Source organism: Streptomyces sp. NPDC002868, assembly GCF_055563295.1.
In genome coordinates this window covers 1-57671 of the sequence record NZ_JBVHDR010000020.1, presented here as the reverse complement: position 1 = coordinate 57671, position 57671 = coordinate 1, and the positions used below count along the sequence as shown (strand labels likewise).

Annotated in this window: 25 protein-coding genes and 1 pseudogene (1 of these 26 running past the window's edge); 15 read left to right on the top strand and 11 right to left on the bottom strand. The window is 71.7% G+C overall.

The window, feature by feature from the left end; genetic code table 11:
• The 6 genes from ACZ3H8_RS35845 to rfbB all read left to right on the top strand — a co-directional run.
• Window positions 1–6861 carry the 3' portion of a type I polyketide synthase gene (locus ACZ3H8_RS35845; RefSeq protein ID WP_467408929.1) on the top strand. It extends 2679 nt beyond the left edge of the window, so only the last 6861 of its 9540 coding nucleotides appear in the window; the start codon falls outside the window, past its left edge; the stop codon is at window positions 6859–6861.
• Between the two features lie 46 nt (window positions 6862–6907).
• Complete coding sequence (locus ACZ3H8_RS35840; RefSeq protein ID WP_467408927.1) at window positions 6908–17866, top strand: type I polyketide synthase; 10959 nt, start codon at window positions 6908–6910, stop codon at window positions 17864–17866.
• Between the two features lie 47 nt (window positions 17867–17913).
• Entirely contained in the window at window positions 17914–19161 is a 1248-nt protein-coding gene (locus tag ACZ3H8_RS35835) for an activator-dependent family glycosyltransferase (RefSeq protein WP_467408925.1), read from the top strand.
• A gap of 158 nt (window positions 19162–19319) precedes the next feature.
• Window positions 19320–19523, top strand: coding sequence for a ferredoxin (locus ACZ3H8_RS35830; RefSeq protein WP_356233583.1), 204 nt, complete (start codon window positions 19320–19322; stop codon window positions 19521–19523).
• A gap of 25 nt (window positions 19524–19548) precedes the next feature.
• Complete coding sequence (locus tag ACZ3H8_RS35825; RefSeq protein WP_398990312.1) at window positions 19549–20616, top strand: glucose-1-phosphate thymidylyltransferase; 1068 nt, start codon at window positions 19549–19551, stop codon at window positions 20614–20616.
• Window positions 20613–21632, top strand: a complete 1020-nt coding sequence (gene rfbB / locus ACZ3H8_RS35820; RefSeq protein ID WP_467408923.1) for a dTDP-glucose 4,6-dehydratase — start codon at window positions 20613–20615, stop codon at window positions 21630–21632. Before ACZ3H8_RS35825 ends, rfbB begins: the two co-directional genes overlap by 4 nt.
• Before the next feature lie 46 nt (window positions 21633–21678).
• Here rfbB and ACZ3H8_RS35815 read toward each other — a convergent pair whose 3' ends face one another.
• Together ACZ3H8_RS35815 and ACZ3H8_RS35810 are read right to left on the bottom strand one after the other, a co-directional pair.
• Window positions 21679–22005 carry a GYD domain-containing protein gene (locus ACZ3H8_RS35815; RefSeq protein ID WP_467408920.1) on the bottom strand — a complete coding sequence of 109 codons (327 nt, stop codon included), beginning with the start codon at window positions 22003–22005 and terminating at the stop codon, window positions 21679–21681.
• A 187-nt stretch (window positions 22006–22192) separates the two neighbouring features.
• Window positions 22193–22537, bottom strand: a pseudogene (locus ACZ3H8_RS35810) (transposase family protein); the annotation flags it as partial.
• A 279-nt stretch (window positions 22538–22816) separates the two neighbouring features.
• Between ACZ3H8_RS35810 and ACZ3H8_RS35805 the strand changes: the two are divergent.
• From ACZ3H8_RS35805 to ACZ3H8_RS35795, 3 genes are read left to right on the top strand one after another with little or no spacing between them, the layout of a single operon-like run.
• Entirely contained in the window at window positions 22817–23461 is a 645-nt protein-coding gene (locus ACZ3H8_RS35805; protein ID WP_467408919.1) for a hypothetical protein, read from the top strand.
• Entirely contained in the window at window positions 23458–25617 is a 2160-nt protein-coding gene (locus ACZ3H8_RS35800; protein WP_467408916.1) for a bifunctional serine/threonine-protein kinase/ABC transporter substrate-binding protein, read from the top strand. Before ACZ3H8_RS35805 ends, ACZ3H8_RS35800 begins: the two co-directional genes overlap by 4 nt.
• A 6-nt stretch (window positions 25618–25623) precedes the next feature.
• Window positions 25624–27786 (top strand): bifunctional serine/threonine-protein kinase/ABC transporter substrate-binding protein, encoded by a 2163-nt coding sequence (locus ACZ3H8_RS35795; RefSeq protein WP_467408914.1) that lies wholly within the window; start codon window positions 25624–25626, stop codon window positions 27784–27786.
• Between the two features lie 90 nt (window positions 27787–27876).
• Here ACZ3H8_RS35795 and ACZ3H8_RS35790 read toward each other — a convergent pair whose 3' ends face one another.
• Together ACZ3H8_RS35790 and ACZ3H8_RS35785 are read right to left on the bottom strand one after the other, a co-directional pair.
• Window positions 27877–28485, bottom strand: coding sequence for a GOLPH3/VPS74 family protein (locus tag ACZ3H8_RS35790; protein WP_467408913.1), 609 nt, complete (start codon window positions 28483–28485; stop codon window positions 27877–27879).
• A gap of 491 nt (window positions 28486–28976) precedes the next feature.
• Complete coding sequence (locus ACZ3H8_RS35785; RefSeq protein WP_467408911.1) at window positions 28977–29435, bottom strand: DUF5709 domain-containing protein; 459 nt, start codon at window positions 29433–29435, stop codon at window positions 28977–28979.
• A 591-nt stretch (window positions 29436–30026) separates the two neighbouring features.
• On the opposite strand from ACZ3H8_RS35785, the gene ACZ3H8_RS35780 reads away from it, so the two are divergent.
• The gene (locus ACZ3H8_RS35780) at window positions 30027–32981 is read left to right on the top strand and encodes a helix-turn-helix transcriptional regulator (protein ID WP_467408910.1); all 2955 of its coding nucleotides are present in this window, start codon (window positions 30027–30029) and stop codon (window positions 32979–32981) included.
• Between the two features lie 615 nt (window positions 32982–33596).
• Complete coding sequence (locus ACZ3H8_RS35775; protein WP_467408907.1) at window positions 33597–35255, top strand: GDSL-type esterase/lipase family protein; 1659 nt, start codon at window positions 33597–33599, stop codon at window positions 35253–35255.
• A gap of 218 nt (window positions 35256–35473) precedes the next feature.
• On the opposite strand, the gene ACZ3H8_RS35770 is transcribed toward ACZ3H8_RS35775, so the two are convergent.
• The 6 genes from ACZ3H8_RS35770 to ACZ3H8_RS35745 all read right to left on the bottom strand — a co-directional run bounded on the left by ACZ3H8_RS35770 (window position 35474) and on the right by ACZ3H8_RS35745 (window position 50395).
• Window positions 35474–37057 carry a serine/threonine-protein kinase gene (locus ACZ3H8_RS35770; RefSeq protein WP_467408905.1) on the bottom strand — a complete coding sequence of 528 codons (1584 nt, stop codon included), beginning with the start codon at window positions 37055–37057 and terminating at the stop codon, window positions 35474–35476.
• A gap of 331 nt (window positions 37058–37388) precedes the next feature.
• A complete protein-coding gene (locus ACZ3H8_RS35765; RefSeq protein ID WP_467408904.1) occupies window positions 37389–39347 on the bottom strand; it encodes a hypothetical protein in 1959 nt (652 codons plus the stop codon).
• 11 nt (window positions 39348–39358) lie between these two features.
• A complete protein-coding gene (locus ACZ3H8_RS35760; protein ID WP_467408928.1) occupies window positions 39359–43303 on the bottom strand; it encodes a DUF5682 family protein in 3945 nt (1314 codons plus the stop codon).
• A gap of 17 nt (window positions 43304–43320) precedes the next feature.
• The gene (locus tag ACZ3H8_RS35755) at window positions 43321–44493 is read right to left on the bottom strand and encodes an ATP-binding protein (RefSeq protein WP_467408902.1); all 1173 of its coding nucleotides are present in this window, start codon (window positions 44491–44493) and stop codon (window positions 43321–43323) included.
• Window positions 44494–44606: 113 nt separating this feature from the next.
• Window positions 44607–49526: an ATP-binding protein gene (locus ACZ3H8_RS35750; RefSeq protein ID WP_467408900.1), complete on the bottom strand. Its 4920-nt coding sequence runs from the start codon at window positions 49524–49526 to the stop codon at window positions 44607–44609.
• The gene (locus ACZ3H8_RS35745) at window positions 49523–50395 is read right to left on the bottom strand and encodes a DUF4132 domain-containing protein (protein ID WP_467408897.1); all 873 of its coding nucleotides are present in this window, start codon (window positions 50393–50395) and stop codon (window positions 49523–49525) included. Before ACZ3H8_RS35745 ends, ACZ3H8_RS35750 begins: the two co-directional genes overlap by 4 nt.
• 628 nt (window positions 50396–51023) lie before the next feature.
• On the opposite strand from ACZ3H8_RS35745, the gene ACZ3H8_RS35740 reads away from it, so the two are divergent.
• From ACZ3H8_RS35740 to ACZ3H8_RS35730, 3 genes are all read left to right on the top strand, one after another.
• Window positions 51024–53981 (top strand): helix-turn-helix transcriptional regulator, encoded by a 2958-nt coding sequence (locus tag ACZ3H8_RS35740; RefSeq protein ID WP_467408896.1) that lies wholly within the window; start codon window positions 51024–51026, stop codon window positions 53979–53981.
• Between the two features lie 153 nt (window positions 53982–54134).
• Window positions 54135–54281: a hypothetical protein gene (locus tag ACZ3H8_RS35735; RefSeq protein WP_467408893.1), complete on the top strand. Its 147-nt coding sequence runs from the start codon at window positions 54135–54137 to the stop codon at window positions 54279–54281.
• Between the two features lie 17 nt (window positions 54282–54298).
• Window positions 54299–57202, top strand: a complete 2904-nt coding sequence (locus tag ACZ3H8_RS35730; protein ID WP_467408892.1) for an ATP-binding protein — start codon at window positions 54299–54301, stop codon at window positions 57200–57202.
• On the opposite strand, the gene ACZ3H8_RS35725 is transcribed toward ACZ3H8_RS35730, so the two are convergent.
• Window positions 57195–57335 carry a hypothetical protein gene (locus ACZ3H8_RS35725; protein ID WP_467408891.1) on the bottom strand — a complete coding sequence of 47 codons (141 nt, stop codon included), beginning with the start codon at window positions 57333–57335 and terminating at the stop codon, window positions 57195–57197. The two genes, ACZ3H8_RS35730 and ACZ3H8_RS35725, sit on opposite strands and share 8 nt — an antisense overlap.
• Before the next feature lie 7 nt (window positions 57336–57342).
• Between ACZ3H8_RS35725 and ACZ3H8_RS35720 the strand changes: the two genes are divergently transcribed.
• A complete protein-coding gene (locus ACZ3H8_RS35720; protein WP_467408888.1) occupies window positions 57343–57603 on the top strand; it encodes a hypothetical protein in 261 nt (86 codons plus the stop codon).
• Window positions 57604–57671 lie beyond the last annotated feature (68 nt).

The window sequence follows — 57671 nt, the reverse complement described above, 5'->3', positions numbered from 1 at the left end:
CCGGGAGAAGCGGGAGCCCTGGGCATCGAGGGCGCCGGTGTGGTTACGGAGGTCGGCCCGGGGGTGACTGGAATCTCCCCGGGGGATCGGGTCATGGGTCTGTTCACCCGGTCGTTCGGGCCGGTGGCGGTGGCCGACGAGCGCACCGTCATCCGTATCCCGGAGGGGTGGTCGTTCGCGCAGGCGGCGGCCGCGCCGGTGGTGTTCCTGACGGCGTACTACGCGCTGGTGGATCTGGGTGGGCTCCAGGCGGGCGAGTCGGTGCTCGTGCATGCCGCCGCGGGTGGGGTTGGTATGGCTGCGGTGCAGTTGGCGGGGCATCTGGGTGCGGAGGTGTTCGGTACGGCGAGTCCGGGCAAGTGGGGGACGTTGCGGGGGTCGGGTCTGGATGAGGCGCATGTCGCGTCGTCGCGTGATCTGGGTTTCGAGCGGTCGTTCCTGGATGCGACCGGTGGCCGGGGTGTGGATGTGGTGCTGGACTCCCTGGCGCGGGAGTTCGTTGACGCGTCACTGCGATTGCTGCCGCGGGGTGGGCGGTTTGTGGAGATGGGCAAGACCGATGTGCGGGATCCGCTGGAGGTAGCGGCTGAGCATCCGGGTGTCACGTATCAGGCCTTCGACCTGTTCGACGCCGGTCCTGAGCGGATCGCGGAGATGCTGGGCGTGCTCCTCGATCTGTTCGAGCGGGGTGTGCTGGAGCCGTTGCCGGTGACGGCGTGGGATGTGCGGAAGGCTCCTGAGGCGTTCCGTCACCTCAGTCAGGCCAAGAACGTCGGCAAGGTCGTCCTCACGATGCCGGTTCCGCTCGACCCGCAGGGCACGGTATTGATCACCGGCGGTACGGGCGGTCTCGGCGCTCTGGTGGCTCGGCATCTGGTGGCCGAGCACGGCATGCGGCACCTGCTCCTCGCCAGCCGCCGGGGCCCTCAGGCGCCCGGCGCCGACGAACTGCTGGACGAACTGACTGACCTCGGCGCCGACATCGCTCTCACCGCCTGCGACGCTGCCGACCGTGACAGCCTGGCCGCTGTGCTGGCGGGCATTCCCGCAGAACACCCCCTCACCGCGGTCGTGCACACGGCCGGTGTGCTGGACGACGGCGTGGTGTCCTCGCTGACGCCGCAGAGGCTGGACACCGTACTCGCGCCGAAGGCGGACGCGGTCGTCAACCTGCACGAGCTGACCCGGGGCGAGGATCTGGCCGCGTTCGTTGTCTTCTCCTCCATCGCCGGTATGTTCGGCGGCTCGGGGCAGGGTAACTACTCGGCCGCGAATGCCTTCCTGGACGCCTTCGCCCGGAGCAGGCACATCATCGGCCTTCCCGCCACGTCACTCGCGTGGGGCCCCTGGGCTCCCGGTGCGGGCATGACCGGCGAGCTGGCGGATACGGATCTGCAGCGCATGGCGCGCGGCGGCATGGTGCCGTTCACAGCGGAACAGGGCATGGCCGCGTTCTACGCCGCGCTCCGCACGGCCGACCCGGTTCTCGTCCCCGTCCGGCTCGACCATGCGGCACTGCGCGCACAGCAGTCCGCGCTGCCGGCTCTCCTGCGCGGTCTTGTCACCGGATCCGGGCGGCGCTCCGCCGCGTCGGCGACAGACGGCGACCCTGCGGAGAGCCTGCGGGCCGGGCTGGGCGCCCTGCCGCCGGCCGAGCGGGAGACCGCCGTACTGGATCTCGTACGCGCGCAGGCGGCGATCGTGCTCGGACACGCCGGGCCCGAAGCCGTCGAGCCCGCACGGGACTTCCGCGGCCTGGGTATCGACTCGCTCACCGCCGTGGAACTGCGCAACCGGCTTGCGGCCGCGACCGGTCTGCGGCTTCCGGCGACGCTCGTCTTCGACTATCCGTCGCCGCTGGCACTCTCCCGCCATGTGCGTGCTGAGCTGTTCGGTGACGGCGAGGCGGCTGTCGTAGCAGTGCCGGACGCCGCGGGTGGCCGGGCGGCGACCGGACAGGCGGCTGCCGGCGAGGAGCAGCTCGCCGTCGTCGCCATGAGCTGCCGCTTCCCGGGAGGGGTGCGCAGCCCCGAGGAGTTCTGGCAGCTGCTGTCCGAGGGAGTGGACGCACTCTCGCCGATGCCCGCCGACCGCGGCTGGCAGACGGGCGGCGACGGCGCTGTCGGCCACGTCGAGGGCGGGTTCCTCTACGAGAGCGGCGACTTCGACGCGGACTTCTTCGGGATCTCGCCGCGCGAGGCGGTCGCCATGGACCCGCAGCAGCGGCTTCTCCTCGAAATCTCGTGGGAGACGCTGGAGCGGGCCGGCATCGACCCGGCGGCACTGCGCGGCAGCAGAACAGCCGTCTTCGCGGGGACGAACTACCAGGGCTACGGCTCGGCCGCGCACGTCCTGCCCGAAGGCTCGGAGGGGCAGTTGCTGACCGGCCACGCCACCAGCGTGACGTCCGGCCGTGTCTCGTACGCTCTCGGCCTCGAGGGGCCCGCGGTGACGGTCGACACGGCCTGCTCGTCGTCGCTCGTGGCTCTGCACCTGGCCGCGCAGGCTCTTCGCCTCGGGGAGTGCGATCTCGCCTTCGCGGGCGGGGTGACCGTGATGGCCACACCTGGCGCGTTCGTGGAGTTCGGCCGTCAGGGGGGCCTTGCGGGAGACGGGCGGTGCAAGGCGTTCGCCGAGGGCGCGGACGGCACCGGCTGGGGCGAGGGCGCGGGCATCGTCTTGGTCGAGCGTCTTTCCGACGCGCGGCGCAATGGCCATCCGGTGCTCGCCGTGCTCCGTGGCTCCGCGGTGAACCAGGACGGTGCGTCGAACGGCCTGACGGCCCCCAACGGCCCCTCCCAGCAGCGTGTCATCCGGGCCGCGCTCGCCAACGCGGGTCTTGAGGCCCGTGATGTGGACGCGGTCGAGGCGCACGGCACCGGAACGTCGCTGGGCGACCCCATCGAGGCACAGGCGCTCATCGCCACCTATGGACAGAACCGCGAGAACGAGCGGCCTTTGTGGCTCGGCTCGGTGAAGTCCAACATTGGGCATACGCAGGCCGCGGCGGGCATCGCCGGTGTGATCAAGATGGTGCTGGCGCTCCAGAAGGGGGTGCTGCCACAGACGCTGCACGTCACCGAGCCCTCCTCGCACGTGGACTGGTCGGCCGGAGATGTGCGGCTGCTGACCGAGGCCGTGGAGTGGCCGCGGAGCGAATTGCCGCGCCGGGCCGCCGTGTCCTCGTTCGGGATAAGTGGCACCAACGCGCACGTGGTGCTCGAACAGGCCGAGGCGGCCGACAGCGGACCCGCCGAGAGTAACTCCACCGACAGCAGCCCCGCAGACACCTCGCGAGACGAACACGACGGGCCTGACGAGCACGACGGGCGTGACGAGCAGGACGGCCCCGTCGTGTGGCCGCTGTCCGCCCGCTCCGCGGCCGCACTCCGCGACCAGGCGAAGCGGCTGCGGGCGCATGTCGCCGACCACCCCGGCCTGTCCGTACACGATGTCGGGTACTCGCTCGCCACCACCCGCGCCGCCTTCGACCACCGGGCGGTGCTGGTCGCCGAGGACAGGGAGGCGTTCCTGACATGCCTCGCCGCGCTGGCACGCGGGGAGGACTCGGCGGGGCTGGTGCGCGGGCAGGCGGGCACCGGCGGGAAGCTCGCCTTCCTGTTCAGCGGTCAGGGCTCCCAGCGCGCGGGCATGGGCCGCGCGCTGTACAAGCGGTTCCCCGTATACGCGCGGGCGTTCGACGAGGTCTGCGCGGAGTTCGACCGGCACCTCGAACGGCCCCTGCGTGACCTGGTATTCGCGGACGAGGGCTCGACCGAAGCCGCGCTGCTCGACCGCACCGCGTACACACAACCCGCGCTGTTCGCTGTGGGAACGGCACTTCACGCCCTGGTCGGATCGTGGGGTGTCAGGCCCGACTTCCTGATCGGCCACTCCATCGGAGAGCTGACCGCCGCGCATGTGGCCGGGGTGCTGACCCTCGAGGACGCCTGCGCCCTCGTCGCGGCCCGCGGCAGGTTGATGCAGGCTCTGCCGGAGGGCGGCGCCATGATCGCCGTTCAGGCTTCCGAGGAGGAGGTACTGCCCCTGCTGGAGGGTCTCGCGGACCGGGCGGGCATCGCCGCGGTGAACGGGCCTTCGGCAGTCGTCGTGTCCGGCGAGCAGGACGCGGTCACCCGCATCGCGGGGCAACTGGCCGAGCAGGGGCGGAAGACTAGGCGTTTGCGGGTCAGCCATGCGTTTCACTCACCACTGATGGAAGCGATGCTGGCGGAGTTCGGCGAGATGGCGCGGGGTGTGCGGTATGCACCGCCGCGTATCCCTGTCGTCTCCAATCTCACCGGGAAGCCGCTGGCCGGAGCCGACCTCACCTCGCCCGAGTACTGGGTGCGGCACGTGCGGGAGGCCGTCCGTTTCTGCGACGGCGTCCGCCGGCTGGAGGCCGACGGCGTACGGACGTACCTGGAGCTGGGCCCCGACGGTGCCCTTGCCGCCATGGCATGGGAGAGCCTGTGCGAGCCCGGTGAGGACACCGCCGCGCTCCCTGTACTGCGGCGCGAGCGGCCCGAGTCGTCCAGCGCCCTGCTGGCTGCGGCAAGCCTTCACGTACGAGGTCTGGGGTCGGGTGCTGCCGCCCCGTACCGCGAGGGGGCGCGCCGTGTCGAGCTGCCCACATACGCCTTCCAGCGCCGCCGGTACTGGCTGGAACCGGCCGGGCCGCAGACCGGAGCCGACCCGACGCAGACGGTGGACGAGCAGTTCTGGGCCGCCGTGGAACGGGCCGACCTGGGCGAGCTGGCCGAGCGTCTCCATCTGGCGGGTGACGCCCCGCTGAGCGAGGTGCTGCCCGCCTTGTCCTCGTGGCGCCTCAAGCAGCGCGGGCGCACCGCCGTCGACGGCTGGGAGTACCAGGTCATCTGGCGGCCGGTCGGCGACGCCTCCGCTCCCGTCCTGTCCGGCACCTGGCTGCTTCCGCTGCCCGCGGGACGTACCGGCCGTGCCTGGGAGACGGCGATCGCGGCAGGGCTGGCCGCCCACGGGGCGGCCCGGGTCGTCCCCCTCGAGGTCGACTGCGGCGTGGCGGACCGAAAGTCGCTCGCCGAGCAGCTGACCACGGTCCTGGACGAGTTGGGCCCCGTGGACGGGGTGCTTTCACTGCTGGGCACCGATGAGGAGCCGAACCGGACGCAGCCCGCCACGCCGGGCGGACTCGCCGCGACCATGGCCCTCGTACAGGCCCTCGACGACCTGGGCTCTGGTGCGCTGCTGTGGTGTGCGACCACCGGGGCCGTGGCGGTGCGGGAGCGCGAGGCCGTGCCGTCCCCCGTACAGGCCGCGGTCTGGGGCTTCGGGCGCGTCGCCGCGCTGGAGCAGCCGCAGAGCTGGGGCGGACTGGTCGACCTGCCCGCGGAGCTCGACGAGCGGGCTGTGGAGCGGCTGTGCGCGGTGCTGGAGGCCGGGCAGGGCGAGGACCAGGTCGCCGTGCGAGGCTCGGGCACCTTCGTACGGAGACTGGTGCGGGCACAGTCCCGGGACGACGGCACCGGAACCGAACAGCCGTGGGAGTGCACCGGGACCGTCCTGGTCACCGGAGGCACCGGCGCACTCGGCGCACACGTGGCTCGCCGGCTGGCCGACCGGGGGGCCGGGCACCTGGTCCTGGCGAGCAGGCGTGGCGCGCAGGCCGAAGGCGCGGCTGAGCTGGCGGCCGAACTGACCGCTCGCGGCACCCGGGTGACGGTCGTCGCGTGCGATGCCGCCGACCGAGAGGCGCTGGCGCGACTGCTGGCCGAGCATCCCGTCGACGCCGTGTTCCACACCGCCGGTGTGCTCGACGACGGGCTGATCGCCGGGCTCGACGGTGAGCGCCTGGACGCCGTGCTGCGGCCCAAGCTGGCCGCCGCGGCGAACCTGCACGAACTGACCGGCGACCTCACGGCGTTCGTGATGTTCTCGTCCTTCGCCGGCACGGCGGGAGCGACGGGGCAGGCCAACTACGCCGCCGCCAACGCCTGTCTGGACGCACTCGCCCAGCAGCGGCAGGCCCTCGGCCTGCCGGCCACCTCGATCGCGTGGGGGCCGTGGGCCGGTAGCGGCATGGCGGCCGACGCCGCGGGTGACGAGCAGCTGGAACACCGGCTCAGGCGCGGCGGCATGGGCCCGATCGACCCGCAGCTCGCGGTCGATGCGCTGGAGCGGGCGCTGACCCGTGGCGACACCACGTTGGCCGTGGCCGACGTGGACTGGGCTCGGTTCGTTCCCGGCTTCACCTCGGTGCGGCCAAGTGCGCTGCTCTCCGATCTGCCGGAGGCACGGCGGGCGGCCCCGGAGCGCGAGTCCGCCGGCAGCGGTCGGGACGGCGGTCTCGCCGCGCTGCGCGAGCAGCTGGCCGGGCTGAGCGAGGCCGACCAGGAACGCGTGCTCGCCACCCTCGTCCGCACCCATGTGGCCGGCGTTCTCGGGCACTCCTCCGTGGACGCGATCGACCCGAAGCGGGCCTTCAGCGAACTGGGCTTCGACTCGCTCATGGCCGTCGAGCTGCGCAACCGGCTGGGTCTCGCCACCGGTACGCAGCTTCCCGCCACGCTGCTGTTCGACCACCCGACCGCCGTGGCCCTGGCCCGCCATCTGCGCACACGGGTCGTCGCTGGGGACACGGCCGCGGGACTGCCCGCGCTCGCCGAACTCGACCGGCTGGAGGGCGTGCTGGGAGAGGTGTCGCCGGACGATCCGCAGCGCGCCAGGATCGCTTCCCGGCTGCAGGCGCTGCTGGCGAGGTGGAACGAGCGACAGGACGGAGGCGGAGAGGCGAAGGACGACGCCGGGGTGAGCGACCGGATCAGCTCCGCCACCGCCGACGAGATCTTCGACTTCATCGACAACGACCTCGGCATGTCATGAGCCGCCGACCGCAAGAGCCCCGGAACCGCCGCGTGGATGAGGGTGCATGAACGAAGAGAAGCTCCTCGAATACCTCAAGAAGGTCACCAGCGACCTTCACCAGACCCGGCAGCGCCTGCACGAAGTCGAGGCCGGGATCCAGGAGCCGGTGGCGATCGTGGCAATGAGCTGCCGCTTTCCAGGCGGGGTGGCATCGCCCGAGGAATTCTGGCAGCTGCTCGCGGGCGAGGTGGACGCCATCAGCGCGTGGCCCTCCGATCGGGGCTGGGACGCCGACGCCCTGTACGACCCGGAGCCCGGTGTGCCGGGGCGCAGTTACACCCGTGCCGGTGGATTCCTCGACCGGGCCGCCGACTTCGACGCCGCCTTCTTCGGGATCTCGCCGCGGGAGGCGGTGGCGATGGATCCGCAGCAGCGGCTGCTGCTGGAGACGTCGTGGGAGGCGTTCGAGCGGGCCGGGATCGATCCGGCGTCGCTCCGCGGCAGCCGTACCGGGGTCTTCGCGGGCACCAACGGGCAGGACTACACCGCTCTGCTGCTCGGCGCCGTGGAAGGGCTGGAAGGGCACGTCGGCACCGGCAACGCCGCCAGTGTCGTATCCGGCCGGGTCTCCTACGCGCTCGGCCTCGAAGGGCCGGCAGTCACCGTCGACACCGCGTGCTCGTCCTCGCTCGTCGCCCTTCATCTGGCGGCGCAGGCGCTCCGCTCGGGGGAGTGCGACCTCGCGCTGGCGGGAGGTGTGACCGTGATGTCCACACCGGGCCTGTTCCTGGAGTTCAGCCGGCAGCGTGGACTGGCCGGCGACGGGAGGTGCAAGGCGTTCGCGGACGCGGCCGACGGCACCGCCTGGGGTGAGGGCGCGGGCATGCTCCTCGTCGAGCGGCTGGCCGACGCCCGCCGCAACGGACACCCCGTACTCGCCGTCGTGCGCGGCTCTGCGGTCAACCAGGACGGAGCGAGCAACGGCCTGACAGCCCCCAATGGCCCCTCCCAGCAGCGCGTCATTTGGCAGGCCCTCGCCGGCGCGGGCCTGGCCACGGCGGACATCGACATGGTGGAGGCGCACGGCACCGGTACGACGCTCGGCGACCCGATCGAGGCACAGGCGCTTCTCGCGACGTACGGGCAGGACCGGGACGCGGAACAACCGCTGTGGCTCGGCTCCGTGAAGTCCAACATCGGACACACGCAGGCCGCTGCCGGAGCGGCGGGTGTCATCAAGGCCGTGCTCGCCCTCCAGGAAGGGCTGATGCCGAGAACCCTGCATGTCGAGCGGCCCTCGTCGCACGTCGACTGGTCGGCGGGGAGGGTGTCGCTGCTCGCCGGGGCCGAACCGTGGCCCGACCGCGGGCGGCCACGCCGGGCCGGTGTCTCCTCCTTCGGCGTCAGCGGCACCAACGCGCACGTCATCCTCGAACAGGCCACGGTGCAGGACCCCGTCCCCGAGGCGGACGGCGCCCCCGAGGCGGACGGCGCCCCCGAGGCGGACGACGCGCCCGGGACCGACGCCACCGTTGGCGAGCTTGCCTTCCTCGTCTCCGCGCGCACCGCGGAATCGCTGCGCACACTCAGCGCCCGGTTGCGTGAGCGGCTGTCCGCGGAGCCGCCGGTGCCACTGCGCGACGCCGCCTGGTCGCTGGCCACCACCCGGTCGGCGTTCGAGCACCGGGCCGCCGTCATCGCCGTCGACCGCGACGAACTGCTCCGTGGCCTGGACGCGCTCGCCGCCGACGCTCCGGCCCCCGGGGTGGTACGCGGCACGAGCGGCGGCGACGGCCGTACCGCTTTCGTCTTCCCCGGCCAGGGCCCCCAGTGGGCCGGTATGGCAACCGAACTGCTCGATACGGACGAGGAGTTCCACGCCCGCTTCACCGAGTGCGCGCAGGCCGTGGAACAGTTCTCCGGCTGGTCCCTCCACGAGGTGCTCCGTGGCGTGGAGGGGGCGCCGTCGCTCGATCGCGTGGACGTCGTCCAGCCCGCGTTGTTCGCCGTGATGGTCTCCCTGGCGGGGCTCTGGCGCGCCCGAGGCGTGGAGCCCGACGCCGTCGTGGGGCACAGCCAGGGCGAGATCGCCGCCGCCTGCGTCGCCGGGGCGCTCACCCTGGAGGATGCCGCCCGCGTCGTCGTCCTGCGCAGCCGGGCACTGACCTCACTCGCGGGACGCGGCGGCATGATGTCCGTACTGCTGCCGCTGCAGGCGGTGGAGGAGCGTCTCGCGCCATGGGGCGACCGCGTGTCGGTCGCCGCCGTCAACGGCCCCCAGTCCGTGGTCGTCTCCGGTGAGGCGGACGCACTCGACGAGCTGTTCGCCGCGCTCGAAGCCGACGGCGCGCAGGTCAAGCGGATACCGGTCGACTACGCATCCCACTCCGCGCATGTCGAGGAGATACGCGAGCAGTTGCTCGCCGAACTGGCACCGGTCAAGCCGCGCAGCAGCGCGATCCCGTTCTTCTCGACAGTGACCGGCGACTGGATCGACACCGAGCGGCTGGACGCCGGCTACTGGTACGAGAACCTGCGCCGGACCGTACGCTTCGAGCACGCTGTCGGCTCCCTCGCCGAGCAGGACTACCGCGCGTACATCGAGACCTCACCGCACCCCGTGGTGACGGCGGCCGTACGCGACACGCTCGACGCACTCGACATCGCGGGCGCCGCTGTCGTCGGCACCCTCCGCAAAGGAGAAGGGGGCCACCGGCGCTTCCTCACCTCGCTCGCCGAACTGTCCGTCGCCGGGGGGCCCGTGGACTGGCGCACGGTCCTCAACAGCACCCCGGGAAGCAGCGCCCCCCAGCGGATCGGCCTGCCCACCTACCCCTTCCAGCGGCGCCGTTACTGGCCCAGGCCCGCCCCCGAACTGGGAGCCGTCCCCGGCGACGCCAGCGACACCCGCTTCTGGGAGGCCGTCGTGAGCGGCGACGCGGACACGCTCAGCGCAGCGCTGGGCGTGGACTCCGCAGCCGTCACCGGCATGCTGCCCGCGCTCTGCGACTACCGCAGGCGCAACCGCGAAGGGGCAGTCGCCGACTCGTGGCGCTATCGCGTCACCTGGAAGCCCGTCCCCGCCGGAGCGGCGCCGCCCACCCTCCGCGGCACCTGGCTGCTGGTCGCACCCGGCGAAGGTCCAATGGTCAGCGCCATGGCGGAGGCACTCTCCGCCGCGGGAGCGCGCCCGGTCACCGTGATGGCGGAACCCGAGCAGGACAGGGCCTCACTCGCCAGGACGATCGAGGACGCCCTGCGCGGCGCGGACGCCTTGCGCGACACGGCATCCCCGGAGGAACGGCTGCCCCCGCTCGCGGGCGTCGTCTCCCTGCTCGCCGTGGACGAGGAGGACCACTCCGCCCTTCCCGGCCTGCCCAGAGGCTTCGCCGCCACCGTCGGTCTCGTCCAGGCACTGGACGACATCGGCGTCGAGGCCCCCTTGTGGTTCGCCACCAGCGGCGCCGTGGCCACCGACCCGCTGCGGGGCGTTGCCGCGCCGCGCCAGGCCCTGGTGTGGGGCTTCGGCCGAGTCGTCGCCCTTGAGGAGCCGAAGCGCTGGGGCGGACTGCTCGACCTGCCCGAAACCCTGGACCGGGCCGCAGCCACGGCCGTGGTCGGCGCGCTCGCCGGCCTCGGCGACGAGGACCAGCTCGCGGTACGGCCGAGTGGTGTCCTCGCCCGGCGACTGGTCCGCGCCGCGACCGGCGCGCTCGGAACCGCACGCCGGTGGGCACCCAAGGGCACCGTCCTGGTCACCGGCGGGACCGGCGCGCTGGGGCGGCACGTGGCCCGCTGGCTCGCCCGAAACGGCGCACCGCACCTGCTCCTCGTCAGCCGACGCGGCGCCGACACCCCCGGCATCACCGAACTGGCCGCCGAGCTGGCCGAGTTCGGCACCCAAGCCGAATTCGCCGCCTGCGACATCGCCGACCGGGACGCGGTTGCAGCGCTGCTCGAGGCGATCCCCGCCGACCGGCCGCTCACCGCCGTCATGCACACCGCCGCGGTACTCGACGACGGGATGATCAACTCCCTGACGCCCGCTCAACTGGCCGGGGTGCTCCGGGTCAAGGTGGGCGGCGCCTGCAATCTCGACGAACTGACCAGGCAGCACGACCTGTCGGCGTTCGTGCTGTTCTCCTCCACCGCCGGCACCATCGGCGCGCCGGGACACGCCAACTACGCCCCCGGAAACGCCTACCTCGACGCCCTGGCCCAGCAGCGCAGGGCAGCCGGGCTCCAGGCCACCTCCATCGCCTGGGGGCCCTGGGCGGAAGGCGGTATGGCCGAGGGCGCCGTGGGCAGGCGACTGCAGCGGCACGGCGTACGTGTCATGGACCCGGAGCCGGCCGTCTCCGCGCTGCAACGGGCCCTCGACCACGACGACACCACGGTCGCCGTCACCGACATCGACTGGGGCACCTTCGCGCACGTCTTCACCAGGGCACGCGCCCGGCCCCTGATCGCCGACCTGCCCGACGCCCAGCGGGCGCTCGGCGCCGCCGTACCGGCGACGGAGGGACCGGCCGATGGGCCCACGCTCGCCCGTCGGCTCGCCGCCCTCGACGCAGCCGAGCTGCGCCAGGCCCTGGCGCAGCTCGTCCGCGCCCACGTCGCCGCTGTCCTCAATCACACCGACCCCGACGAGGTCGACCCCAACCGGGCCTTCCGCGAGCTGGGCTTCGACTCACTCATGGCGGTCGAGCTCCGCAACGCGCTCAGTGAAGCCATCGGCAAACGGCTCCCGGCCACGCTCATCTTCGACCACCCCACCCCGAGCGCGCTGGCCGCCAGACTGCGCACGGAGCTGAGCCTCGAAGCGGCGGCAGCGGAGCCCGCGCCGGTGCCCCCCACACCGTCGATCCATGAGGACGACCCCATCGCCATCGTGTCGATGAGCTGCCGCTTCCCCGGCGGAGTGACCCAGCCGGAGGAGTTCTGGCGGCTGCTGGCCGACGGGGTGGACGCGATCAGCCAGTGGCCGGCCGACCGGGGCTGGGACGCCGACGCCCTGTACGACCCGGAGCCCGGTGTGCCAGGGCGCAGTTACACCCGTGCCGGTGGATTCCTCGACGATGTCGCCGACTTCGACGCCGCCTTCTTCGGGATCTCGCCGCGGGAGGCGGTGGCGATGGATCCGCAGCAGCGATTGCTGCTGGAGACGTCGTGGGAGGCATTCGAGCGGGCCGGGATAGACCCGCTGTCGCTGCGAGGCAGCCGTACCGGCGTCTTCGCGGGCACCAACTACCAGGACTACTCCTCCCGTCCGCTAGCCGCGGCACCGGACGCGGAGGCGCACCTCGGCACCGGGAACTCGGCGAGCGTCATGTCCGGCCGCCTCTCGTACACGTTCGGTCTTGAGGGGCCCGCCGTCACCGTCGACACCGCCTGCTCGTCGTCGCTCGTCGCCCTCCACCTTGCGGCGCAGGCGCTCCGGACGGGGGAGTGCGATCTCGCACTGGCGGGCGGCGTCACCGTCATGTCAACCCCGGGGCTCTTCCTGGACTTCAGCCGTCAGCAGGGTCTGGCCGCAGACGGTCGGTGCAAGGCGTTCGCCGACCGGACCGACGGCACCGGCTTCTCCGAGGGCGTCGGTGTCGTGCTGGTCGAGCGGCTCTCAGACGCACGGCGGAACGGGCATGCAGTGCTGGCGCTGCTCCGCGGCTCCGCCGTGAACCAGGACGGTGCGTCAAACGGTCTCACGGCGCCCAACGGCCCCTCGCAGCAGCGGGTTATCCGCGCAGCCCTGGCAGGCGCCGGCCTGTCCGGCACGGACATCGACGCCGTCGAGGCACACGGTACGGGCACGACCCTCGGCGACCCGATCGAGGCACAGGCGCTCCTGGCGACATACGGGCAGGGACGGGAGACCGACCGGCCTTTGTGGCTGGGCGCGGTCAAGTCCAACATCGGGCACACACAGGCAGCCGCCGGTGTCGCGGGCCTGATCAAGATGGTCCTGGCGCTCCAACACGGCGTCCTGCCACCCACCTTGCACATCGACCGGCCTACGACGCACGTGGACTGGTCGGATGGGAACGTACGGCTGCTCACCGACGCCGTGGAGTGGCCGGAGACGGACCGGCCGCGACGGGCAGGTGTGTCCTCGTTCGGCATCAGCGGCACCAATGTGCACGCCATCCTCGAACAGCCCCCCGTCTCCGAATCCCCGGCGGACGAGGCACCGTCCGCACCGGCACCCGCACCCGTTCCAGTTCCCTGGGTGATCGGCGGCAGCACACGCGATGCGCTCCGGGCGCAGGCCGGACGGCTGCTCGCGTATGTGCAGGACCGGCCCGAACTCCGCCTGCGGGATGTGGGACTGGCGCTGGCCACGACCCGGTCCGCGTTCGAGCACCGCGCCGCGGTCATCGGCGAGGACCGTGACGAACTGCTGCGCGGCCTGAGTGCTCTGGCGGCGGGTGAGACCGCGGCGAACGTAGTCACCGGGGAGGTTCGGGGCGAAGGCAGGACCGCGTTCCTGCTCACCGGGCAGGGCGCGCAGCGGGTCGGTATGGGTCGGGAGTTGTACGACGCCTTCCCGGTTTTCGCGGAGGCGTTTGATGCCGTGTGTGCGTATTTCGATGGTGAGTTGGAGTTGCCGCTGCGGGATGTCGTGTTCGGTGATGACGCGGATGCGTTGAACCGCACCGCCCTCACCCAGCCTGCGCTTTTCGCGGTTGAGGTCGCGCTTTACCGGCTGGTGGAATCGTTCGGTGTCAGGCCCGATTTCCTGCTGGGTCATTCGATCGGCGAGCTCGTGGCCGCGCATGTGGCCGGCGTGATCGCTCTTGAGGATGCGTGTCGTCTGGTGGCTGCCCGTGGCCGGTTGATGCAGGCGCTGCCGACGGGCGGGGCAATGGTCTCGCTCCAGGCATCGGAAGCCGAGGTGCTGCCGCTCCTGGACCTGGAGCGGGTGAGCATTGCCGCGGTGAACGGGCCGCAGTCGGTTGTCGTCTCCGGCGAGGAATCCGCCGTCGCGAAGGTCGCCGCGCATTTCGAGGCCGAGGGCCGCAAGAAGACGAAGCGCCTGCGGGTGAGCCACGCTTTCCACTCACCGTTGATGGAGCCGATGCTGGCCGAGTTCCGTACGGTCGCGGAGAGCGTGACCTACAAGCAGCCGCGTATCCCGGTGATCTCGAATGTAACCGGTGAACTCGCCAAGGATCTGACTTCGCCTGACTACTGGGTGCGGCATGTGCGGGAGGCCGTCCGGTTCGCCGACGGTATCCGCCGACTGGAAGAGCACGGCGTCACCCGGTTCCTGGAGATCGGCCCCGACGGAACCCTGACCGCCATGACACAGGGATGCCTCTCCGCCGACAACCGCGCTCTGGTCCCGGCGCTGCGCATGGACAGGTCCGAGACACGCGGCGTCATGGCCGCGATCGGCAGGCTCCACACATCGGGCACCGGCCCCGACTGGTCTGCGCTGTTCCCCGACGCCCGCTGCGTCGACCTGCCCACATACGCATTCCAGAGGCGGCGTTACTGGTGGGACGCCGTGGCCGGTGCGGGCGATCTCGACTCCGTAGGGCTGCGCGCGGCCGACCACCCGCTGCTCGGCGCGGCCGTCAGCGTGGCCGGCTCGGAATCCGTGGTCTTCACCGGGCGGCTCTCCCTGGCCACCCACGCCTGGCTCGCCGACCACGCGGTGCTGGGCAGCGTGATCCTTCCCGCGACGGCCTACCTCGACCTGGCGATCAGCGCCGGTGACCGGACCGGCTGCGACCATCTCGCCGAACTCACCCTGGAGGCGCCGCTCGTCCTTCCGGAGCGTGGCGCCGTCCACCTCCAGGTCGCCGTGGCCGCTCCCGACGACGCCGGGCGGCGGCCGTTCACCGTGCACGCCCGGCCCGTGGAGGCGGACGACACCGCCCCTTGGACACGGCACGCACAAGGCACCCTGGCCACTGCTCCCCGGATCGAGCCGGACGTTCTGAGCAGTTGGCCGCCCGAGGGCGCCGAGCCTGTCGGACCGGGCGACTGGTACGACACCTTTGCCGAAGGCGGGTTCACCTACGGGCCTGCGTTCCAGGGGCTCGGTTCCGTATGGCGGCGCGGTGACGAGGTGTTCGCCGAAGCCGCGCTGCCCGAGCCGTACCGGGCCGACGCCGCACGGTTCACGCTGCACCCCGCGCTGCTCGACGCGGCCGTCCAGACGCTGCTCGTCAGCGGCCGGGACGCGAGCGGCGCAGGTGATGGCGAGGCCATGCTGCCGTTCGCCTGGAGCGGGGTGACGCTCCACGCCGAGGGGGCAACGGCGCTGCGCGTACGTCTGGCGCCCGCCGAGGACCGCGCCAATGCCTTCTCGGTGCTGGTCGCGGACACCTCCGGCCGGCCCGTCGCCAGTGCCGACGCGCTCGTCCTGCGCACGGTGACACCCGAGCAGATGCCCGCCGCTCCGTCGGCCGGGCCGGATGCCCCGCTGCGCCTCGACTGGCGTGCCGCCGCCTCCCTGCCCCCGCGACCCGAGGCAGCGCGGTGGGTTGTTCTCGGCACCCCGGTCGGTCACAGCACTGCCGGCGGCGGCCCGGCGGACGGCGGGATCGCGGAGGTGCTGGACGGCGCGGGCGTGCATGTGGAGTCGTACGCCGACCTCGACGCACTGGCAGCAGCCGCGGCAACGGGGATGACGATGCCCGACACGGTGCTGCTGGAGTGCGGTTCGGATCCCCGCAAGGACGAACTGGACGTCCGGGAACTGCTCGTCGGCACCCTCGCCGCCTGCCGCCGGTGGCTCGCCGAGGAACGGTTCGCCGGCTCCCGCCTGGTGCTTGTCACCCGGGGCGCCGTCGCCGCCGAGCCCGGCGAGGACGTAGACGATCTCGCGGGCGCGGCGCTGTGGGGGCTGATCCACTCCGCCCAACTGGAACACCCCGAGCGGTTGCGGCTCCTCGACCTCGACGACAGCGAGGCTTCCAGCAGCGCTCTTCCGGGAGCCGTGGCCGCCGCCCACGCGCAGGCGGTTCTCCGGGCGGGCGAGCTGCGCCTGCCCCACCTCGGCCGCGTCGCGCCCGCGGAGGTCCCCGCCTTCGTGTTCGACCCGGACGGCACGGTGCTGGTCACCGGCGCCACGGGCGCGTTGGGGCGGCTTACCGTGCGCCATCTCGTCACCCGGCACGGCGTACGGCACCTCCTGCTGGCGAGCCGCAGCGGGCCCGCGGCCGACGGGGCACAGGCGCTGCTGGCGGAGCTGGCCGAGGAGGGGGCCGAAGCGTCCCTCGTGGCCTGTGACATCTCGGAACGGGAGGCCGTGGAGGGGCTGCTCGGCTCGATTCCGCCGGATCATCCTCTCACGGCCGTCGTGCACATCGCCGGCGTCGTCGACGACGGTGTCCTGACCGCGCTCAGCGACAAGCAGATCGAGCGGGTGCTGCGTCCGAAGGCCGACGCCGCCCGGCTGTTGCACGAGCTGACGAAGAACCGGAAGCTGTCGGCGTTCGTGCTCTTCTCTTCGGCAGCCGGCACCTTCGGTTCGGCAGGACAGGCCAACTATGCGGCCGCCAACGCGTTCCTGGACGGTCTGGCCCGGCACAGGGCGGCCCATGGGCTGCCCGCCACCTCACTGGCGTGGGGGTTGTGGGCAGAAAGCAGCGGCATGACGGCGGGGCTCGCGGACACCGACCGGCGGCGCATGGCCCGCAGCGGTATGCGGCCGCTCTCCGCGGACGACGGCCTCGCGCTGTTCGACGCCGCGCTGGCGACCGGCGAGCCTGCCCTGGTCACCGTAGGCCTCGGCAGGGGCGGACTCGCGGCACTGCTGGGCACCGCGGCCCCGGGCCGCACCCGGCGTACCGTCTCCGCATCGGGAGAGGACAAGGACGCCCTGCTCGCGCAGCTTTCGGCCGCCGGGCCCGCCGAGCGGGGCGCGCTCCTGCTGGACCTGGTACGGCGCCAGGTGGCGAGGGTTCTCGGCCACGGGTCACCCGAGGAGATCGAACCGGACCGTGATTTCACCGAGTTGGGCTTCGACTCGCTGACCGCCGTGGAGCTGCGCAACCAACTCGGCGCGGCCACCGGCCTGCTGCTCCCGCCCACGCTCGTCTTCGACTTCGCCACGCCCCACGACCTCGCGTCCCGGCTGGGCGAGGAATCGGCGCCCGCTCTCCCGCAGTCCGGCTCCCGGCGATCCGACGACCTGCCCTCCGGGACGGGGCGGACGGAGGAGGACACGATCGGCGCCCTGTTTCGGACGGCCTGCGCATCGGGACGGGTGGAGGAGGGCTTCGCGCTGCTGCAGGCGGCTGCGGAACTGAGGCCGACGTTCGATGCGCCGGGGGAGTTCGGGGCCGATTTCACGCCCGTGCGGCTCGCCCGCCGCGCCGACGGCACCTCGGACACGGGCGCTGCGAGCCTGATCTGCTTCAGCTCGTACGTAGCGCTGGCGGGCGTGCACCAGTACGCCAGGTTCGCCTCCGCCTACCGGGGCGAGCGCGACGTATGGGCTTTGCCGACCCCCGGCTTCGGCCGGGGAGAGCCTCTGCCCGCCTCCTTCGAGGCGGTCGTGCGGCTGCAGGCCGAGGCGGTGGCGCGGTGCGCGGGCGACAAGCCGTTCGTGCTTGTCGGTTCGTCGTCCGGCGGCATACTGGCGCTCGCCGTTGCGCACTACCTGGACAAGTCGGGGACGCCGCCTGCCGGTCTCGCGCTGCTGGACACCTACCTGCCGCGCGAGGACTCGCCCTTCACCCGCTTCGCCGGGGAGATGATCGGCGGCATGTTCGACCGCGAGTCCATGTTCGCGCACATGGACGCGGATCGGCTCACCGCGATGAGCTGGTACATCCGCGTCGTCGGCGCATGGTTGCCGGACCGCCTCTCCTGCCCCGTGCTGCTCGTGCGCTCCAGCGAGCCGCCGGTGACCGTCGAGCAGGCGGGACCGCTCGAACCGGACGAGTGGCAGGCGTCCTGGGACGGTGCGGACACCGTGGCCGAGGTGCCGGGCAATCACTTCACGATGATGGAGGCCCATGCGGGCTCCACCGCGAAAACCGTCACCGGCTGGATGGACACCATCTGAACCGCCGTAGCCGCAGGCAATCAACCGTCCGCAGATCCGAGGGGCCCATGCGCATACTGTTCGTCAGTCTGTCCGAGAAATCGCACCTGTTCTGCATGGCGCCGCTCGCATGGGCGCTCGGCGCGGCGGGGCACGAGGTGCGGGTCGCCAGCACCCCGCTGCTCACCGAGACGGTCACCCGGGCCGGGCTCACCGCCGTCCCGGTGGGACACGACCACGGCATCTACCAGGACATGACCAGCTACCGCGACTCACAGGACTACGAGACCGCGAACTGGAGCCGCACCGGGCCCGACGAGATCACCTGGGACGAGTTGCGGCTGCGGTACGAGCTGAGCGTTCCCTACGGCTTCGCCACCTACAACGACTCCATGATCGACGATTTGGCGGCCTTCGCGCAGAGCTGGAAGCCCGACCTGGTCATCCGGGACCCGCTCGCCTACGCCGGTGCCATTGCCGCCCGCACCTGCGGCGCGGCCCATGCCCGGCTGCTGTGGTGCGCGGATGTGTGGGGCCGTTCGCGCCGCACGTACCTGGAGTTGATGGCGCAGGTGCCGGAGGACGAGCGGAGCGATCCGCTCACCGAGTGGCTCACGGCGCGCGCCGAACCGTTCGGTGTCACCTGCGACGAGGAGTTGCTGAACGGGCAGTTCACCCTCGACTCCCTGCCGCCGAGCCTGCGCCTGCCGAGCGAACTGCACGAGGTGTCGATGCGCTATGTGCCCTACAACGGCCCTGCCGTGGTCTGGGACTGGCTCCGCGAGGCGCCCAAGCGCCCCAGGGTGTGCCTGACCCTCGGCTCGTCCAACACGGAGGGCTACGGCGGCGACTACGTGTCCGTACCCGACATCCTCGACGCGCTGTCCGACCTGGACGTCGAGGTCGTCGCGGCGCTCGTACCGGCGCAGCGCGAGAGGATCGGCGCGGTGCCGGACAACGCCAGGGCAGCCGACTCGGTCGCTCTGAACACGCTGCTGCCCAGCTGTTCCGCGGTGATCCACCACGGCGGGTACGGCTCCTACTCGACCGCGCTCGCCTATGGCGTCCCTCAGCTGATCCTGTCGACGTCCATCTCCGATCACGAGCTGCGTGGCAGGTCGCTCGAGCACGCGGGGGCGGGCATCTTCGCGCACCACCGGGAAGCGGACGCGGAACAGGTGCGCGGTCACGTCCAGCGGCTTGTCGGCGAATCCGGCTACGGCGAGGCAGCGGAAGGGCTGCGTGCCGAGGCGGCGGCCATGCCCAGCCCGCAGGCGCTCGTACCCGTCCTCGAACGGCTCGCCACCGAACGCTGAGAGCACACGTCGGATGTGGTTGCCGGGCCTGCCGGCGCTCTCAGAACCCCCGGCCCGGGCTCATTGTCTGGGCGATTCACCAGACCATGACCAGGGCGGTCGGCGACAGACCTCACAGCCGACACGATGGTCGCGAGCCAAGAGCTGAAGGGACCAGGATGAAGATCACGGTTGACAGGGACAGGTGCGTCGGCGCCGGGCTGTGTGCGATGACCGTAGGCGATGTCTTCGAACAGCACGAGGACGACGGCTGCGTCGTGTTGCGCGTGAGCGAGCCACCAGAGCACCTGACGGAAGCGGTGGAAGAGGCGGAGCAGCTGTGTCCCTCCCTGGCCATCACGGTGGACTCCACCGCACCTTGACCACACTCGCCACCGGGATGGAAACGTGAAGGCTCTCGTGTTGTCCGGGGGCGCGGGTACGCGCCTGCGGCCGATCACCCATACGTCCGCGAAACAACTGGTACCCGTCGCCAACAAGCCGATCCTCTTCTACGGTCTGGAGGCGATCGCGGCAGCGGACATCGTCGAAGTCGGCATGATCGTCGGGGAGACGGCCAAGGAGATCGAGCAAGCCGTCGGCGACGGCTCCGACTTCGGACTCAAGGTCACCTACATCCCGCAGAGCGCACCGCTCGGGCTCGCGCACGCCGTCCTCATCGCCCGGGAATTCCTCGGCGACGACGACTTCGTCATGTACCTGGGGGACAACTTCGTCTTCGGCGGCATCACCGACCTGGTCGATGAGTTCCGCAAGGACAAACCGGACGCGCAGATCCTGCTCACCCGGGTGCCCGACCCCACCGCGTTCGGTGTGGCGGTCCTCGACGAGCAGGGCCACGTCGTCGGTCTGGAAGAGAAGCCTGAGCGCCCCCGCAGCGATCTCGCGGTCGTGGGCGTCTACCTGTTCACCCCCGGCGTGCACGAGGCCGTACGGTCCATCGAGGTCTCCCGCCGCGGCGAGCTGGAGATCACCGACGCCATCCAGTGGATGATCGACCGGCAGCACGACGTACGGTCCACGGTCATCTCCGGCTACTGGAAGGACACCGGGAACGTCACCGACATGCTGGAGGTCAACAGGACACTCCTGGAAGGCCTCGAGCCGCGCATCGAGGGCTTCGTGGACGCAGCGAGCGAAATCATCGGCCGCGTCAGGATCGACGCGGGCGCCGAAGTGCGCGGGTCGCGCATCGTAGGCCCGGTCGTCATCGGCCCCGGGAGCGTGGTCATCGACTCCTACGTCGGCCCCTCCACCTCGATAGCCGAGAACTGCCTCATCCGGAACAGCGAGATCGAGTTCTCGATCGTCCTGCGCGACTCGTCGTTCGACAGCATCCGCCGCATCGAGGCATCGCTCATCGGACGCAATGTGACGGTGACGCTCTCGCCGCGCGTCCCCGCGACGCACCGCCTCGTCATCGGCGACCACGGCAGGGTGCAGATCTCCTCATGAACCGCACACGGATCCTGGTCACCGGTGGCGCCGGATTCATCGGCTCCCACTATGTGCGAACGCTGCTCGGCCCCAAGTCGCGTGGCGACGTCGAGATCACGGTGCTGGACGCGCTCACATACGCGGGCTGCCCCGCCAACCTCGACGCCGTACGCGACCATGAGCACTTCGCCTTCCTGCACGGCGACATCTGCGACGCCCGGCTCGTCGACAAGGCCGTGGCCGAGCACGACGAGATCGTCCACTTCGCCGCCGAGTCGCACGTCGACCGGTCCATCCTCGACTCCGCCGCGTTCGTCCGCACCAACGTCCTCGGCACGCAGACCCTGCTCGACGCGGCACTGCGCCACGGCACGCGCACCTTCGTGCACATCTCTACCGACGAGGTGTACGGATCGGTCGAGACCGGAGCCTGGACCGAGACCGAGCCTCTGCGGCCCAACTCCCCGTACTCCGCCTCCAAAGCGGCCGGCGACCTGCTGGCGCTGTCCTACCACCGCACCCACGGCCTGGACGTGCGGGTGACGCGCTGCTCCAACAACTACGGGCACCACCACTTCCCCGAGAAGCTCATCCCGCTGTTCATCACCAACCTGCTGGACGGCCTGACAGTGCCGTTGTACGGGGACGGGCTCAACGTCCGCGACTGGCTGCACGTCGACGACCACGTGCGCGGTGTCGATCTCGTCCGCGCCAAGGGCGTTCCCGGCGAGGTCTACAACATCGGCGGGGGCACCGAGTTGAGCAACAAGGAGCTGACGGCCCTCCTGCTGGAGGCATGCGGCGCCGGCTGGGAGATGGTGGAGTACGTCGAGGACCGCAAGGGCCACGACCGGCGCTACTCCGTGGACTGGAGCAGGATCCACGACGAACTCGGCTATGTGCCGGGCAAGGAGTTCACGACCGGACTCGCCGAGACCGTCGCCTGGTACCGGGACAACCGGCGCTGGTGGGAACCGCTCAAAAGGCACGTCCTGGCGCCTGCGCCCGCCGGACGGGCGGGGGGCCGCGGGTGATTCCCCTGCGCGAGGTCGCGGTCGTCAGCGGGTTGAGCGCGAGCCGCTACGCGCCAGGCGCTCGGTACTGGATTTCCTCGGCCTTGCGCAGGGCGTCCATTGTTTCGTCAACGGTCAGAAGGACTGTCGTTTCCAACGAGCTGAGCGCACGGCCGCCAGTAATCGCCAGCGCAACCGCGGCCATGGAAACGTTGTCGGGGGCTTCCCACAGGGTGTAGCCGTCGTGTCTGCCGAATGCATACCAGAACCCATGGAGCTTCCCACCGACCGACTCGACATACGATTGAGCGGCCTTTCCGCGGTCCTCTGGGTTGCCAATCAGCCTGGCCCAGGTCTCCGGCGTGTAGCTGAACCTCGTCAGATAGAGCGGCATTATCTCTCCCTCTCATTCGCCGGTTCCGCGCGAGTTTCCGTCAGGCGTCGAACTCTAACCGGCGAAAAGCGGCCTGAGGCGGCTGCAACGCTTGTGCGTGTCATGCACCACCCCACAAATCGACGCAGCAGCTTCCGCATACTTAACTGCAGACAATGCTGGGCAGGGGCAGCGAGCCTTTCCAATCTCAGCTTGAGGCGTTGAGGCGGAGGGTGAGGACCATTTGGACGAGGCCGGTGATGCGGGTAGTGCTGCACCGCAGCTTGCGCGGTAGCCGCCAGTTCTTGAGCGTGGCCATGGCTTGTTCGCCGATTGCACGGATCTTGGCGTGGGAGATGTTGACGGCCTGCTGGCCTGCGGACAGCTTGTCCCAGTGGCCGCGGTAGGGAACCCGCACGGTGCCGCCGGCGTGCTGGTAGCCCTTGTCGGCCCAGCAGCGGATACCGTCCCCAGCCAGGGCGTCGATCACGCCGTGATTGCGAGCGGCGCGGATGTCGTGCACCACGCCGGGCAGCGTGGGCGATGCCCACAGGTTGTAGTTTGCGTGGAGTGACGTGTCGGGTACGAAGAGATCAACAGCCGTATAGAGAAGGCCTGTTGGGTCACCTGCCCACATCGTAGGATCGGCGCACGACCTGGGGGAGGTTTCGTGCCTTACGCGAGAACGTTACGGACCTGCTGTGCGGTGCTGGCGGGCGGACTGATCTGGAGCGGCTGCTCCTCCGAACCGGAACCAGCGGCCAAAAGGGCAAGTCCGACGACGACCGCGCAGCAGAAACCGAGCCCCAGCGCGACACCGAGTCCCACCGGGATGGACCTCACCCCCGACCCTGGGCGTGCCCCCAAGACCGCCGCGGACGGTGTGCGTCTTGCCCGCACTGTGGCCGCCGGACCCGAGCACTTCGGCCCCGGTTTCGTCAGACGCGCGCCGTACGAAAGCCATCCGGCAGTATGGGCCGTCCTTGACGGGGACTGCCTCTGGCAGCAGTCCCCGCTGCCTTCCGGTGTGCTCGCCAGCCTCACCCGCCGCAGCGAACTCCCTGCCCAAGGCGGCAAGGGCCCCCTACGCGTCTCTGCCGTCGTGACGGTTCACCGCGATGTCAGCGGCGCCGACTGGGAGTTGGCCCGCACCCTCGAGGAGGCGCTGCGCTGCCCCCAGCAGCAGCTGAGCCGGAGTGAGAAGATCACCGATCTGCTTTCCCAGGGCACGGTGTTCGGCGCCGGCGGCAACCGCTACGCCGACGACGCGCTCGGCGAGTTGGGGGAGTACCACAGCGACGAACTCGGCGGCCCCCACCCCTACTACTGGGACCAGGCGCGCATCGGCCAGGTGACGGTCGCGGTCGTGAACAAGGGATCGAAGGGCCGTACCAAGGAGGAGCTGGACGAGGCCACGAGCGCCGCGGTCAGCTCCATGCTGATCCGCCTTCAGAAGGAACTGGAGGCCGCTCAATGACCAGTGAGCTGCTGCCTTCCGATCCTTCCCGCGTCGCGGGCTGTCGTCTCCTTGCCCGGCTCGGCGAGGGCGGCATGGGCGTCGTCTACCTTGGCCGTACGGACCAGGGCGCGCTCGCGGCTGTCAAGGTCATCCGGGCCGAGTACGCCGCCGAGCCCGACTTCCGCGCCCGCTTTCGCCGCGAGGTCGAGTCCGCCCGGAGGGTCACCAGCCCCTGGGCGGTGCCCGTCACCGGTGCCGACCCGGACGCGGAATCACCCTGGCTCGCCACCGCCTTCGTGCCCGGGCCCTCGCTCGCCGAGGCGGTCGCGGCCTGCGGCCCGCTGCCGCCGCGGTGCGTACGGGTGCTGGGCAAGATGCTCGCCGGGGCACTCGGCGCGGTGCACGCCGCGGGCCTGGTGCACCGCGATGTGAAGCCCGGCAATGTGCTGCTCGCCCTGGACGGCCCGAGGCTCATCGACTTCGGCATCGCGCGTTCCGCCGACGACACGGCGATCACGTCGGCGGACATGATCGTCGGAACGCCCGGCTTTCTCTCGCCCGAGCAGGCGGAGGCACGCGGCGCGGAGACGGGAGGGCCGAGCGACATTTTCTCGCTGGGGTGTCTTTTGGCGTACGCGGCGACCGGGCGGCCGCCGTTCGGCGCGGGCGCGGTCGACGCGCTGCTGTATCGCACGGTCCATGACGAGCCCGATCTCGACGGCGTGGACGAGGAGACAGCCGGGCTGCTGGCCCAGTGCCTTGCCAAGGACCCGGCCGAGCGCCCGACTGCCGCGGAACTCGACGAGCGCCTGGTCGAAGACGCACCCGAGGACAGTGTCGACTGGCTGCCCGACGACGTCGTACGGATGATCGCCGAGCGCTCCGCAGAGATGCTCGCGCTGCCCGACATCGAGCCGACCCGGGCCGATGCCGCGAGCGACGAGGCACCGGCCGCGGAACGTCAGGCGTCTGCCTCCCGGCGGAAGTTCCTGCTCGCCGCCGGAGGGGCCGTCATCCTCGCGGGCGGCGGTGTGGGCGCCTGGGCAGCGCTGCGCGACGACTCCTCACCCGCCGCGGACAACACCGCGCAGGCCCGCGGCTGGACCATCGGCGTACAGGCCGATCTCAGCGGCGAGAGCAAGGCCGCCGGCCGCGCCCAGGAACAGGGCGCCCGCCTCGCCGTCGAGCAGTTCAACTCCCGCCCGGACAAGCCCTTCGACCTGGGGCTCAAGGCGCTCGACGACGGTGGCAGCCCCGCGCGCGCCCCGGCCGTCGCCAAGCAGTTCACCGCAGACCGCAGGGTGCTCGCCGTGATCGGCCCGACCGGTGATGAGACGGCCCGGGCGGTACTGCCCACCTACGACGAGGCGCTGCTGCCGCTGATCGCCGTCTCGCCGGGCGCGATGGATCTGCCGAAGGCGGACAACCGTTCTTTTCTGGCGGCCCGGCCCGGAGACGCGATGGTCTCGGTGCCCCTCGGCCTCTATCCGGCGGCCGAACACAAGTCGGCCCACCCCGGCCTGCTCCAGGACCGGACAGCGGGCCAGTACGGCTGGGAATCAGTCACCATCGCCAACTACGGCATGCGCGCCTTCGGGCGCGTCCCCTATCCCCGGGTCGTGCCCGCGAACCTCGAGGACTTCAAGCCCGTGATCGCCGACATGCTCAAGGCCGGTGTGGACTCCTTCAGTTACTGCGGCTACGCGGAGGGGGCGGGCCGGTTCGCCCGGGACCTGGCGGCGGTCGGCTTCACCGGACCGCGCATCGCCCCGCAAGCGGTGCTGGACTCGCGGTTCGTGGAATCGGCGGGGGAGGCCGCAGAAGGCTGGATGCTCGCCGCGTCCTTCGTCGACCCGGCCGCCGTGCCCGCGGCGAAGGCGTTCACCGCCGCCTTCCGCAAGCGGTACAAAGCCGCCCCCGGCTACTTCGCGGCCGAGGCGTACGACGTCGTCAACCTCGTTATTGAGCAACTGGTCGCACACCACAAGCAGCAGCGGAGCGTGCCTGACCGCAAGACTCTCGTCGGGCTGCTGCGCAGGAGCAGCTACCGGGGCATCACCAAGCCATACGCCTTCCGGCCCGAGGACGGGCGCTTCAAGGCGGGGGGCGTCTTCTACCACCGGGTGGAGGACGGCGCCTTCCGCCATGTCGGCCCCGCGCCCTCGACCTGGTGACTGTCGATGCAGCCGCTCACTGCGGGTGATCCGCCCGGTATCGGGGGCCACCGGCTGCTCGGCCGGCTCGGCGCGGGCGGCATGGGAGTGGTGTATCTCGCGCGCTCGTCGGGCGGCGCGCTGGTCGCGTTGAAGGTGATCCGTGCCGAGCACGCGGCCGACCCCGTCTTCCGGGCGCGTTTCGAACGGGAAGCGCGGGCGGCGAGCCGTATCTCGGGCCGCTGGACGACCACGGTCGCCGCCGCCGACCCGCAGGCCGATGAGCCCTGGCTGGCCACAGCGTTCGTCCCCGGGCCCTCGCTTTCGGAGGCGGTGTCCCGGTACGGGCCGCTGCCGGAGCCGAGTGTGCGCGTCCTGGGCGAGCGGCTGGCCGAGGCGCTCATCGAGGTGCATGCCGCGGGCCTGGTGCACCGGGATGTGAAGCCGGGCAATGTGCTGCTCGCGCTGGACGGACCCCGGCTGATCGACTTCGGCATCGCACGGGCGGTCGGCGCGACCGCGCTGACCGCCACCGACATGGTGATCGGCTCGCCCGGCTACCTTTCGCCGGAGCAGGCCCAGGCCGGCCGGTCGGGTGAGATCGGCCCGCCCAGTGACACCTTCTCGCTGGGTTGCGTCCTTGCGTACGCGGCGAGCGGCCGCCGCCCCTTCGGCACCGGCACTCCGGCGGCCGTGTTGTTCCGCACGGTGCATGAGGAGCCCGAACTCGACGACGTGCCTGGCCCGTTGCTGTCGCTCGTGACCGCCTGTCTGGCCAAGGACCCCGATACACGGCCCACCGCTGACGGCATACGGGCCGAGCTGGCCGGTTCCGGCAGCCGGCCCGGCGCGTGGCTGCCGTCCGAGTTGCTCCGGCTGATCGCGGAGCGCTCGGCGAGGGTTCTCGAACTGCCCGACCCCGAGCCGCAGGAGCCGACGCGGACGCACAACCGCGTCGCGGCGGCTCCCAATCGCCGCCGATTCCTTGCGCTGGGCGGCTCGGCGGCGACAACGGCCGCGATCGGAGGAGGCATCGCGGCTTATCTGGCGAGCCGCCCCGACGGGGGCGGAGACGGTGGACAGGTCTCCTCCGGGCCGCTGCCGCGTCACACCGTCGGCCTGCAGGCGGATCTGAGCGGCGGTGGCAAGACGGTGGGCCGCGCCCAGGAACGTGGCGCGCGTCTTGCGGTCGAGGAGTTCAACGCCCGAAAGGACCGGCCTTTCGAGCTGAACCTCAAGGTCCTCGACGACGGAGGAGAGCCGACCCGGGCCCGGGCCGCCGCTGCCCAACTCGTCGCGGACCGCGCGGTGCAGGCGGTCATCGGCCCCTCCTCGGTCGTCGCCGCGGAGGCCGTTGCGGCTCAGTACCAGAAGGCGCTGCTGCCCGTGCTGACAGTCTCCGTCAGCACAGACCGTGTCTCGAGTGCCACCAATCGCGCTTTCTTCCAGCTGAGTCCGGACAGCAGCGTTCTCACCCTGGCCATGGTCCACTACCTCACCGTGGTGACGAAGGCGGACCGCACGGCGATAGTCGAGGATCTGGCGGCCGGGAAGGCGGGCTGGGAGCTGGCCAACAGCATCCAGGCAACGCCCCCGTCCGAGGGCGTCACCACGGTGCATCAAGTGGCGGCGGCGAGCGACGATTTCGGGCCGGCCGTGGCTGCTTTGACGGCCGCCCGCGCCCAGGGCGTCGTCTTCGCCGGCACCTCACCGCACCGGGCCGCGCTCTGCGCCCGAGCGCTCCAGAAGGCGGGATTCAAGGGCGCCCCGATGGCAACCGGAGCCGTGCTGGAGCCGGCGTTTTTGTCCGAGGCCGGTACGGCGGCCGAGGGCTGGCTCTTCTCCACGGCCTTTGTCGACGCGGCGGAACAGCCGGGAGCCGAACACTTTGCCGCGGAGTTCAAGAAGCGCTTCCGGGTAATGCAGGTGGATCGGTACGCAGTTGAGGCGTACGACGCGCTGTTCCTCGTCGCGCAGGGTATGAGCGCGCTGGGCAAGGGCGGTGTGGAGCGCGGTGCGATGGTCCGCAGACTGCGGGAGCTCTCGTACAAGGGACTGGCGAAGACGATCGCCTTCGAACCGCTCACCCGGGTGATGCCGCCGCAGAGCGGCCAGTTCCTGTACCGCGTGGAGGGTGGCCGGGTGCGTTTTCTGGGGCACTACGCAAAGGTCAGGAGTGCGGGCTCCTGACCTTGAGCGCCGAGAGTCTGCCCGGCCTCAGCCCACAGCCGCTCGAAGCCTCTGCGGGGCTCACTCGGCACCCCCCCGCGCGTGCGGTCGTTATTCGCCTCGCCAAATGTTGTCGAAGGCCGCCCCGTCGATGGATCGCCGTTGCCGTTCGACTGCCAGTTCCGTCAATGCATCATTGACGGCGGCGAGCACTGTCGCCACCGCGTCGTCGGCCACGCTGGGGGAGTCTCCAGCCCGCTCGTCGCCGATCCCGACGGCCGCCGCAAGGGCGGCGAGGATGGGCTCATCCGATGTCCAGCGGTCCGCCGCCAGGCGGCGGGCCGGCGAGTCGGCCAGCACCATCCGGCTGGTCCCGAACAGCATCCAGCGGTGGCGTCGTTGTCGAGTGAGCTGCCCTTCCGCCTCAAGCGCGGCCAGATAGGCCGCGGACAGGCCGCGGCCTCTGCGCCACAGCCAGTCGCCGACCGACTCGTACGGCGCTTGTCGGGCAAACGACGACGCGGCCTCGTCCAACAGGCGGTCAGCTATTGCTTGCCCGTTGCCCGGCACGATGTGATCGCCGTCCAGTCTGATGGCTTGAGCGCCCAGGAGGTCGATCGCCTCGGCTCCCGCGAGCGCAAGCGACAGATCGCCTCGCTCCGGAGGGCTACCGGACGCCATGTCCATGGTAACGATCAACAGGTCTCGCGGTGTGGTCATGAATGGCTCCACGTCAGGGGCATCAGCAACCAGCCTGCCTCGGCGATTGTCGCTCGCGGTGACCACGCCTGTCAGTGAGGGACACGGCATTCCCCGGGTTGAACCCGTCCTTGCCGCGAGGTACAGGCGGCGCGGCAGGCCTGGCAAGTGCCGAGGCTCACGCCCGGGCAGCAGGCGAGCGTCGGCGACGCGTCGCTGAGCAGCTGGTCCGGCACCCGGCGTGACGCCGAGCGGCAAGGTCAGCTGCCGCTGTCGGCGGCCGCCGCGATCGCTGCACGGATTTGCTGCGCGTAGCCGGCGACCGTGAAGTCCGGCCCGACACCGTCAGCCAGGATCAGGTCACTGGCGGTTGTGGATGGGCCGCTGGGTCGGCACCACGATCCCGTCGGACGTCTCCTCATCACGGATACGCGTCCCCGGGCCCCAGGGACTGACCGCCGGATGCGCTGAGGGGGCCGCCGAGCGGCGCGGCCCCCGCAGCCTTGGGCGGATCAGGACTGCTCGGATTCCGGGATCAGATGCATCGCCGCCTCCTCCGCCGAGGCGGCGCCGTCAATGCCGACATCGGTAGCGATCAGATCCTTCTCCTGGTCGGAGTGGGTCCCCTCGTCAGGGGCCACAAGACGGCCTGCGCGGTCCGCCCCGACCTCGTCGTCGATCAGCTCGCCGTCGGTGTCCCAGACGTCCCCCAGCCCATCGCCCGTGGGAACAGTGACGTCCGGTGCCTCCTCGGCCAGCCGCTCATCAAGGCTCTCGCCCCGGCGCTGCTCCGCTGCAGTGGTGCCTACCCGCTCCACGGCCCACGGCCTCTCCGGCGGGGAGTACCCGTCAGAGAGGATCTGCAGCGCGGGATCCTCGAGCGTGTCCTCGGCGTCCAGCAGCCCGGCGTCGTCCTGTACCTCGGACCCGTCCGGCTGGTAGACCTCGTCGCCCATGGAGCTCTCGCTCATGTCTCCTCCTTACGGCTCCGTGCTTTCAGTTTCCGCCAGGCTGCGGCGCGGGGCGCCCCGTGGCGCCCAGGCAGCGATCTCGTGGTCCGTGGCCAGATGCAGGAACCCTGTTCGAAGCTCCTCCTGGCCTGTCCTTGAAAAGGTGGAGGGTGCCTGGGCCGGGTTGGTGGTCTCCGTGGATTTCCGCGTTGCGTATGCGGTAGGCGTCGCGGATCAGCTGCTCCAAGGCAGCGTTGGCGATGCGGTCGGTGGCGGTGATCGTGACGGTGGCTCGGCGCGGCAGTTGCGGCTGCGACGCGGCGACAGTCGCCTCTCTCGCCCCTTGCCTCAGGGTCATTTTGGCGTGTGCCTCAGGGGTCATTTTGGCGTGCGGTCACCCAGTGGAATCAGAAATTCCAGATATGCCTCCTTTGCTAAAGCTTGATGCCTGCGCCCTTGCGGCCTGAGTGAACTGCCATCAAGGATATGTATGCGCTTACAGGAGGCGCTTGCGTGTTCAGGGCTGCGGCGTTCCCAGGGTGCCGCCGTAAGGCAGCCCGTTGCGCGTGATTCGTTCCGCAGTGGAGAACTCAGAGGAGAACAATGTTCGCCGTGCCGTCACTGGGGACCGATGGCCCCCTGGTCGGGCGGGAAACGGAGACGGCCCGGCTCGCGGGGATGGTGGAGGCCCTCGGGTCCACGCGGGGCGCTGTGCTGGAGATCGCGGGAGATCCTGGCATCGGCAAGACCCGGCTGTTGGGTGTTCTGGCGGAGCTGGCCGAGAGGCGCGGAGTTCGGGTGGCGCGAGCCCATGCCACGCGCCGGGGCACTGCTCCGTACCAGGTGTTCCGGGACGCTTGGGGGGACCGGTCAGGCCTCTGCCGGTTTCCGGCTGCCGCCGATGGTCTCGGCGCGACTCCACCACATCAGCGGCCGCTGGCCGTCAACGGATCGCTGTTCCACGCCATTCGAACCCTTCTTGCGGACTGGGCAGTCGAGGGGGGAGGAGGCCTGCTGCTGCTGGACGACTTCCACCTGTGCGACGAGGAGTCGGCGGCTCTCGCCGCCCAGCTCATCCGCACCCCCGTGCCCGGTCCCTTCCTCCTCGCCATGGCACACCGCCCCCGGCAGACCCCCGCCGCGCTGCTTGAGGCACTGGACTGCGGTGCGCAGACCGGATCCGTGGTGCGCATCGAACTGGCTCCGCTGGACCCCGGCGCGGTGGCCACGCTGCTCGAAAGCTGGCGGGTGGGCGTGGGCCCTTCCGCCTTGCCGGGCATGGTGTCCAGCGGTGAGGCTTTGGCGGGCGGCGGCGGCTCGAATGGGCGGCTCGACTCCAGCGCGTACGCCGGGCCGTTGTATGACGCTTCCGAGGGCACCCCTCGCAGTGTCCGGATTCTCGTGGCCGCGGGGTGGCAGCCCGACGGGTACCCGGAACGCCCTGGTGCCGACAGGGACGGGCTGCTGCGCGAGGTGGCGGGGCTGACCGCAGAGCTGGATGCGCTCACTCCGGACGCAGCTACGGCCGCAGACGCGGCGGCCGTTCTTGGCGACCTGTTCTGCCCTGCGGACGTCGCGGAGGTTTCCGGACTCGGTCTGGACCGCACATTGGTTGCCCTGGCCGAGCTCAGCCGCGGCGACGTGGTGCGACCGCTGGCGTGTGGCGGGCGGTTCGTCTTCCGTGACCGCGTGCTGCGCCATGTCGCCCATGAGCGTGCGGAGCCTTGCGTCCGGCTTTCGGTCCACCGCCGGGCGCTGGAGTTGTTCACCCGACGCGGTGCCTCCGCCGCAGCGCGGGCCCGGCACGCCGAACATGTCCTGGGCGCGGACAGCACCGCGGCCCTGAATGTACTGGCCGAGGGCGCAGCAGAGGTCATTGCCGAAAACCCCGGTACCGCGGCCCGGTGGCTTCGCCTGGCGCTGCACTCCCCGCCGGGCCAGGACCGCAACAGCCCGCCACGCACCACACTGATGCTCGCCTGCTGTCGCGCCCTGTCCGCCGCCGGACGTCTCGAGGAAGCCCGCGCCCTCGCCCATGAGTTGCTGCGCGACCCCTCGAACCTCCCCGCGGACCTGCGGTTGAGTACGTACGCTGTCTGCGCCGGGGTTGAGCGGCTGCTCGGCCGGTACGAAGAATCGGAGGCCTTGGCACGTACCGCCCTCGATCGGCTGCCGCGGCCCCTGCCCGCCCAGGCTGCCGAACTGGCCTTTCAGTACGGACTGGTGCACCTGCTGCGCGGAACCTACCAGCGGGCACGCCCGACGGTCCGCGAGGCTGTGCGGGCAACAGCGAAGGCCGACGATCCCGCACACATGGAGCTTCGGGTCCTCGCGGCATGCGGCGACGCCTACCGCGGAGACCTGACCACAGCCGCACCCGAAGCCACCCAGTTGGCCGGGCTGGTCGACGCCCTGCCGGACGCCAGGGTGGCACGTCCCCCGGAACTGCTCGCCATGCTCGGTTGCTCCGAGCTCTACATGGAGCGCTTCTCGGACGCGTCCCGGCATCTGCGCCGGGGACTGACGATCGCCAGTGGCGGCGCGCAGCAGCGCATCATGATGCATCATCAACTGTGGCTCTCCACTCTCGACCAGTGGACCGGGCGACTGGACCGGGCCGAGCACCGGGCACGGGAGGCGGAAGGCCTCGCCCGCGCCATCGGGGCGGACGACGCGGTGGGGCTGGCCATGACCATGCGTGCCTCCGCGCTGATGTGGGCCCGAGGACGACGGGAAGCGGCCGAGATCGTCGCACTCGCCGAGCAGGGCGCCCGCAATACCTTGCCCGGCCGGAACTGGTGTGTGAGCTCCGCGGCCGGCCTGCTGGCCCAGATACAGCTGATGAACGGCGACCCCTCCGGCTGCCTGCGGACCTTGCTGGAGCAAGGGGGTGGTGAGAACCTTCCGCTGCTCCAGCGGCCGTTCCGCCCCTCGCTGCTGGCCATGCTGTCGACGGCGGCGCTCCAATGCTGCGACGTCGGCGCCGCCCGCCGCTGGGCCCGGCACGCGGACGCGGCGGCGGAGCAGCTGGGACTGCCCGTCCAGCAGGCGTACGTCCACCAGGCGCGGGCCCTGCTTCATGTTTCGGACGGCGAACACGACGCTGCGGCCAAGCTGTTCGAGCAGTCGGCGGAGGCTTTCCGGCTCGCCGGGATGCCGGTGCAGCACGCCTGGACCCTGGTGACCGGAGCCCGCTCAGCCGAGGCGGCGCACGGCCCGGCGACCGCGGTGCAGTGGCTGGACACGGCGATGTTCGTGTCCCGGACTTGCGGGGCACTGCGCGTCCGGGAGCAGGGGGTACGGGTGCGGGGCAAACTCGGGACGCGCGGGTCGTCCCGCTCCTCAGCGGCCGCCATGGGGCCGGCGGAGCTGGGCCTACTCACCGAACGGGAGCGCGAGATCGCCCAACTAGCGGCTGCGGGCAGACGCTCGCGGGAGATCGGGGAGCAGCTCTTCCTCAGCCCCAGGACGGTGGAGACCCACCTATCCCGGATCTACCGCAAACTCGACGTCTCCTCCCGCGCCGCCCTGGCCCGCATCCTCCACCGTGCCTCCGTCGACCACTGATTCCGCGACGGCTCCGGCTCCGTTTCCTCGCGGAGCAGCCGCACACATATGCCACCCATGGAGCCGCCCGGGCATGCCCGCCTCACCGTAGGTATGGCCCAGCTTGCGGGCTTCCAGTTCGAGTTCTTCTGCAGGCGCTGCCACGACCAGGCGCTCGGCCTTCGAGCCGTTCTGGATGAGTCAGGCGGGCCAAGCTGGGTCAACAAGGGTGTGAACGGGGCCTGGATCCTGTGTGGGGGCTTTGCCACTGGCAATCCCCAATGCCGCCGAGGCGTGGTCGGCACGAGCTCGGGCGGCTCCCGGAACACCGCCTTCCAACCGGCCGAGGGTCCCACGGACCAGCTGGGCATCGGCAGGCTTCCAGGCCACGAGCGGCCTGTGACGGCGAGTGGATGACGGCGAGTGGATGACGACGAGCCGGACGGTGTCGGCGGCAGTCGAAGTTGTGGGGTCTTCCCCAATGCTACGGGCCTGGTTGGCAGAAGAGACTCTGCGTGAGCCCGGGGCCGGATCGTTTCCCCGAGGCTCCCAATTCATGCCAACCCCCCAGGAGAGGTCTGTTCTGTGACCAAACGTCATGGGCGTCATGCCCGACCGAAACGCCACAACCCGGTCGTGCGTCGCGCAGCGATCGTCAGCGGCCAGGCGATCGGAGTCTCCGCCCTGCTCGGGTCGCTCGCCGGTACAGCCAATGCAGCGCCCGGCGACCCGGGGCACGTCCGCATCACCGTGGTCGGTGACTCGTACACCAGTGGCGAGGGTGCTTCGGCGGGTACGTACAAGACCGTCCAGGTGACAGGAGCCGAGGGCTCGGTCCTGAATCAGGTCGACCCTGCCCATCAGTCCGCGTCCGCCCCGACTCTCCGGGCCATCGACAAGATCGCGCAGGAGAATCCCAATGTGACGTTTGATGTGACGTTCGTACCGGTCTCGGGAGCGACCCGCGCCTCGTTGTACGAGACGGTACGGCCGGGGACGGAGTTCGAGCATTCGCCTCAGATCGACGCGGTCAACGGTGCCAACATCGTGATCGTCGGCGTCGGCGGCAACGACGCGGGGTTCGGCAACCTGGCGCAGACTGTGGTCACTTCTAGGGAGTCGACCACGGAGCAGAGATTTCCCGGCCTGATGGGACCGCTGCAGGACGGGACGTACCTCGAGGCGCAGGCGGCGGTGTACCAGGACATCGCCTCACGGGCCGCCCCGGGCGCCACGATCGTCACCCTCGGCTACCCGAAGGTCATGCCCGACACCATCCCCGGCGGCTCTCCCTCGCCTGTGAGCGAGTTGCTGATCAGCAACCGCGAGGCCCAGTTGGTCAATGAGTTCGGGTCGACCATCAACTCGCTGAACCAGCAAGCGACCCAACTGGCGGCGCAGCAGACCGGTGCCAACGTCACGTACGCGGATGTGTCTCAGGCGCTGTCCGGGCACGAGCTGTTCTCACCGCAGGAGGGCCTCAACGGCCTCGACTTCCTCAACGTGCAGGGTTCGTACCACCCCAACGACCTCGGCCAGGCACTCATCGCCAACACTCTGACTCCGGCGGTGAACGGGGCGGTCATTCACGAGCTGGGCAACCAGGGACTCGTCGGCCCGCCAGCCCCGGAGCCGGACCCGCTGCCACCCGTCGACCCGGCGCCGGAGAACCCTCCGGCGCCGCCGGACCTGGTGGTGCCGGACCCGATCACGGACCCGATCACGGACCCGATCACGGACCCGATCACGGATCCGGTTGTGCCGGATCCTGTGGTGCCGGACCCCATCACGGATCCGGTTGTGCCGGATCCTGTGGTGCCGGACCCCATCACGGATCCGGTTGTGCCGGATCCTGTGGTGCCGGACCCCATCACGGACCCGGTTGTGCCGGATCCTGTGGTGCCGGACCCCATCACGGACCCGGTTGTGCCGGATCCTGTGGTGCCTGATCCTGTGGTGCCTGATCCTGTGGTGCCGGATCCTGTGGTGCCTGACCCTGTGGTGCCGGACCCGATCACGGACCCGGGTTTCTCCGACCCGGGCTTCATGGACCCGATCACGGATCCGGGCTTCACGGACCCGGGCTTCACGGATCCGGGCTTTTCCGATCCGGGCTTCATGGACCCGATCACGGATCCGGGCTTTTCCGATCCGGGCTTCATGGACCCGATCACGGATCCCGGCTTCACGGATCCGGGCTTTTCCGACCCGGGCTTCACGGATCCGGGTTTCTCCGACCCGGGTTTCTCCGACCCCGGCTTCACGGACGTGGGCTTCTCCGACGCGGGCTTCTGACCCAGGAGAGACGTCCCAGCGTTCTGACCCGATCACGGCCCGCGTGCCATCCGGCTGCGGGGGCGTGAGCTGAATACCCTGCGCTGCAGGCGTGCGCGGATCGCGTGTGAAAGTACGCGCGATCCGCGCCGACACGCGGGCGATCGTCAACCTGGCCATTGCCCTACGGGAGTTGCAGGACACCGCCGGTGCCGAGGAGGCGGCCGTCGACTGGTCTGTTAAGGCATCGTGCTGGATCGGGGCCGGAAGTAGGTGCCGGACGACTGTTCTCCGGTGACCGTGGCGACACAGCGGAATACGCGCAGACCGTCGGTGTATTCCGCCTGCGAGGGCGGAAGCACATCGACAGTCCACCCGGCGGGGGCGATCTTCAGTGCTTTACCCAGCCGGGACTTCGTCATGACGTCGCGTGAGCAGAGCTTGCGCACGTCCGGGTGGTTCGCCAGTTCCTGCTGGTTGATGGTCATTCCGTCCGAGGGCAGCGGGGCGATGGCAAAGGTCTCCCACGGGTGCTCAACCGTGCAGTCCGAGCGGTTGACGCTGACGATTCCGGTTATGACGACCATGCCGCCCCAGCACTCGGCGGTTGTGGTGCAGCGGCCGTTCACACCGTCCACCGATGCCGCCGGGCAGTCCTTGGTGGTCGTCGGCACCTTGAAAACGGTCTTGGCGGACGATTTCTGGCCTTCGGAAGTCGGGCCTGCTGTGGATGTGCGAGAGGGCGAGGTGGGCTCATTGGCCGACTGTTGGTTCTGGTGGGCCAGCACTCCGGCCGTGCCGAGAGCGGCCGCGACCAGTGCCAGGACCGGGACGACCAACCGCAGGCGGAGACCCTTCCTCCCTCGGCCCGCAGTCACGGCGGGCTGCGTCTCCGCGCCACTTCCTGAACGCAGAGACGGAAAACCCTGTGCCGCCTGCGGCAGCGGGAGATTCCCGCTCGCCGGGGTGGACTGGATGTACGGGGCGGCGGGCGCCGTGGTGTTGTGGAGGTCGAGGCCGGCAAGGGCGTCCCGCAATGCCTCGGCGCTCGGCAGGCGGTGAGCGGGGTCCGGGGCCATGGCCTGCCTGAGGACCTCGGTCAGCGCAGGGGGTGCGCCCGGCAGGTCGGGTATGGGCAGGCCGTGCCGCGTGATGAGTTCCGCGATGCTGAGGCTGCCCTCTTCGGGGAAGTGGGGCGGGCGGCCGAGCACAAGGGCGTAGATGGTCGCGCTGAGCGAGTACACGTCCCCAGCCGGCGTTGGATCGGTCAGGAGGAATGCCTCCGGCGGGGCGTACGCGGGGGTCAGCGCTTCCCTCGTCACCGACAGTTCGTGCCCGGGTCGCGGCATGGCCGCGAGCCCGAAGTCAGCGAGAGCGACCCCGCCGTACTGGTTGATCATGATGTTGCCCGGCTTGATGTCCCGGTGGAGCACTCCGGCGGTGTGCGCCGCGGCCAACGCGTCGGCGATGCGCACACCGACATCTCGCGCCTCCTGCACAGGAAACGGACCGTGTCGGTGGAGCCGGTCGCCCAGAGAACCGCCCTGGCACAGTTCCAGCACCATGTACGGGCGGCCGTCGGTGAGTACACCGGCGTCGTACACCGCGACCACATGCGGGTGGCCCGACAGCTGTCCGGCCGCGGTGACCTCGCGCATGAACCGCTGCCGGTCGCGGGCGGAGGACAGCACACGGCTGTCTATCTTGAGCGCGACCTCCCGGCCCACGGCGAGCTGGCGCGCGCGGTACACGGTGGCGAACCCGCCCTGACCGAGGACTTCGACGACCTCGTATCCGGGCAGGTCCACGTGTTCGGTCCGCATCTTCGTATCCCCCAAGAAGGCTCCCCCGGCTGTGTGGACGTGCCGTGCATCAGGGGTAGAGCGAGACTGTAACCCACGCCGCCGACCGGGCATCCATTCCGGGCTGAGCCTCTCAATCGGTCCTTGTCGGAAGCATCGGTAGAACTACGTAGCCGGGTACGGAGGTTCGCCGACCGGCCACGGGTGAACTGTTCTTTCCGGCCGACCTTTGCGAGGCATCGCCGGCGCCCGGCCACCCGCTTGGGGGCGGCCGGACACTGCGCAAGGTGTTCCGGGGTGTTACTGACGTTCGCCCATCGCGGGTGACGCGGGCCGGTGCGGCTGGGCCCGGTCAGCCGACGGTGTGCCAGGAGGCCCGCACCAGCGCACGTTCGGTCGCCGCGAGGTGTACGGCCGTGCCGAGCCACGCCCAGGCATAGCGGTCGGTGTCGGGGTCGGTGAGCCGGCCGAAGGCGTCCCGGCCACGGCGGTCCGCCTCGGCAGCGAGCTGGGCGGCCAACTCGGCGGCGGCCTGGAAGCCCGCGCGGCGCAGCGGCGCGAAGCCGTCACCCCCGACGGTGCCACCGGTGCGTGCGAACTCGCCGACCGACCGGCGGCCTCCGGCGACGGCCAGTTCCACCAGGTGGCGAAACCGCCACAGAGGGGCGCCGGCCATCGGGTCGGCCAGGGTATGCGCGAGCGCGGGCATGGCAGGACACGCCTCGCGCGGCGGGAGATGCGAGCCCTGGAGGCGGTCGTATCCCAGATCGGCCCGGTCCAGCCAGCCTGCGGGCAGGCGCAGGGTCGCCTCGGCGTACGGCACCGGGCCGACGGCGAGCGGGCGCAGGGTCGTGGCCCGGTCCGGGTCGAGCCGTCCGAGCACGCGTATCCGGAGTCCGGGGCGGGAGGCGAGCTGCTGGAGGTTGGCCGTGTGGGCGAGATCAGGGTGCCCGCTGGCGGGCACCAGCCGGATCAGGGGACCGGTCGGCGTGGCCGGTGAGCCGTCGATGGAGGGAGCCTGCTCCTGACCGGGTTGCAACTCGTGCGCGAGGAGGTGATCGCCTGCGGCTCCGGCCACCACCATGTCGCAGCCGACGAGTTGCCCGACCGCCTCCGCCCGCTCCGGGCCGTCGCCGGGCGATGCGGACAGCAGCGCGGCGACTGCTTCGGCCAGCGGGCGGGCGAACAGGGCGGCCATCGGCCCGGAGGACCAGGGCAGGCCCGCAAGCGGAGTGGCTCGTACGCCGCGGCCGGAACCCAGGCGGCCGTCCGGTGAGACGGTTGCCCCGGTGACCAGCAGGCCGCCGCGGGCGAGTTGGGCGTGGTCGAGGGTGGCCGCGCCGAGGGCGACGGTGGCGGTGGCTGCTCCGCGGGCGCGGGCGGGGCCGCCCGGCTTGACGTCGGCGACCGAAAACCACCGGCCGTCCTCAGCGAGGAGGTGGGTAACGACGCCGCCGTACCCGGTGGCGCTGATCACCGGTTCGCGGCAGACCCCGTGGACCCGGAGACTGCCGCCCGGCTGGTAGCCGCGGCGGGCCGTGCCGGTCAGGGCCGGGTCGGGCTCGGACGTTGCCAGCAGCCCCGTGGTGAGCAGCAGTTCGCGCAGTGCGGAGACCAGGTCGGCCAGGCGGTGGCTGTCGTGCCGGGCGCGGGCGCTGCGCAGCCCGCGGACGACGCGCAGCGCGGCGGCCTCGGCCCGGTGAAGTCCGGCCAGCCGGGCGGTGTGGGCGGCGCGCAGCAGATCGGCCTGCGGCACCGCACCCGCGGCGGGGACCCCGGCAGCGAGCGCGGCCGCGGCGGCCGACCACAGCCCGGCTGCGGCGGCCACTTGGGCTGCGGTGGGCCCTGCGCCCCCAGGGTCGGCGGGCACGGTGCCGACGCCCGCCGGGGACGCGGACGGGCTGCCCGTCGGCGCGTACGGAGCCGGGGAGTGGCCTGATGCCACGCCCCGGTCTGATGCCGCGCCCCGGACTGATGAACCGTCATCCGGAGGAGCGGTCGGCGCCGGTGTGGTGTCGGGGTCGGCGACCGGGCAGGCGCTGAGGACGGCCGCGCGGTGCAGGCAGCGCGGGGCGAGCAGGCAGGTGCAGCGTGCCTGGTCCGCGTCGGTGACTGTGCCGGACGGTCCCGGCGCCAGGGTGACCACGGCGTCCTCGCCGCAGCTGATGCTGACCGTGTCGCCGTCGGCGCTGGCGGGGGCAGCGGCGTACAGCTCGATCGCCGCGTCCAGCTTCTTGCGCAGCCGGGCACTGAGGTTCTCCACGGCGGCGGCGGTCACGTCCGGGGCCACCGGGGGGAGCGGAGTGGTCATGGTGGGAGGTGTCATCGGGGTTCTCCGCGCAGGCGGTCGCCCACCCAGCGGGCGAGGGCGAGGGGGCTGAGGGCGGCCACGGGCATACCGGCCGCGACGAGTTGCTGGGCGACGGGCACCGAGTACCGGGGGGTCCCGGTGTCGTCCAGGGCGGCGCAGCCCATGAGGTGGACGCCGGACGTGGCCAGGGCGCGGACCTCGCCGAGCAGACCGCCTAGCGGGTAGCCCTCCTCGAAGTCGCTGACGACCACTACGAGGGTGCGGCTCGGTACGGTCACCAGCGAGCGCGCATGCGCCAGTCCGGCGGCGATGTGGGTTCCCCCGCCCACGCGCACCTCCAGCAGCAGCGACAGCGGGTCGGCGACCCGGTCCGTCAGGTCGATCACCTGGGTTGAGAAGGCGAGGAAGTGCGTGGAGAGGGTGGGTACCCCGCCCAGCACGGCGGCAGTCAGCGCGGACCAGACAACGGATGCCTCCATGGAGCCGGACACGTCGACCACGAGGATCAGCCGCCAGTCGGCCTCGCGGCGGGAACGGGTGCTGAACACCGGCCGCTCCGGCACGACGACGGTCCGGCCGTCGTCGAGACGGCGCGTGTGGGCGAGGTTGGCCCGCAGGGTGCGGGGCAGGTCGAGCCGGCCGCCGGGGCGGCGGGTCGGGCGTGGTGTGGCCAGCCCGGTCAGGGCGGGACGCAGGCGGGTTGCCAACTCCCTTGCAAGCTCGTCGACCAGGCGGCGGACCAGCGGCCGGAGCCGGGCCAGCTGCTGTTCCGGCATGCCTCCGGCCAGGGAGAGGACGGACGTCAGCAGTTCGACGGAGGGGCGCACCGAGGCAGGGTCGAGTTCGGCGAGGACATCGGTGCGGCCGGTGTCGACGGCCCGGCCGAGCACCTCCTCGCGGACCTCCGCGCCGAACAGGGCGTCGAGTTCCTCGGCCCACTCCCGGGCGGTGGGGAAGGAGCCTTCCTGTCCGCCGGCGTTGCCATCGGGTCCGCGCCCGATGTCGGCGGCGCCCTCGCCTCGGCCTGCGCCGTACAGCTCGTCGAGGGCGTGTGCATAGCGGCGTGCGCCGTCGGGCAGCCGCTCGGTCTGCCGTCCGAGGAGCAGCCGCCACCGGTCGGACGGGTCGAGGCGGCGCGAGGCCGCCGGCGGTGTTGTCGCCTTCTTGGTGGCCGGACCCGCTGGAATGGGGGGCGCTGCCGTGTCTCCTGTTGCCGGTTCCGCTGCCGTCCCGGCGACCGAACCGTGGTGCGGCGGGGGTGCGGCGCAGGCGTCCCCCACGACGCCGGACACCGGCTGACCGGATGCCGTGTCCGCGAGGGACTCCGCCAGGGACTCCGCGAGGGAGTCCGGAAGGGGGATCCGCAGGGCGCGCAGGGCGGCGAGCCCGGCGGTGTCCGCTGCAGTCCACAGGGCGAGCAGCTCCGGAGCCGCGGTCAGTGTCAGGTCGAGCCGGTCGCCGAGGCGTTCGGTGACGGTGTGCAGCAGCCGGTCGCGGGCGGCCGGGGCAAGGGTGTCGAATCCGCCGCGCAACGCCGGCAGCCGATCGAGGAAGCCCTGGTCGGTGAGATCGTCGATCCGGTCCAGCAGCGGGCCGAGGGCGGCCGGGGCCGACTGGAGCAGCGGGCCCGCCGCGGTGAGGAGTCCGGTGAGCAGACGGGACATACGGTGGCGCCCGTCGGGGCCGGTTGCGGCGTCCACCCACCCGGCTGCGCGGGCGCCAAGAGTGTCGGGACCGTCCAGGTCCAGCAGGACCCTGGCTGCCAGGGCGGTTCCCTGGACGAGCGGGGAGCCGGTACGCGCGAGCGTGCCCAGAGCGCCGTCCAGCCGCAGACCCAGACGGTGCTCGCCTGCCCGGGTGACGAGGGTGACGAGGGCGGCGGCATCGTCCGCCTCGTCACTGCCGGCCAGACCGGGCAGCGCGCGGACGGCGGCCTCCAGCAGAGTGTCGGCCAGTGCGACGGCCCGCTCCCGCTCCGTCGGCGTGGTGCCGGGCAGGTGCTGACGGCGCAGCGCCTCCAGCAGGTCCATTGCCTGCAGCAGTTCAGGGAGGGTGGCGCCGGCGGGCAGGACGTCGGCGGCATCGCCGAGGCGGTCGGCGACAAGGTCGGGGAGGTCGCACTGGGCCGCCGCGCGCAGGCCGTGGATGATCTGCGCGCAGGTGGCTCCGCCGTCGGCACAGTCGCGGCGGAAGGCGTCACGCAGCGTTCCGGCGGCGGCCTGGGCGGCGGTGACGCCGCGGACGCCCGCCAGGTCCAGCCGTGCGGGCACGGCCGGGGTCCAGGAGAGCCGCCACCGGGTGGTGAGCGCGGTCGAGTCCCCGGTACCGGTCACCTCGACCTGCTCGCCGTATCCGGCGCCGCAGGCCAGCAGTTGCTGGAGCAGGATCTCGCGGCGGCGGTCGAGGTCGGAGCGGAGCGGGTCGAGGCGGACTTCCCGGGGCTCGGGCTTGTCCGGACAGGGCAGGCGCAGCGCGGAGAGTTCAGACTCCACGGACGGGCCGAGCCCGGAACGCGGCGTGCCGGGAGCGGTCCTGCCGCGGTCGGCGCCGACCAGGACCACCTCCAGGGCACGAGCCAGTGCCCGGCCCCGGCCGAGCGGTTCGCCCTGGCTGAGCACGGTCGTCACGGCTTCCAGCAACTCGCCGCGGCCCGGCGCGGGCAGGGAGCGCAGCCGGGCCAGGTCACAGGCCAGCCGCAGAGCCTCGGCGGCCTCGCCGGTGCCCGCGGTGTGCCCGGCCGCGCGGAGTTCCCGGCACAGGCCGGTGATTGCGCGAGCGGCGGCAGTCCGCACCCGGTCGGGGTCGCCCCCGGCGGTGAACACGGCCTGCTGCCAGCGCGGGTCCCGGATGCCGGCGGGGTAGCCCGAGCGGGAGTCGAGCAAGTCGAAGGAGTACGGGACCAGCGAGGTGACGGGCGCAGGGGTCGCGTCCGCCACCGCCGCGGCCGAACCCACCGCCTGCGCCCGCCCGTTGTCCGGTCCGGGCTCTGCGGTCCCGCCGGTTCCGGGCGCGGCGGGCGCACCGCCCTCGGCAACGGCGTACCCGGGCGCGGTGCCGCCGGGCACCGCATCGGACCCGGCAGGATCCAGCGTGGCCCCGCGCGGCACCGCGAGGCCCGCGGTGGAGCCCCCAACCTCTCCCGGATTGCCGCGCCGACCGCCTTCGTCGGACGCCGGACAGTCGGCACCGTCCGTGTCGAGCCGGACCGCGGCAGGTCCAGCCAGTGCCGGGGCGTGGAAGGCACCGACCACCGCGGCGAGCCGCCGCCCCCCGGCGCCGGCTCGCGCGATCACATGGCGCATATACGCCTCGCGGGCCAGGTCTGTGGCCGGTACGCCGCGGGCCCGCGCGTCCTGGCGCAGCGCCCAGCCCACGCCGAGCGCCGCCCGCCGTAGCGACTCGGGCCCGCAGCCGGGGGCCAGCACCTCCACCGCGCGGTCCCACAGGTCGTCCCCGTCGCGGCCGGTTCCGGCTGTGGCGAGCCCGTCGGCGAAGGCGGTCCCGGAGCGGGCCGCCTGGTCCGGCACCGCCGTGTCCTGCTGGGCCTCATCGGTCGCGGACCAGCCGGGGTCCGACAGCGGGAGGTCGCAGCAGAGAACCTCTACCCCGTGCTCGCGGGCCCAGCGGATGACGGCCAGCTCCGGCGAGAAGTCGGCGAACGGGTAGAAGCCCAGCCGCCCGCCCTCACCGATCCCGGCAAGCGCCACCGGCGCGACCGTGTCCGGATCGGCGAGATACGGCAGCCACGGCTGGAAGTCCGCCGGCAGCTCGACGCAGACCACCTCGACGCCTGCGGCGTCCAGCAGGGCCGGGACCGCGGCGGCCAGTGCGGGGCTGTGGTGGCGCACGCCGAGGAGGTACGGATCTACGGAGCCCGCGAGGGCGGCCACGGCATCCCGGGGGTCGGTGTCACCGGTGGTCGCGGCACCGGGCTCATGGGCGGCCACGGCGGTGATTGTGGACTGATGGATCGTCAACGCAGGTTCTCCCGGAGGTCCCAGAGGCGGCGCCACAGGGCGGAGCCGTCCTCGGCGCGGCGCCGTACCGGGCCGTCCCAGTACCCGAGCAGTCGGCCGTGGTCGGCCGGGTCGTCCTTGCGGACGACCCCGAGGAGGTGTCCCGGCACCAGGTCGAGGACATCGCCGCCGGGCAGGTAAGCAGTGGCCACGGCGAGCGAGGCGGCGACCTGCACCGCCTCGGCGGTGGACATCACCGTGCCCGGCCGCTCCACGTCCCAGCCCTCGGCGGACCGGCCTGAGCGCAGGTCGCGGAAGACGGTGACCAGTGCTTCCAGCACGGCGTCGTCCACGCCGAAGGCGGCACCGGCCCGCTTCACGGCGGCCGTTGCCTGACCGCGTACCAGGGAGGTCTCGGCGTCGGCGTCGGCGATGGGGTGGACGGTCTCGAAGTTGAAGCGTCGCTTGAGGGCTGCCGACATCTCCGAGACGCCCCGGTCGCGCAGGTTGGCGGTGGCGATGACGGTGAAACCGGGGGTGGCCGCGACCAACGCGTCGGCGGTACCCGCGAGTTCGGGCACGCTGAGCCGCCGGTCGGACAGGATCGACACCAGGGCGTCCTGCACCTCGGGCAGGCAGCGGGTGATTTCCTCGACCCGGGCGACCCGCCCCGTCCGCATCGCGGTGAGCACGGGCGAGGCGACCAGCGCCTGCGGCGTCGGCCCCTGGGCGAGCAGCAGGGCGTAGTTCCAGCCGTAGCGGAAGGCGTCCTCGGTGGTGCCGGCGGTGCCCTGGACGGTGAGGGCGCTGGTGCCGCAGACCGCGGCGGCCAGCAACTCGGAGAGCATCGACTTGGCGGTGCCGGGCTCGCCGACGAGCAGCAGGCCGCGCTCACCGGCGAGGGTGACCACGCACCGTTCCACCAGGGCGCGTTCGCCGACGAACTTGGGAGCGATCGCCAGCCGGGCAGGCAGCTCGCCTTCGGCACGGCGCGATTTCGGCAACTCCAGGGTGTCACCGCCGCTGCCGCATATGAAGGTGACCACGGCGCGCGGGGTCAACGCCCAGCAGGGCGGGCGGGGTCCGTCGTCATGGGCGGCGAGGAACGCGAGCTCGGCGGCGTACCGCTCTTCGGCAGGCAGCACCTGCCGGGCGGGTGGGGCCGTGGCCTGGTCGGCGGTCAGGGTCATGTGAAGTCCTCTGTGGTACGGGCTGTCTTACGTCGTGTTGGTGCCAGTAGGTGGTGCCAGTAGGTGGTGTGGCGACGACCGGGTAGTCGCCGCACCACTTGCCTCTCACAGGGTCAGCGGCGCCTGCCGCGCCGGACCTTGAGTTCCGCGAAGCGGGGAGCGTCGCCTTCCCGGATACGCTGCCAGGCCCTGCGGTAGAGGTCGGCGGCGGGTTCGGTCGGGACGAGCACACCCAGTGGCGCACTCTCACCGCTGACCAGGTCGTACAGCGGCAGCTTCCACTGCTCCAGCGGCAGCCGCGGGGCCTTGAGGTCGACCCAGCCTCCCGGCAGGAAGAGCGAGCGCGCGGCGCGGGTGCGGCTGGCTTCGACCACCAGGTCGGTGGCGGCCAGTTCGGCGCGGGCGGCCTTGAGGCGGGCGGGCTTCCAGCCCGTCCACCTCGCGGTGTTGCGGTCGGTGGGGTCGGGCATGCCGAGCAGAGCCAGGTAGAGCGCGGCGGTGTCCTCGCTGATGCCGAACTCCTTGGCTGCCTCGGTGACCAGTTCGGGCACGGACCGGGTGGGGTCCTGCGCCCACCAGGTGCCGTCCTTGCCCCGCTCTCCCGCGGCCGGGTCGCCCGGGTCGGCGAGGAACGCTTCGAAGCGCGGGTCGCGGGCGAGACGCAGAGCCACCTCGGCAGGGAACGGCTGCTGGTCGTCGCCGCGCAGGGCAGACAGGTAGGGGTCTTCGCCGGCCGCGTCCAGCAGTGCCGTACGGATTCCCGGCGCGGGCTGGTCGTCGTGGGTGGCCATGATGACGGCGCCGTAGCGCTCGTAGCCCTCGCCGACCTCAGTCGGGGCACCCGCCACCTTCCGGAAGTCGGGAAGGCCGACGTACCGGCCCAGGTCGAGCATCAGCTCGGGGTTGGCCAGTCGGTCCCGTACAGCCGTCAGCGCGGTGGGCAGGGCAGCTCGTATCCGGTGGCCCGCGGGCAGCCGGTGGGCGAGCCAGGCGGCCTGGGCGACCGAACCGATCAGCGTGTTCGCGGTGAACCCGTTGGCGTCCTTGTCCTTGTCGGCGGGGCGGACGCGGTCGCCGCTGACCGCCCACGCCAGGTCCCGGCTCAGCTCCGGCGCGGCGGCCGGGTCGAGCAGGGCGGGCAGCGCGCGGGACGACTCCCACCATGCGGGCCGCACGGCGCGAACCGCCTCCGCGAGCAGCCCTTCGGGGACGGCGACCCGCCTGCCCACCTTGCTGTTCCAGATGTCCGCCGCCGCGGCCACGTCCGGGCCGTCCTTCCACAGCCGGGCGGGTTCCGCGGGCAGCAGAGCCGCGACGACCGCACGCCGGATGTCGGCGCACAGGTGGCGCAGCTCGTCTCTGGCCACGGCCGATTCGGTCACCTTCACCCCGAGCGTCGTCCGCGCCTCGGTCGGCAGGAAGCTGCGCTCGTACGTGTCCGCCCGCGGCATCCCGGCCACGACCAGCCGGGCCATCGTCTCCGTGACCCCGGTGAGCCGCGCGAACTCCTCGGCCGCCTCCGGGAACCAGGGCGCCGGGCCGCACCCGGCCGACTCGGTCAGGAACGCCCCCAACCAGCCCGCTTCCCGGGTCTCACCGACGCGGGACGAGGACCGCACGGTGTAGGGCGCGGGAACGTCGAAACGCCCCGACGGATCGTGGAAGAGCGCCGTGAACTCGCAGCCGTTACTGTCCGAGCTCCCTGTGTCCACGAAGGCCAGGAAGGCGCCGCCGTTCAGCTGAAGCAGCCCGCGCCAGGTGCCGTCCCGCCGTGCACCATCGGCCTTGGTGAGCAGGGTGTCGTCGAGGTGCAGCCGGAAACGGCGCCAGCGGGCGGGCTCGTCGGCCGTGGACAGCCCGAGTGAGTCCAGTTCGCGGAGCAGCTCGTGCAGTGCCTCCCGGTGCTCCTGCTCGGCGAGCACCGATGCGGCCCGGAATGCCATGGCGGCGCAGGTGTCGAGCAGGGTTTCCCAGTTCAGGACGGCCTGCGGGAGTTCCGGCCCGTCGAAGTGCAGACGGACTGCCGGGGCGGGCTCAGGAGCGTCGCGCAGCGCCTGGCCGACGGTGCGGATCTGGCGGAAGGCGCTGTCGGACTCCCAAACGCGGGACCACCGGTAGCCGCTGGAGCCACCGAGGCCGCTGATCGCTTCCTCGAGCAGCCCGTCGGCGGGGCCGGCCGGCGAAGCCTCCAGGTGCCCGCCCTCGAGGGCCTGGGTGAGCCGGGCCGCCACCGAGTCGAGCGAGGCCTGCTGCGCGGCGGCGAACCGCACCACCCCGGCGATGCCCGCAACCAGCGCGTCATGGCTGACCTGCGGCAGCAACGTGCGGATCAGGGCGGGCAGTTCCTCCTTCTCCCCGGCGTTGGCGGCCTTCAGCAGCGCTGCCGTGGTGTCGCGGTCGATCCGGCGCAGGGCCACGGAGCCCTGCGGGTCCCGGGGCTGAAGGCAGTGCCAATAGCGCAGTGGCGGCAGGATCAGAGTGCCTTCTGCGAACGCCCCCGGGGGATCGTCCGTCTTGGCCACCGCCGTGACGACGCCGTCCGGGTCGACCAGACTGACCTTGTAGCTGCCCTGGACGACCGCCCGGGGCCGGTCGTCCCCGGGAAACACCACTGCACGGGACGGCCGTTCGGAGCCGCTCGCCATGGTGACGGTGTGTCCGGCCAGGTCCTCACCGCGCAGCGAGCCGTCGGGCAGCTGCACCACCCGCCAGCCGAGCAGTCCGTTCACCGGGAACCCGGCGGGAGTGGCTTCGGCCGACGGAGCGGGCAGCAGCCAGCCGGAGTGGAAGGTGGTGCCCGCCGGGGAGTTGTGCAGCGCGTCGGCGAGGAAGCCGGGCATGCCCTTACGTCCGTGCTCCCCGGTGGCCGGGTCGTACTCGTACCACCCTGCGGTGTCGTGATCCGACCCGTCCCAGGTCCACACCCAGTACGAGGTCCCGTCGGTGATCACTGACCGTTCGTCGGGCAGTGCGGTGTCCCCGCGGTGCACCACTCCGGTGCCGGTGGTCCGCCCGCCGCTGGGCAGTGGCAGGGTGGTCGCGCCGGTGCTGCGATACCAGTTCATACGCGTGCCTCGGGTACTGCTGCCGCCATCCATCGGCTGCAGGCGGTCGGCGGAGGTGTGCCAGTATCCGCGCAGCCCGTTGCCCAGTGCCCGGGAGTTCCAGTAGACGAGCAGTTCGCCGTCCACGTAGTGGAAACCCGGGTCCCCCCAGCCGTCCCCGGCCGGTATCCGCAGGTCGTGGGTGAGTACGGTGCCATCGGCACCGATCACCCTGGCCTGCGAGGGGCGTGCGACGATCAGATGGGGCCAGGCGTCCGCGATGATGAGGTCGTCGACGTCCTTCGGGGCTACGAGAGCGGCTGCCGCCTCCTCCCATGCGGGCCAGCCCAGTTCGTCGAAGAGCCCGGCCCTCAGCGCCCGGGCGAGCACGGGGGCGAGGTCGGTTCCGGCAGCCTCGCGCACCTCGTCCTCGGCGAGCACCAGGGCCTCGCCCGGCAGCCAGGCCAGGCGCCGCAAAGCGTCGGGCAGTTGCGGCAGGCCGGCGGCAGACGACTGCTGCGCCACCTCGCGCGTCCACTCGGCCAGCATCGGGCGCCCGCCGGGGGACTGGGCCAGCACTCGGAGGGCCCGCAGCCCGTCCTGGTCGTTGCTCAACCTGTTCGCCCCACGGTGGAATGCGGGCCGGAACCGGGGGTCGGCCTCCAGCGCCACCAGATCGCGCTGCCCCTCGTCCATCGCCCACTGCTCCAGGCTCAGCCCGGTGTTCTCCCCGGGGTCGGCGACCGGCACGCCCAGCGACAGCAGCAGGTCCAGCAGGTCTACGTCGTGGTTCGTGGTCGGCAGCGCCCGGCCCGACCCGGCGAGTTCGGCGCGCAGCTGGTCGGCCATCCGCTCCACCTGTGGGTAGAGCACCGGCAGGCGGGTACATTGCCGCCAGCCGGACCTCCGGAACGCCAAGAACCGCTCGAACCAGCCCGCGGTGCCGTCCACGGGGCGCTCTTCCCCGGGCAGCGTGGCTTCGCAGAGCCCGGCGGTGGCGCCGGACTCCTCCAGCAACTCCAGCCACAGCCCGGGCATTTCACCGTCGCCACTGGCGGGCATCAGGTTCAACAGCGTCCCGCGTGTCGCGGGTTCCTGCCGGGCCAGGGCCACCAGTGCTGGACGATGGGCCTTCCACCAGCCCGTCGCCGCCCGCAGCGTGGCGGGCAGGACCAGCAGCTCGGCCAGGTACGCCCGCTCCTCGGCGTCCGCGTCCGTACCCGCCGCCCGCGCCAGCCGGCGCAGGTCGCCCGCCATCTGCGCCGACGGCTGCAGACCGCCCGCGGTACGCCGTACGCACAGCCTGCGGAACCGGCGGAATGCCTCCTCCGCGGGCACCCGCGCGGCCAGTTCCTTCGCGTACCCCGACAGCACCTTCACCGGCAGTGCGCCGGCCAGTGCGAACTCCAGGAACACCTCGTCCAGCCGGTCCTCGTCGACCTGCAGGCCATGCCCGGCCTCGGCCCTGCGGGCCCGGGAGAACATCTGCGCGGCGTACGTGGCGTTCTCCACCGCCAGGAAGACTCGCCCGGCCTGCTCGTAGAAGGTCGGCAGGAAGTGCGGTACGGCGGCGGCCAGTTGACCGGCGAGCTGCTGGTATGCGTCCAGGGCCGCCTTCGGCTTCGACTTCGCCTGCCGGGCCGCCCGCTCCAGCTCCGGGACCACGGCCAGCGCGTGGTGGCCGTCCTCCGGGTGGTGCACCAGCACCCACTCCGGGAAGCCCAGCGACTGCCGCAGCCCCAGCCCGACCTCTGACGGCTCGGCGTCCTGCTCCAGGCCCAGGAAGTCGGCCGCCAGGTCCTCCGCCGCGCCCAGTTCACCCGCGACCAGCCGCACCACCACCCGGTCGTCCAGCCCCGGATGCCGGTACGTACGCGCCGTCAGCGGCACCGCCCGCTCGCCCGCACCCTCCGTACCCGGCGGCAGCACCGCCCCGGCCGTCAGCAACTCCACGGCCTCCCTCTGCGAAACCTCAACCGTGTTACTCATGCGTCCTTCCCCTCCTCGACCGAGCGGCCGGCGTACAGCGCCGCGGCCATGCGCATTCCCTCGGACCAGGCCACCGGGCTGACCTCCCGCAGGGGGAGCGACCGGCCGTCCGGGTCGTGCCAGGTCAGGCCGCCGGTCTCCAACTCGCCGTCCCAGTAGGGCTCCCCGATCCACACGGCGGCCTCGGAGGTCCCCCCGGCGTCCCGCACCCGGTGCGTGGCGTAGCCCCCGGAGACCCGGTAGCCGAGCGAGGTGGCCCGGGCGGCGAGACCGAACCGCGAGGAGAACTTCCCGCCGGCGAACTCCCGTATCTCGGTGGACTTCTCCGTGAGGTCGGCGTCGGCCGGCTTGGTCCAGGTGGCCCGGTGGATCTGCTCCACCCCCTGCACCACGCCCAGTTCGGCGGCGAACTCCCGCAGGTCGTCCAGGTCTTCGAGCAGCACCGGATGAGGCAGGGTCACCGTCCTTGGCGAGAGCCGAACCGTCTCGCCGTCCAGGTTCACCACGCGCAGCTCGCCGGAGTCGGTGGCGTCCCGCAGGAAGCCCACCTCGTCCCGGTCGTCCCCGACCACGACCAGGTCGCGCAGCGCCGACTGCCAGGCCTCGTCCGGCCATACTCTGGCCAGCAGTCCGGTCGGAACGGGCAGCGATGACACCATCCAGGTGTCCACCTGCGCCAGGCAGGTGGTGGCATGCCGGTCCAGCCACTCGGCGAACCGGCGCAGCCGGTCCACCTCGGGGTGCTCCCGCAACGCCTTCGGAAGCGACTTCAACTGCCGCCCCGCAGCCCGGCCCGCTGTGGCCCTCGCGGCCACCCGGCCCTCCACCAAGGCGATTTCATAGCCGTCGCCGGCGGACAACCAACCCATCGGTCCTCACCTCTTGCCATCAAGGAATCATCGAAATACGCAGGGGGAACCGGACCCCCTCGGTAATGTGCGGAACCATAGCCACAGCCACTGACAAGCGAACTCATGGCACCGGGACAGCGCATTCGGCACCGGCACCCTTACTCGTGTGCACACGATGACCAACGGCCGGTGGCGGGCGATGTTGTACGCACGAATGATGTCCGCTGCTGCGCCCACGGCTGCAGCAGCGGACCCCGTGTGCCATCGCGGCGGCGCCGGTCGGCCGCCGAGCGCATCCACACCGTCGGTATCGTGACGCACCAGGCTGTCGAGAGGCCGACTTTCCCAAACCCTCATGCCGACGGCATCAGCGAAACTGCGTAATTCATTACGTAGACACGCTGCCTGGCCGCCGTGGGCGCCGGGCTGTGGTGGTGTTCACGGTGCCCGCGCGGTGGGTGGGGGGGGGTGTCAGTGCCCCAACTTATGCTCAGGCTGAAGCTTGTAGAGGGCAGCCCACCGTTCGCTTCTCCGACGCGGCTCACCCGGCCGAGGCGGGATGCAGAGACATTCTGCTGCTGGGGTCAGGGCGAGGCGAGGAGGAGCGCAGGTGTTCGTGGTGCCATCGCAGGAGACGGATTCCCCCATGGTCGGGAGGGCAACGGAAGCCGCGCGGGTAACCGGCGTCCTGGAGGCTCTCGCGGCAGGACAGGGAATGGTCGTGGAGATCGCCGGGGATCCAGGGATCGGTAAGACCAGCCTGCTGGGCCTGCTGGCCTCTCGAGCCGCGGCAACCGGTGCACGAGTGCTGCGAGCGCACGCCGTACGTGACACGAAGATCCCTTACCAGGTATTCAGGGACGCATGGGACGGTCACGCCGCCTGCGGGCCCGGCGGAAACCGGGCGCCGGAGCTGCCGCCGTTCCCGGCACCGCCCTCTCCCGCACCGGCACACTCCGACTTCCAGGTGGGCACAGATGTGCGGAGCGCTCTGGGGCAGTGGGCGTCCGCGCGCGGCGGCGTGCTGGTGCTGGACGACCTGCACCATTGCGGCCGGCAGTCCGCAGCGCTCGCCGCTCAGCTCGTGCGTACTCCCGTGCCCGGCCCCTTCGTTCTTGCCCTGGCACATCGCCCCCGGCAGACCGGCTCGCTGCTGCTGGAGGCGCTGGAGCACGGTGTGCACGCCGCAACCGTGCTGCGCGTGGAACCGGACTCACTGGATGTCGGCGAGGTGGCGGCGCTGCTGGACCACTGGCGCGCCAAGGGCAGTGTCGCCACCGAGCGTTCACCCCACGCCTCGTTGCCAGGCCAGGAGTCCATCTCGTGGGACGGTTCCTGGGAGCACCTCAGTCCTGAAAGGTACGCCGAGCAGTTGCATGCCGCTTCCGGTGGCAACCCTCGCAACCTGCGGATCCTGGCTGCCGCGGGCTGGCATCCCGACAACTGGCCGGAGCGCCCCGGAGTGAATCCTGACGGCCTGCTCCGTGAGGCCGCGGCGCTGACGGCCGAACTCAACGCTCTCAGCCCGGACGCCACGACGGCAGTCGGCGTGGCGGCCGTGCTCGGCGACCCCTTCCTTGCCGGGGACGTCGCCGAGGTCTCCGGACTCGGCCTGGAGCGCACCCTGGGTGCCCTCGGCGAACTCGCCCGCGGAGACCTGATACGGCCGTCGCACTGGGGCGGCCGGTTCGTCTTCCGCCACCTCGTACTCGGCCATGTCGCCCTGGAACACGCGAACCCCTCGCTGCGGCTGCCCGCCCGCAGACGTGCCCTCGACCTGCTGACCGAGCGCCGGGCCCCTGCCGCCGCACGCGCGCGGCACGCCGAGCACCTGCTGGGCGCGGACGGCGACGCAGCCCTCCAGGTCCTGATCGAGGGCGCGACGGAGGCCGCAACCGAAACGCCCGCTACCGCAGCCCGCTGGTTCCGCCTGGCACTTGACACCCTGCCGGGCGGCGAACGGATCAGCGCGTCACGGGCCAACCTGGCACTGGACTGCTGCCGGGCGCTGACCGCTGCCGGACGCCTCCGGGAGGCCCGTACCCTCGCTCACGACGTGCTCGGCCAGCGTTCGGACCTTCCCGATGAACTGCGCCTGAAGGCCTACGCGGTGTGCGCCGATGTCGAGCGGCTGCTCGGCCGGTACCAGGAGGCCGATGCGGTCGTGCACGCAGCCCTGGACCTGCTGCCGCACCCGCTGCCGGAGCCGATGCCCGACGCACCCGGCCGGCTGATCCTGGCGTACGGGCAGGTGCAGGTGTGGCGCGGCACCTACGGGCGGGCACGCGCCCTGGTCCGGGAGGCGGCGCGGACGGCGGGCGAGGCCGACCAGGCGTGGGGGACGGCGGTGCGCGTCCTCGCCGCTTTCGGCGAGACCTACCTCGGAGACTTGGCGAAGGCCGCACCCGAGGTCACACGGTGCGCCCGGCTTGTGGACAGCCTGCCGGACACAGTGGCCGCTGACATTCCCGAGACGCTGGCGCTGCTCGGCTGCGCCGAGATGTACCTGGAGCGGTTCGTGGATTCCTACCGGCATCTGAGCCGGGGGCTCGAGGCCACCAGCGGCGGCAGTCAGAAGCACGTCCTGATGAACCAGCTGATGGGCCTGTCCATCCTCGACCAGTGGACCGGACGGCTGGAGGACGCCCGGCGCCGGGCTCGGGAGGCAGAAATGCTCGCCCGTGCTCTCGGCGCGGACGACGGCGAGGGACTGGCCATGACGATGCGCGCCGCAGCCCTGATATGGACACGCGGGCGGCGGGACACCGCCGGGCTGGTCGCGCTCGCCCAGAAGGGGGTTCGCAAGACCTCCCGCGGGACGGGCTGGTGGGCCAGTTCCGCGGTCGGGCTGCTCGCCCACACCCAGTTCGTCGGTGGAGACCCGGCCGGGTGCCTCCGTACCCTCCTTGAGAAAGGCGGCGGCGAGGAACTGCGGCTGGTGCAGCCTCCGTTCCGCCCGTCGCTGCTGGGCATGCTGTCCACGGCGGCGCTGCGGTGCGGCGACACCGGTGCGGCCCGCCGCTGGGCCCAGGCTGCTGAGGCCGCCGCGCAGCAGCTGGAACTGCCGATCCAGCTCGAGTACGTCCGACGGTCGAGAGCCGCACTCCACGCCACCGACGGCGAGCACGACGCCGCGGCAGAGCTCTTCCACCAGTCGGCGGAGGGTTTCCGCCGTGCAGGCATGCCGGTCCAGCAAGCCTGGACGCTGGTGACCGGAGCGCGCTCGGCCCAGGCGGCGCAAGGCCACGACGCGGCCCTGACCTGGCTCGATTCGGCTCTGGAGGTATCCCTCGGCTGCGGCGCGCTGCGAATACGCGAGGAGGCGGCACGGGTCCGGGCACAGGTCCAGGCGACACGGGAGTCGGCCGTTCCGGGTGCGAGCGCGACGGATCAGGAGGCTCCGGACCTGCTCACGACGCGTGAGCGCGAAATTGCCGAACTGGCGGCAGCCGGCAAACGTTCACGAGAGATCGCGGATCAGCTCTTCGTCAGCACCAGAACCGTGGAAACCCACCTCAGCCGGATCTACCGCAAGCTCGGTATCTCCTCCCGCATGGCCCTGTACCGGGCCCTTCAGCGGATGCCCGACGCCGACAACCGCTGAGCGGGCTGCGCTGGTCCGGCCGTACTCGCAACCCACCGGAGAGCCGCGCACCAGGTTTACGTAGTTCTACGGATGTGTCATGCACAGGAGGCTGCGAGCCTGGGCGTTCACAGCCGATCGCGATGGCGCTGCCTCTCCGAAAGAGCACTCCTCATGAGCTTCCCGTTCTTCGGGGCAGGTGACGCCGCTTACTTCGAGTGGGCTGAAATGCACGTCCTGTTCAACCGCGAGCCCTCGGCAGCGGAACGGGCCGCCTACGCGATACGCGGCATCCGGGACATGGCCGGCGGGCCGCGGTGAGAGGCGGAAGGAACGAGATGTCACCCACGCCGCGTCCGGCTACGCCCCTGGCGGACCGGGAGCGAGAGGAGGCACGCCTGCGTCTCGCGGTCGACGCCTGTGCCGAGGGCCGGTCGACGGTCGTCGAAGTCACCGGCGACCCCGGACTGGGCAAGACCAGGCTCCTGACGGAACTCGCCACGCGGGCACGGGAGAGCGGGCTGGCCGTGCTGTCCGGCCGGGCCTCGGAGTATGAGCGGGAGCGCCCCTTCGGGGTGGTCGCCGAATCACTGCGTACCTTTCTGGAGGACACGGAGCGCCTCGCGGAAGCGGCCGTGGACGATGGGACGCGGGAATTGCTCGACATGGCGTTGACCCATCCGTCCAAGCCCGCTCCCTCCGGCACGCCGCCGCTCGTCGTCGAACGGTTCCGACTGTTCGGAGCGGTGGCGCGGCTACTGGAGAGCACAGGCCGGGACAGAGGTGTCCTGCTGTGCCTCGATGATCTCCACTGGGCCGACGACGGCTCGCTGGAGCTGCTGAATTACCTGCTCCGGCACCCCCCTCAGGTGCCCGTGGTCCTCGCTTGCGCCTACCGGCCGCGCCAGGCCCGGCCGAGGCTGCTGACATGCCTGTCGGAGACCGCCGACGCCTACCGCGCAGAGCGGCTGCGACTCGCGCCGCTGGGCCGTGAGGCCGCGGAACTCCTGTTCGGCGCGGCGTTGCCACAGGAACAGCGTGACGCGCTGTACGCCGCCGGCGGCGGCAATCCCCTCTATCTGGAAGTGCTTGCGCGGCTGGCGGAGCGGCCGCAGGAGGTGGGCGCGGGGCGCTTCGCCGACCTGCCGCGTTCGCTGCGGGCCGCCCTGGTCAGGGAAGTGGCGCTGCTCGACCCGTCGCAGCTCACCGTACTGAGGGCAGCCGCCGTGCTCGGTGACCCCTTCGACCCGGAACTCCTCGCGGCCGTCGCGGACTTTCCGCGCAGAACAGCCCTGGAGACACTGGACATCCTGGCCCGGATGGACCTGGTCCGCCCTGGCGGGCCGTCCGGCGCGCCCGGGCGGATGCTGGAGTTCCGGCACCCTCTGCTGCGGGAGCTGATCTCCAGTGAGTCGCCGCCCGGCTGGTGGCTGGCGGCACACGGCAGAGCCGACCGGGCGCTGCGCGACGCCGGAGCCGGCCCGGTCGAGCGGGCTCCCTATGTCGCACGGTCGGCCGAGCCCGGCGACTTGGACGCGGTTCAGCTGCTCTGCGAGGCGTCCGAGCGCACCATGTACTCCGTGCCGGCGACCGCCGCGTCCTGGCTGAGGGCCGCGCTACGGCTGCTGAAACCCGCCGACGGACCGGACGAGCCGAGGTTCGGCGTGCTGCTCGCGCTGTCGCGTGCCCTGGGGCTCACCGGCGACCTCGCGGGGTTCAGGGAATCACTGGGGGAGGCGCTGGAGCTGCTCCCGCCCGACCGGCGCGACCGACGGGTCCAGGTGGTGACCCTGCAGGCGCAGGTCGAGCGCATCCTGGGTAGCCTCGGCGAGGCACAGGCCGTGCTGGAGGCGGAGCTGGCCGCCTGGCCCGAGACCAGCGCCGTCGCCAACCCGTTACGCCTGGAGCTGGCGACCGTACGGATGGTCCAGCGGGCATACGACGAGTCGGCGGCGTACCTGGACACGGCACTGGGTCACGCCACGCGCACCGGAGACCGGGGAACGCGGACCGCCGCCGCCGCGTGCCGGGCCCTGGGCGCCGCCTACAACGGCGAGACCGAGGCACTGCTGGCGCATGCCACGCGGGCCGCGACGGTCGTGGACGCCATGGAGGACGAGGAACTGACTGCCTTCCTCGATCCGTTGAGCCAGCTGGGCTGGGCCGAACTGCTCGCCGAGCGCTATGACGACACCGTCCGCCATGCCAGCCGCGGCATCCGCATCGCCCGGCGCACCGGGCAGAGTCATGTCCTGCCCTACCTCCTCCTCGGCCACGCGTGGGCTGTGCGTGAGGTGGGACAGCTCGCGGACGCGGTCGGATCGGCGGAGGACGCCGAGGAGATGGCGTATCTGCTGGACCAGTCCGATCTGCTCGGCTATGCGCTGGCGCTGCACGCGAAGGCGGTCGTGCTGCGCGACGATCCGATGACCGCCGCGCCCCTCGCCGAGCGCGCCATGCGGACCGTCCGGGCCCGCGGCCGACTGTGGGGGCTGACGGCCGGAGTGCTCGCCGCCATACGTCTTGAGCAGGGGCGGCTGGACGACTGCGTCACGCTCGTGCAGGAAGTCATGGCCCGGCCGGAGCACTCCGGGCCGACGCACTCCGTCAAGGCGGCCTGGTACAGCACCGCCGCACAGGCCGAGGCGGCGCGTGGCCGGCCGAGGGCGGCACGCGCCTGGGCGGAGCGCGCGGCGGAAGCGGCCGCAGTCGTGGGGCTGCGAGGCCAGCACGGATACGCGGCCGTCGCGCGGGCGTGCGCCGTGGATGGAGACAGGGATGCCGCCGTCGAGTCGCTGGCCTCGGCGGCGGTGGACTTCGCGTCCACCGGGCAGGTATTCGACGAATGCCGGGCCTGGCTGTCCCTCGCCCAAGTGCTGTCCGAGGCGGGGCGGCTGGACGACGCAGTGGAGAACGTCCGCCGGGCCAAGCAGACCGCGATGGCGTACGGCGCGGGTCACTTGCATACGCAGGCGGTCAACGCGCAGCGCCGGATCGGGGCGCTGGGACCGCGGGCGCGTGATGCGGCGCCGTCCGTACTTTCCCCGCGTGAGCGCGCGATCGCCGAGATGGCGGGCCAGGGCCTGTCCAACCGCGACATCGCGCAGGCGATGTTCCTGTCGGTCAAGACGGTCGAGGCCCACCTGACGCGTGCCTTCCGCAAGCTCGGGGTCGACAACCGGTGGGCCCTGACCCGACTCTTCGGCGACAGCGGCGCTGCTCAGGGCGGGGACGTCAGATGACCAACAGCCTGCCCGGGCCCGCGGCTTCGGCGGCCCGTCGGTCGAGCTCGGCCATCAGCCGGCTCTCCTGGTCTCGGTCGACATCGTTGACCACGTCCCAGGGGACCGGCTCGTACGGATCCAGCCGCCGCATAGCGGCGGTGGTCGAGGCCGTGCGCGGCGAGGGCCTCCCGGAGCCGTTCGGCGGAAAGCCTGGCCGGATCCGTGCCCGCGTCGTGCAGCGTCTCCAGGACGTGCCCGATCCTCCGGTCCCCGCGCAGGCACACGCTCTCCAGGAGGAGCCGGCTCGATTCCCCCCACAGGACGCGGTAGTTGCGCTCGTATGCCTCGCCGCCGACGAGCTCGTACAGGTGCTCGCGGATCTCTTCGACGCAGCTAGGCAGTTTCGTTTGGATCACTGAGCCCGACTACATCAAGATGCCGTGCCACCGGTTGGGGCGGGTGATGCACCGCTCGTCGCTGTTGCGCC

Excerpts from the sequence above, each read along its gene's own strand:
- ACZ3H8_RS35800 (WP_467408916.1), top strand. The coding sequence starts at position 23,458 with ATGACCAGTGAGCTGCTGCCTTCCGATCCTTCCCGCGTCGCGGGCTGT.
- ACZ3H8_RS35750 (WP_467408900.1), bottom strand. The coding sequence starts at position 49,526 with ATGAGTAACACGGTTGAGGTTTCGCAGAGGGAGGCCGTGGAGTTGCTG.
- ACZ3H8_RS35765 (WP_467408904.1), bottom strand. The coding sequence starts at position 39,347 with ATGACCACTCCGCTCCCCCCGGTGGCCCCGGACGTGACCGCCGCCGCC.
- ACZ3H8_RS35795 (WP_467408914.1), top strand. The coding sequence starts at position 25,624 with ATGCAGCCGCTCACTGCGGGTGATCCGCCCGGTATCGGGGGCCACCGG.
- ACZ3H8_RS35785 (WP_467408911.1), bottom strand. The coding sequence starts at position 29,435 with ATGAGCGAGAGCTCCATGGGCGACGAGGTCTACCAGCCGGACGGGTCC.
- ACZ3H8_RS35730 (WP_467408892.1), top strand. The coding sequence starts at position 54,299 with ATGTCACCCACGCCGCGTCCGGCTACGCCCCTGGCGGACCGGGAGCGA.
- ACZ3H8_RS35830 (WP_356233583.1), top strand. The coding sequence starts at position 19,320 with ATGAAGATCACGGTTGACAGGGACAGGTGCGTCGGCGCCGGGCTGTGT.
- ACZ3H8_RS35805 (WP_467408919.1), top strand. The coding sequence starts at position 22,817 with ATGGACCTCACCCCCGACCCTGGGCGTGCCCCCAAGACCGCCGCGGAC.
- ACZ3H8_RS35735 (WP_467408893.1), top strand. The coding sequence starts at position 54,135 with ATGAGCTTCCCGTTCTTCGGGGCAGGTGACGCCGCTTACTTCGAGTGG.
- ACZ3H8_RS35745 (WP_467408897.1), bottom strand. The coding sequence starts at position 50,395 with ATGGGTTGGTTGTCCGCCGGCGACGGCTATGAAATCGCCTTGGTGGAG.
- ACZ3H8_RS35835 (WP_467408925.1), top strand. The coding sequence starts at position 17,914 with ATGCGCATACTGTTCGTCAGTCTGTCCGAGAAATCGCACCTGTTCTGC.
- ACZ3H8_RS35770 (WP_467408905.1), bottom strand. The coding sequence starts at position 37,057 with ATGCGGACCGAACACGTGGACCTGCCCGGATACGAGGTCGTCGAAGTC.
- ACZ3H8_RS35725 (WP_467408891.1), bottom strand. The coding sequence starts at position 57,335 with ATGCGGCGGCTGGATCCGTACGAGCCGGTCCCCTGGGACGTGGTCAAC.
- ACZ3H8_RS35755 (WP_467408902.1), bottom strand. The coding sequence starts at position 44,493 with ATGACCCTGACCGCCGACCAGGCCACGGCCCCACCCGCCCGGCAGGTG.
- ACZ3H8_RS35790 (WP_467408913.1), bottom strand. The coding sequence starts at position 28,485 with ATGACCACACCGCGAGACCTGTTGATCGTTACCATGGACATGGCGTCC.
- rfbB (WP_467408923.1), top strand. The coding sequence starts at position 20,613 with ATGAACCGCACACGGATCCTGGTCACCGGTGGCGCCGGATTCATCGGC.
- ACZ3H8_RS35840 (WP_467408927.1), top strand. The coding sequence starts at position 6,908 with ATGAACGAAGAGAAGCTCCTCGAATACCTCAAGAAGGTCACCAGCGAC.
- ACZ3H8_RS35740 (WP_467408896.1), top strand. The coding sequence starts at position 51,024 with ATGGTCGGGAGGGCAACGGAAGCCGCGCGGGTAACCGGCGTCCTGGAG.
- ACZ3H8_RS35815 (WP_467408920.1), bottom strand. The coding sequence starts at position 22,005 with ATGCCGCTCTATCTGACGAGGTTCAGCTACACGCCGGAGACCTGGGCC.